Consider the following 57671-nt stretch of genomic DNA (forward strand, 5'->3'; position numbering starts at 1 on the left):
ATTTCACGATCTTCAACATTCTGCTGCTGTTTCTCGCGACGGTTGCGACGGTTGTCTTCGCGCTGTTCACGGCCTTCGTTATTGTCTGAACGGCTGTCACGACGCTCGTTACGGTCGCTGCGGTCGTTACGATCGCGGCGGTTGTTCTGACGCTTGCGACGGTCCTGCTGACGTTCAGGTTTGGCAGCTTTAGGTTCTTCTTTCGGCTGCTCTGGCTGAACTTCTTCACCCGCAAACATCTTCTTCAGCGCGCCGAAGAAGCGACTCAGCAGACCCGGTTGCGCCGGCTGGACTTTCGCGGCCGCGGCTTCTGGTTTCTGCGCCGCCGGTTTGGCTGCCGGTTTTTCCAGCGCCGCTTCCGGTGGGGCTTCAGGCATAATGAAGGTCGCTAACGCAGGCTGCTCTGGCAGTTTGCGCTCGGCAGGTTCTTCATCGGAAGGCAGCGCCATCTCTTCTTCATGCAGCTTCGGCAGCAGGTAGCTGAGGGTGCTGGTCTCTTCGCCCTTACGGACACGCAGCACGTGATAGTGCGGGGTTTCCATCTGGTCGTTTGGCACGATGATGCAGCGAACGCCGCCCTGACGCGCTTCGATTGCGCTGACCGCTGCACGTTTTTCGTTCAGCAAGTAGGAGGCAATCGGCACAGGCACAATGGCGTGAACCTCTTTGGTGTTCTCTTTCAGCGCTTCTTCTTCAATCAGACGCAGGATAGAGAGAGACAGCGATTCGTTATCACGTACGGTACCGGTGCCGGAGCAGCGCGGGCAGACGTGATGGCTGGACTCACCCAGCGACGGGCTCAGACGCTGGCGGGACATCTCCAGCAGGCCGAAGCGCGAGATGTGGCTAATCTGGATACGCGCGCGATCCTGACGCACCGCTTCACGCAGGCGGTTTTCAACCGCGCGCTGGTGGCGAACAGGGGTCATGTCGATGAAGTCGATAACAATCAGACCGCCCAGGTCGCGCAGGCGGAGCTGGCGGGCGATTTCATCAGCGGCTTCAAGGTTGGTGTTGAAGGCCGTCTCTTCGATGTCCCCGCCGCGGGTAGCACGCGCGGAGTTGATGTCGATAGCGGTCAGCGCTTCGGTGGTATCGATAACGATAGAACCGCCAGACGGCAGGCGCACTTCACGCTGGAAGGCGGACTCGATCTGGGATTCGATCTGATAATGGCTGAACAGCGGGATTTCACCGGTGTACAGTTTAATTTTGCTGGTGAAATCCGGACGACCCAGCGCGGCGATGTGCTGGCGAGCCAGCTCAAGCACTTTCGGGTTATCGATCAGAATCTCACCGATGTCCTGACGCAGGTAATCACGGAAGGCACGCACGATAACGTTGCTTTCCTGGTGGATCAGGAACGGAGCAGGGCGGCTTTCTGCGGCTTTCTGGATAGCTTCCCAGTGCTTCAGACGGAAGCTCAGGTCCCACTGCAGCGCTTCGGCAGATTTGCCCACGCCCGCGGTACGCACGATAAGCCCCATGCCATCCGGCAGCTCAAGACTTGCCAGCGCTTCTTTCAGCTCGGTACGGTCATCACCTTCGATACGGCGAGAGATGCCCCCCGCGCGCGGGTTGTTTGGCATCAGCACCAGATAGCTCCCCGCCAGGCTGATAAAGGTGGTCAGTGCGGCACCCTTGTTGCCGCGCTCTTCTTTATCAATCTGAACGATAACTTCCTGACCTTCACGCAGAACATCTTTGATGTTTGGGCGGCCATGGGCGTTGTAGTTTGCAGGGAAATATTCGCGGGCGATTTCTTTCAGAGGGAGGAAACCATGACGCTCAGCACCGTAATCGACAAATGCAGCTTCAAGGCTTGGTTCAATGCGGGTGATTTTACCTTTGTAAATGTTCGCTTTTTTCTGTTCGTGTCCAGGACTTTCGATATCCAGATCGTACAGGCGCTGCCCATCCACAAGGGCGACACGCAACTCTTCTTGCTGAGTTGCGTTGATTAACATTCTTTTCATCGTAACTTACTCGTTATTCTTACATTGACGACAAAGCTGCGGGCAAGGTGACGCTTTCCGGGGTATGAACCGATGGCCTCGTGTCTGTTCACGTCGCCAACCTCACGGTTGTCGCTCGCTTAAGAGGCGCAGAGTGTCGGTTGCCTGTATTTCATACGGAAACACAGCGCAATTATCAGGGGAATTGCCTGGGTAGAACTCTCCAGAGAACAATCCTTATACCGGGAAGTACTGCAACCCGCAGCCCGCTAACTGCCTGAAAGATCAATACGTCTTACGCCATTGCTGCGTGGATGATCGGTCAGACAAAATTGGTCATTCCGTCGACATCCTTACAAAACCCGGATTTAACGCGGAAAACAGCCCCATTATTCCACTGCTCGCCGGGTTATAGCAAGATGACTTTTACCAATTATCACCCGGTTACTCACAGTTTCTTCACCTCAAGGTGGTGATTGGTTTAATAACCACCAAATCGATTGCGTGAAACGGGGCGCAGGCCGGATAAAAGTAAATATAAGCATAGAAAAATGAGTGGCGCTAATGGCTGACGATATTTAGAATCGCCAACCATGAAAACAGAGACTCCAGCCGTAAAAATGGTTGCTATCGCGGATGACTACGCGGGGCAACGCATCGATAACTTCTTGCGCACCCAACTGAAGGGCGTGCCAAAGAGTATGATTTACCGCATCCTGCGTAAGGGCGAGGTGCGGGTGAATAAAAAACGCGTGAAGCCTGAGTATAAGCTCGAAGCCGGTGATGAAGTGCGTATTCCACCGGTTCGCGTGGCTGAACGTGAAGAAGAGGTGGTTTCGCCGAAGCTGCAAAAAGTCGCGGCCCTGAGCGATGTCATCCTTTATGAGGACGATCATATTCTGGTGCTGAATAAGCCATCGGGTACCGCGGTCCACGGTGGTAGCGGTCTGAGCTTCGGCGTGATTGAAGGGTTACGTGCGCTGCGTCCGGAAGCCCGTTTCCTCGAACTGGTTCACCGCCTGGACCGTGATACCTCAGGCGTGCTCCTTGTAGCGAAAAAGCGTTCAGCGCTGCGTTCCCTGCACGAGCAGCTGCGTGAGAAGGGCATGCAGAAAGATTATCTGGCGCTGGTGCGCGGTCAGTGGCAGTCCCACGTGAAGGTGGTGCAGGCCCCGCTGCTGAAGAACATTCTGCAAAGCGGCGAGCGCATTGTGCGCGTGAGCCAGGAAGGGAAACCGTCGGAGACGCGCTTTAAGGTAGAAGAGCGCTATGAGTTTGCCACGCTGGTGCGTTGCAGCCCGGTGACGGGGCGTACCCACCAGATTCGCGTGCATACCCAGTTTGCGGGCCATCCGATTGCGTTTGATGACCGCTACGGCGACCGGGAATTTGATAAACAGCTGGCGGGTACGGGCCTGTCGCGTCTGTTCCTGCATGCGGCAGCGCTGAAGTTTACCCATCCTAATACCGGGGAAATTATCCATATTGAAGCGCCGCTGGACGAGCAGTTGAAACGCTGCCTGAAGGTTCTGCGCGGCTGATTATGTGCCGGGTGGCGCTGCGCTTACCCGGCCTACGAAACCCGTAGGCCCGTGCAAGCGAAGCGCCGCTGGGCATAACTTACACGATCAGCGGATTACACTCTTCTCGCCGTAACATCTGGCACAAGGCAATCAGCGGCAATCCCACCAGTGTGTTCGGATCCCGACCGTCCAGCTTGTCGAACAGCGCAATTCCCAGCCCCTCACTTTTGAAGCTTCCTGCGCAGTTCAGCGGACGTTCCCGGCGCACGTAGTCCATAATCTCCTGCTCGCTAAGATGGCGGAAGTGCACGTCGAACGGCTCGCATTCGGTTTGCAGATGGCCGGAGGCGGAGTTATAGAGCGCCAGGCCCGTGTAAAAGGTCACGATAGTGCCCCGCGCACGCAGAAGCTGCTGGCAGGCATTCTCCTCCGTATGAGGCTTGCCGGTGATTTCGCCGTCCAGCACGCAAACCTGATCGGAGCCTATAATCAAATGTGCAGGATAACGTGCGGCCAGCGATTGCGCTTTCTCCTTAGCGAGACGCGTTACCAGATGACGAGGTGATTCGCCCGGTTGCGGCGTCTCATCTACTTCTGGCGCGGCGCATTCAAACGGGATCCCGAGCTTTTCCAGCAGCGTTCGACGGTAGGGAGAAGTGGAAGCAAGGACGAGATTTGGCATATTTTTATCACCAGATATAGCGTATCGATGCCAGCCATTTTAAACTACAGGCCGCAATGTGTGCGAATAATTGGCAAAAGGCAGCTCTGGTTGCCTTTTTCTTTGACTCTATGACGTTACAAAGTTAATATGCGCGCCCTATGCAAAAGGTAAAATTACCCCTGACTCTTGATCCGGTTCGTACGGCTCAAAAACGCCTTGATTACGAAGGTATCTATACTTCCGATCAGGCCGAGCGTATTGCCGAATCTGTAGTCAGTGTGGACAGTGATGTAGAATGCTCCATGTCGTTCGCTATCGACAACCAGCGTCTCGCCGTTTTAACCGGTGATGCAAAGGTAACGGTAACGCTCGAGTGTCAGCGTTGCGGGAAACCGTTTGTACAGCATGTTCACACAACGTATTGTTTCAGTCCGGTTCGTTCTGACGAACAGGCTGAAGCACTCCCGGAAGCGTATGAGCCGATTGAGGTTAACGAATTCGGTGAAATCGATCTTCTGGCTCTGGTTGAAGATGAAATCATCCTCTCCTTGCCAGTCGTTCCGGTGCATGATTCTGAACACTGTGAAGTGTCCGAGGCGGACATGGTCTTTGGGGAACTGCCTGATGAAGCGCAAAAACCAAACCCATTTGCCGTATTAGCCAGCTTAAAGCGTAAGTAATTGAGGAGTAAGGTCCATGGCCGTACAACAGAATAAACCAACCCGTTCCAAACGTGGCATGCGTCGTTCCCATGACGCGCTGACTGCAGTTACCAGCCTGTCTGTAGACAAGACTTCTGGTGAGAAACACCTGCGTCACCACATCACCGCTGACGGTTTCTACCGCGGCCGCAAGGTTATCACTAAGTAATCGCGCGAAAGCGTGATTAGGCTTAGTGAGGATTTCCCCGTGCAAACGGGGAAGTTACCGAACCAGGCTGCGACGATACCTTGACACGTCTAACCCTGGCGTTAGATGTCATGGGGGGAGATTTTGGCCCTTCCGTGACAGTGCCTGCAGCATTGCAGGCACTGAATTCTAATTCGCAACTCACACTTCTTTTAGTCGGCAATCCCGACACAATCACGCCATTACTTGCAAAAGCTGACTTTGAACAACGTTCGCGTCTGCAGATTATTCCTGCGCAGTCAGTTATTGCCAGTGATGCACGCCCCTCACAGGCGATTCGTAATAGCCGTGGCAGCTCTATGCGCATGGCGCTGGAGCTGGTAAAAGAAGGGCGAGCGCAGGCTTGCGTCAGCGCCGGCAATACCGGCGCGCTGATGGGGCTGTCGAAATTACTGCTCAAGCCGATTGAGGGCATTGAGCGCCCGGCGCTGGTGACGGTGTTACCGCATCAGCAGAAGGGGAAAACGGTGGTGCTCGATTTGGGCGCTAACGTGGATTGTGATAGTACCATGCTGGCTCAGTTCGCCGTGATGGGGTCGGTGCTGGCAGAAGACGTGGTCGGGATCAACAATCCCCGCGTTGCGTTATTGAATATTGGTGAAGAAGAGACCAAAGGCCTGGACAGCATTCGCGACGCTGCTGAAATGCTCAAACAGGTTCCCTCCATCAACTATATTGGTTATCTCGAAGCCAATGAGTTGCTGACGGGAAAAACGGATGTTCTGGTGTGCGATGGCTTCACCGGAAACGTAACGTTGAAGACCATGGAAGGGGTCGTGCGCATGTTCCTTTCTCTGCTGAAATCTCAGGGAGAAGGCAAAAAAAGCGCCTGGTGGTTGATTTTATTGAAGCGTTGGTTACAAAAGAGCCTGACGCGGCGATTCAGTCACCTCAACCCCGACCAGTATAATGGCGCCTGTCTGTTAGGATTGCGCGGCATCGTGATTAAGAGTCATGGCGCCGCCAATCAGCGAGCATTTTCTGTCGCCATTGAACAGGCAGTGCAGGCGGTGCAGCGACAAGTCCCTCAGCGGATTGCCGCTCGCCTGGAATCTGTATTAGCTAAAAGTGACTGAGCGTACATGTATACGAAGATTTTAGGTACCGGCAGCTACCTGCCAAAACAAGTGCGTACCAACGCCGATCTGGAAAAAATGGTAGATACGTCTGACGAGTGGATTGTCACGCGCACAGGTATCCGTGAACGTCGTATCGCCGCGCCAGACGAAACCGTGTCCACCATGGGTTACGAAGCCGCACAGCGCGCTATCGAAATGGCGGGTATCGATAAAGAAGAGATTGGCTTGATCGTGGTTGCCACGACGTCTGCCACGCATGCTTTCCCAAGCGCGGCGTGTCAGGTGCAGAACATGCTCGGTATTAAAGGCTGCCCGGCGTTTGACGTTGCCGCCGCGTGCGCAGGTTTCACCTACGCGCTGAGCATTGCCGATCAGTACGTTAAATCTGGCTCCGTCAAATATGCACTGGTTATCGGTGCTGACGTTTTGGCGCGTACCTGCGATCCAACCGATCGCGGAACGATCATTATTTTCGGTGATGGTGCCGGTGCGGTGCTGCTGGGGCAGTCCGAAGAGCCGGGTATCATCTCCACGCATCTGCATGCCGATGGCCGCTACGGCGAGCTGTTAACGCTGCCTAACGCCGATCGCGTTAATCCGGACAGCTCCATCTACCTGACCATGGCGGGTAACGAGGTGTTCAAGGTGGCGGTGACCGAGCTTGCGCACATTGTCGATGAGACGCTGGAAGCAAATAACCTTGAACGCACCGCACTCGACTGGCTGGTGCCGCATCAGGCGAACCTGCGTATCATCAGCGCCACCGCTAAAAAGCTGGGCATGTCGATGGATAACGTTGTGGTGACGCTGGATCGTCACGGCAACACCTCTGCGGCGTCGGTACCGTGCGCATTTGATGAAGCGGTACGCGACGGACGAATCAAACGGGGCCAGCTGGTCTTGCTTGAAGCCTTCGGTGGCGGGTTCACCTGGGGTTCCGCGCTGGTTCGTTTCTAGTATAAGGAATAAAAAATGACGCAATTTGCTTTTGTGTTCCCGGGCCAGGGTTCTCAAACCGTTGGGATGTTGTCTGAAATGGCAGCAAACTACCCGGTCATTGAAGAGACTTTTCGTGAAGCTTCAGATGCGCTGGGTTATGATCTGTGGGCGCTGACCCAACAGGGTCCGGCCGAAGAGCTGAACAAAACCTGGCAAACTCAGCCAGCGTTGCTGACTGCGTCCGTTGCGCTGTGGCGCGTATGGCAGCAGCAGGGCGGTAAAGCGCCAGCGCTGCTCGCGGGCCATAGCCTGGGTGAATACTCTGCGCTGGTGTGCGCCGGTGTGATTGCGTTTGCTGACGCGGTGCGCCTGGTAGAACTGCGCGGTAAATTCATGCAGGAAGCGGTGCCAGAAGGAACGGGTGGCATGTCTGCCATTATTGGTCTGGATGATGCCGCGATTGCAAAAGCGTGTGAAGAATCTGCTGAAGGGCAGGTGGTTTCTCCGGTTAACTTCAACTCGCCGGGCCAGGTTGTTATTGCTGGTCATAAAGAGGCCGTTGAACGTGCCGGTGCTGCCTGTAAAGCCGCGGGCGCCAAACGCGCACTGCCGCTGCCGGTCAGCGTACCGTCTCACTGCGCACTGATGAAGCCCGCAGCCGAGAAACTGGCGGCTGAGCTGGAAAAAATTACCTTTAACGCACCGACGATTTCCGTTGTGAACAACGTCGATGTGAAATGCGAAACCGCGCCTGAGGCTATCCGTGACGCACTGGTTCGCCAGCTCTATAGCCCGGTACAGTGGACCAAAACCGTTGAGTTTATGGCCTCTCAGGGCGTTGAGCACCTTTATGAAGTCGGTCCTGGTAAAGTCCTCACCGGTCTGACGAAACGTATTGTTGACACCCTGACTGCCTCGGCGATTAACGAGCCGGAAGCGATGTCAGCGGCACTCTCGCAATAAAAGAGGAATACCATGAGTTTTGAAGGAAAAATTGCCCTGGTGACTGGCGCAAGCCGCGGTATCGGGCGTGCAATTGCTGAAACACTGGTCGCGCGCGGCGCGAAGGTGATTGGTACAGCAACCAGCGAGAATGGCGCTCAGGCCATCAGCGAGTATCTGGGTGCGAACGGTAAAGGTTTGGTACTGAATGTGACCGAACCTGCATCTATCGAATCTGTTCTGGAAAATATTCGCGCAGAGTTTGGTGAAGTGGATATTCTGGTCAATAATGCCGGGATCACTCGCGACAACCTGCTGATGCGAATGAAAGATGATGAGTGGAACGATATTATCGAAACCAACCTGTCATCTGTATTCCGTCTGTCAAAAGCGGTAATGCGCGCTATGATGAAAAAGCGTCATGGTCGTATTATCACTGTTGGTTCTGTGGTTGGTACCATGGGAAATGCTGGTCAGGCTAACTACGCTGCGGCGAAAGCAGGTCTGATCGGTTTCAGTAAGTCGCTGGCGCGTGAAGTCGCGTCCCGCGGGATTACTGTAAACGTTGTTGCTCCGGGCTTTATTGAAACGGACATGACGCGTGCGCTGACTGATGATCAGCGTGCGGGTACGCTGGCGGCAGTTCCGGCGGGTCGTCTTGGCGACCCTAAAGAAATCGCCAGTGCGGTTGCATTTTTAGCCTCTGACGAAGCGGGTTACATCACTGGTGAGACCCTCCACGTCAACGGCGGGATGTACATGGTTTAATCACGATCGAAAATATTTGCGTTATTAGGGCAAATGGCCTCAAAATAACGTAAAATCGTGGTAAGACCTGCCGGGATTTAGTTGCAAATTTTTCAACATTTTATACACTACGAAAACCATCGCGAAAGCGAGTTTTGATAGGAAATTTAAGAGTATGAGCACTATCGAAGAACGCGTTAAGAAAATTATCGGCGAACAGCTGGGCGTTAAGCAGGAAGAAGTTGTGAACTCCGCTTCCTTCGTTGAAGACCTGGGCGCAGATTCTCTTGACACCGTTGAGCTGGTAATGGCTCTGGAAGAAGAGTTTGATACTGAGATTCCGGACGAAGAAGCTGAGAAAATCACCACCGTTCAGGCTGCCATTGATTACATCAACGGCCACCAGGCGTAAGTGAACATCTCCAGGCGGTCATTCGACCGCCTGAGTTTTATCTTTTTTAGTCCCACGTATCTTTTTTTATCCCTCCCTGGAGGACAAACGTGTCTAAGCGTCGTGTAGTTGTGACCGGACTTGGCATGTTGTCTCCTGTCGGCAATACCGTAGAGTCCACCTGGAAAGCTCTCCTTGCCGGTCAGAGCGGCATCAGCCTAATCGACCATTTCGATACTAGCGCCTATGCAACGAAATTTGCTGGCTTAGTAAAGGATTTTAACTGTGAAGAGATCATCTCGCGCAAAGAACAGCGCAAGATGGATGCCTTCATTCAATATGGAATTGTCGCTGGCGTTCAGGCCATGCAGGATTCTGGCCTTGAGATTACGGAAGAGAACGCAACCCGTATCGGCGCCGCTATCGGCTCCGGGATTGGTGGTCTTGGCCTGATCGAGGAAAACCATACATCGCTGATGAATGGCGGACCGCGTAAGATCAGCCCGTTCTTCGTTCCGTCCACGATTGTTAACATGGTGGCAGGTCACCTGACCATTATGTTCGGCCTGCGTGGGCCAAGCATCTCTATCGCTACCGCGTGTACGTCTGGCGTACATAACATCGGCCAGGCCGCGCGTATCATTGCGTACGGCGATGCAGATGCTATGGTTGCGGGCGGTGCTGAAAAAGCCAGTACCCCACTGGGTGTTGGTGGTTTCGGCGCAGCGCGTGCGCTCTCTACCCGTAACGATAACCCTCAGGCGGCGAGCCGTCCGTGGGATAAAGACCGCGATGGTTTCGTGCTGGGTGACGGCGCAGGTATGCTCGTACTGGAAGAGTACGAACATGCGAAAAAACGTGGTGCGAAAATTTATGCTGAAGTCGTTGGCTTCGGGATGAGCAGCGATGCGTATCACATGACGTCTCCTCCGGAGAACGGCGCGGGTGCTGCGCTGGCGATGGAAAATGCGATCCGTGATGCGGGTATTACCCCTGCACAGATTGGCTACGTTAACGCGCACGGCACTTCTACGCCTGCAGGCGATAAAGCAGAAGCGCAGGCGGTTAAGTCTATCTTCGGCGAGGCTGCCAGCCGCGTAATGGTCAGCTCCACGAAATCCATGACCGGTCACCTGCTGGGTGCGGCGGGTGCAGTAGAGTCAATCTACTCTATCCTTGCGCTGCGCGATCAGGCTGTGCCGCCAACCATCAACCTGGATAACCCGGATGAGGGTTGCGATCTGGACTTCGTTCCGCACGAAGCGCGTCAGGTTAGCGGTATGGAGTACACCCTGTGTAACTCCTTCGGCTTTGGCGGTACGAATGGTTCTCTGATCTTCAAAAAGGTCTGAGCCTGACTGCCTGAAAGCTATAAAAAAAGGTCCGCTTGGCGGGCCTTTTTTATTAGGGAAAATCCCCTTGCCCGGCTTTTAACATCCTGCCAGACTGAGCCTCCACGCATAAGGAGCCACCATGTTTTTAATTAATGGCCTTGAGCAAGAAACGCTGCCGGCAAGCGACAGGGCAATCCAGTTTGGCGATGGCTGTTTCACCACTGCGCGTATTCTTGACGGTGAGGTGAGCCTGCTTGACGCCCATATCCGTCGTTTACAAAAAGCCTGCGAGAAATTGCTGATTCCCTTCATGCAGTGGGACATTCTCGAGCGCGAGATGCGCTGGCTGGCGTCAGGTAATACAAACGGCGTTTTAAAAGTTATTCTTAGCCGCGGCAGCGGCGGGCGAGGGTACAGCGGTTCCGCCTGTCAGCATCCCACGCGTATTCTTTCCGTATCAGCGTATCCTGCTCACTATGCGCGCTGGCGTGAGGAGGGGGTAACGCTGACGCTGAGCCCGGTACGGCTGGGGCGAAACCCTATGCTCGCCGGAATAAAACATCTTAACCGCCTTGAACAGGTGCTTATTCGTACTCATCTTGAACAGACGGACGCCGATGAGGCGCTAGTCCTTGACAGCGAAGGGTTCATTACGGAATGCTGTGCGGCTAATTTACTCTGGCGGAAGGGCCGTGAGGTCTTCACCCCTTCGCTGGAGCAGGCTGGGGTTAACGGCATCATGCGCCAGTTTTATTTGCAACAGCTGGCACATGCAGGCTTTCGCGTTGTCGAAGTAAACGCGAAGGAAGAGGCGCTGCTGTCCGCCGATGAAGTTGTGATCTGCAATGCGCTGATGCCTGTTATACCCGTTCGGGCGTATGGTCAACAGCGCTGGTCTTCGCGAGAGCTCTTTACGTTTTTAGCCCCGATATGTGAGCAAATCAAAAAGTCATGAAGAAAATGTTGCGCTTTGTCCTTCTCCTGATCGTTGCGCTGGGTATTGCCGGCGGAGCGGGAGTATGGAAGGTTCGCCAGCTGGCGGACAGTAAAATCCTGATTAAAGACGAGACGATTTTTACCCTGAAAGCCGGTACCGGGCGGATGGCGCTGGGCGAGCAGCTTTACGGGGATAAAATCATCAACCGTCCACGCGTGTTCCAGTGGTTATTGCGTATCGAGCCTGAACTGTCTCACTTCAAGGCTGGTACCTATCGCTTTACGCCCGGCATGACCGTCAGAGAGATGCTGCAGCTGCTGGAAAGCGGTAAAGAGGCACAGTTCCCGCTGCGCTTTGTTGAAGGGATGCGCTTAAGCGATTACCTCAAGCAGCTGCGTGATGCGCCTTACATCAAGCACACGCTCAAAGATGACCGCTATGAGACGGTCGCCGAGGTGCTGAAATTTGAACATCCTGAGTGGGTGGAAGGCTGGTTTTGGCCAGACACCTGGATGTATACGGCGGGCACGACCGATGTGGCGATTCTTAAACGGGCACACAAAAAGATGGTTGAGGCAGTTGATTCCGCCTGGGAAGGGCGCATGGACGGGCTGCCTTATCAAGATCAAAACCAGTTTGTGACAATGGCCTCGATCATTGAGAAAGAGACGGCCGTGGCGGCCGAGCGCGACCGGGTCGCGTCGGTATTTATCAACCGCCTGCGCATCGGCATGCGTCTGCAAACCGACCCGACCGTTATCTACGGCATGGGCGAGAGCTATGCCGGTAAGATCTCCAGAAAAGATCTGGAGACGCCAACGGCGTATAATACCTACGTGATTAACGGCTTGCCGCCGGGCCCGATAGCCACGCCGAGCGAGGCTTCGCTCAAAGCCGCCGCGCACCCGGCCAAAACACCCTACCTCTATTTTGTGGCTGATGGAAAAGGGGGGCATACCTTTAACACCAACCTTGCCAGCCATAATCGCTCTGTTCAGGACTATCTGAAGGCACTTAAGGAAAAAAATGCGCAGTAAATACATTGTCATTGAGGGACTCGAAGGGGCGGGTAAAACCACCGCCCGTAACGTGGTAGTGGATACGCTGAAATCGCTTGGCGTCGCTGACATGGTCTTTACCCGCGAGCCGGGCGGTACTCAGCTGGCGGAGAAACTGCGCAGTCTGGTGCTGGATATTAAATCCGTTGGCGACGAGGTTATTACTGACAAAGCCGAAGTGCTGATGTTCTATGCGGCGCGCGTCCAGCTGGTTGAGACCGTGATTAAACCTGCGCTGGCCGACGGCAAGTGGGTGATCGGCGACCGTCACGATCTGTCGACTCAGGCCTATCAGGGCGGCGGCCGCGGTATTGACCAGGCGATGCTGGCAACCCTTCGCGATGCCGTACTGGGGGATTTTCGCCCGGACCTGACCCTCTACCTGGATGTGACCCCGGAAGTGGGCCTCAGGCGCGCCCGCGCGCGCGGCGAACTGGACCGCATTGAGCAAGAGTCTTTCGATTTCTTTAACCGCACGCGCGCACGCTATCTTGAGCTGGCCGCACGGGACAGCGCAATTCGTACCATTGACGCCACGCAATCTCTGGACGACGTCACGCGCGATATTCAACAGACCGTTACGCAGTGGCTACAGGAGCAGCAGGCATGAAATGGTATCCATGGTTGCGCCCGCACTTTGAACAGCTGATCGCCAGCTATCAGGCCGGTCGGGGGCATCATGCGTTACTGATTCAGGCGTTGCCGGGAATGGGGGATGATGCGTTGATCTACGCCATCACTCGTTTTCTGATGTGCCAGCAGCCGGAAGGGCATAAAAGCTGCGGTAAATGCCGCGGCTGCCAGCTGATGCAGGCCGGCACGCATCCTGACTATTACACGCTTGAGCCTGAGAAGGGCAAAAGCGCGCTTGGCATTGATGCCGTGCGTGAAGTCAGCGAGAAACTGTACGAACATGCGCGTCTGGGCGGGGCAAAAGTGGTCTGGCTCAACGACGCTGCGTTGCTTACCGAGGCGGCGGCGAACGCGCTGCTTAAAACCCTGGAAGAGCCGCCGGAAAATACGTGGTTTTTCCTTTCCTGCCGGGACCCGGGACGTTTACTGGCGACGCTGCGCAGCCGTTGTCGTCTTCATCATCTGGCGGTGCCTCAGGAATCGTGGGCGTTAAGCTGGCTTGAGCGAGAGGTGACAACGTCACAAGAGAGTGCGTTGTCTGCGCTGCGCCTCAGCAGCGGCGCCCCCGCGGCGGCGCTGGCATTACTACAGCCTGACGTCTGGTCGCAGCGAGAAGCGCTCTGCCGGGCCGTTGAGGCTTCACTTAACAACCAGGACTGGCTGAGTTTACTGCCTGCGCTGAATAGCGATCGGGCCGTCGAGCGTCTGCACTGGCTGGCTTCCTTATTGCTCGATGCGCTAAAAATCCAGCAAGGGGCTACGCTGTTGACTAACCCGGACGCGTGGCCCCTGGTGAACATGCTGGCGAGCCGCCTTACAGGCGCGTCTCTGCACGCTATCCTTCATGATGTTTGCGAGAGCCGCGAACAGCTTTTAACCGTGACGGGTCTTAATCGCGAGCTTTTGCTGACCGACCAGTTACTGCGTATTGAACACTACCTGCAACCGGGCGTTACGCCGCCTGTTTCCCATCTCTGAGAGAGACATTATGTTTTTAGTCGACTCACACTGCCATCTTGATGGCCTGGATTATCAATCCCTGCACAACGACGTGGATGACGTGCTGGCGAAAGCCGCTGCCCGCGATGTGAAATTTTGTCTTGCGGTGGCGACGACGCTGCCGGGGTATCGCTCAATGCGTGAGCTGGTGGGCGTTCGCGATAACGTGGTGTTTTCCTGCGGCGTTCATCCGCTGAACCAGGACGAAGAGTATGACGTAGAAGAGCTGCGCCGACTGGCAGCAGAAGCGGGCGTCGTGGCGATGGGTGAAACCGGGCTGGACTATTTTTACACGCCGGAAACGAAAGCGCGCCAGCAGGCGTCTTTCCGCAACCATATTCGCATCGGCCGCGAACTGAATAAACCGGTCATCGTACATACACGCGATGCGCGCGCCGATACGCTGGCGATCCTCCGGGAAGAAAACGTGACGGATTGCGGTGGCGTACTACACTGTTTCACAGAAGACAGAGAAACGGCGGGTAAACTGCTTGATTTGGGGTTTTATATTTCGTTTTCCGGGATCGTGACGTTCCGTAACGCTGAGCAGCTCCGTGATGCTGCGCGCTATGTCCCGCTCGATCGCATTCTGGTGGAAACAGACTCTCCGTATCTGGCGCCGGTACCGCATCGCGGTAAAGAGAACCAGCCGGCCATGACGCGAGACGTCGCAGAGTACATGGCCGTGCTTAAAGGCGTCAGTATCGAAGAGCTGGCCCGCGTCACGACGCAAAACTTCTCTGCGCTGTTCCATATCGACCCCGCCCGCCTGCAATCCGTCTGATAAGCCTGTTTTTTTTAGGCTCGTAATTAATAAATAAAACGAGTAAAGTTCACCGCCTCATTTGGGGCGGTGACGGTGTTCTTAGAAACATCCAGACATGCTTTTTGTAAATTACTGAAAGTTTTTCGACCGTCCTAAGCTGAAACGTGATAGCCGTCAAACAAACTCAGAGGGAATTATTTTACTCTGTGTAATAAATAAAGGGCGCTTAGATGTCCTGTCCACGGCACGGTACTCCCCCCGGGCCAATGCGTGAAAGCGTAAAAAAAGCACAAATACTCAGGAGCACTCTCAATTATGTTTAAGAATGCATTTGCTAACCTGCAAAAGGTCGGTAAATCGCTGATGCTGCCAGTATCCGTACTGCCTATCGCAGGTATCCTGCTGGGTGTCGGTTCTGCTAACTTCAGCTGGCTGCCAGCCGTAGTTTCCCATGTGATGGCTGAAGCAGGCGGTTCCGTCTTTGCTAACATGCCTCTGATCTTCGCTATCGGTGTGGCGCTGGGCTTCACCAATAACGACGGCGTTTCTGCGCTGGCTGCAGTGGTTGCTTACGGCATCATGGTGAAAACCATGGCTGTGGTTGCGCCGCTGGTTCTGCATTTACCGGCAGAAGAGATTGCCGCGAAACACCTGGCAGATACCGGTGTTCTGGGCGGTATCATCTCCGGTGCGATTGCAGCGTATATGTTCAACCGCTTCTATCGCATCAAGCTGCCTGAGTATCTGGGCTTCTTCGCGGGCAAGCGTTTCGTTCCGATCATCTCTGGTCTGGCAGCGATTTTCACTGGCGTGATCCTGTCCTTCATCTGGCCACCGATCGGTTCCGCTATCCAGACCTTCTCTCAGTGGGCTGCTTACCAGAACCCGGTTGTCGCGTTCGGTATCTACGGCTTCATCGAGCGTTGCCTGGTGCCATTCGGTCTGCACCACATCTGGAACGTTCCATTCCAGATGCAGATTGGTGAATTCACCAACGCAGCAGGTCAGGTGTTCCACGGCGATATCCCACGTTACATGGCGGGTGACCCAACTGCAGGTAAACTGTCTGGTGGCTTCCTGTTCAAAATGTACGGCCTGCCGGCTGCTGCTATTGCAATCTGGCACTCTGCTAAGCCAGAAAACCGTGCAAAAGTGGGCGGTATCATGATCTCCGCAGCGCTGACCTCGTTCCTGACCGGTATCACCGAGCCGATCGAGTTCTCCTTCATGTTCGTTGCGCCAATCCTGTACATCATCCACGCTGTACTGGCTGGCCTGGCGTTCCCAATCTGTATCCTGCTGGGTATGCGTGACGGTACGTCCTTCTCTCACGGCCTGATCGACTTTATCGTTCTGTCCGGTAACAGCAGCAAGCTGTGGCTGTTCCCAATCGTGGGTGCGTGCTATGCCGTTGTTTACTACACCATCTTCCGCGTGCTGATCAAAGCACTGGACCTGAAAACTCCGGGTCGTGAAGATGCAACTGAAGACAGCAAAGCAGGCGCGACCAGCGAAATGGCTCCGGCACTGGTTGCTGCGTTCGGCGGTAAAGAGAACATCACTAACCTGGACGCGTGCATCACTCGTCTGCGTGTGAGCGTTGCCGACGTTGCGAAAGTGGACCAGCCGGGTCTGAAAAAACTGGGTGCAGCGGGCGTGGTTGTTGCAGGTTCGGGCGTTCAGGCTATCTTCGGTACTAAATCCGATAACCTGAAAACCGAAATGGATGAGTACATCCGCAACAGCTAAGCTGTGACCTGGGGAGACTAAGGCAGCCGAATGGCTGCCTTTTTTATTACTGTGGTTTGTTGTGCCAACACTCAGAAGTCGTAGCTTGCGCTCACTGAGACGTTCAGCGGTGCGCCATAAACCACGTAAGAGCCGACGTAATCGTAATACTCTTTGTCGAACAGGTTGTTGACGTTCGCCTGAATAGCAAAATCTTTGGTGACCTGATAGCGGCTGAACAGGTTAACCAGTCCGTAGCTGCCTTGCTCTGCGCGGGATTGTCCCGCCGGGCCACCGTCCACATCCGTCCACACTTTGTTCTGCCAGTTTACGCCACCGCCCACCGTCAGCGCCGGCAGCATTGGCAGCTGATAACGGGTAAACAGCTTCATTGTCGTGCGCGGCTGATCGGAACTGACAGCGCTGCCGTTCTTATCTTCCGCAATGTAGCGGGTCGCGCCGAACGTCAGCTGCCAGTTATCGGTCAGGGCGCCGTTCAGCTCGAACTCAATCCCTTTGCTGACCACGCCGTCCAGCGATTCATAAATCGACTCACCGCTCGGCATGTAGGTATAGGTGTTGCTCGCCACGTTATCCTGCTCGATGCGGAAAATCGCCAGCGAGGTGGTCAGACGGGTATTAAACCAGTCTGCTTTAACACCGGCTTCGTAGCTTTTGCCCGTGGTTGGATTGAGATAACGTCCGCTGGCGTCGCGCTTGTCCTGCGGCTGGAAGATGGAGGTATAGCTGACGTAGGTCGACCAGTCTTCGTTGATATCGTAGACCAGGCCCGCGTAAGGCGTTACGTCATCTTCAGTGCTTTCCAGACGGGTGTCAGGAGAGCCCGCCGGATTATAGCGAATGTTGTAGTTGGTGTAGCGCGCCCCGAGGATCAGGTGCAGCGGGTCGGCCAGCGAGAAGCGGGCGGAGGTGTACGCTGAGGACTGGCGAATGTCGTCCTGGCTGTAGAGCTTCCACGGCGTCCACTGCGGATCGGCGATATTTCCGTTCCAGTTTTTGAAATTCCCCACGTCCACCATGCCGTACAGCGCATCCGGCATTCTGTTGTCATAGTGGTTGCGCTGTCGGCTGAAGCTGCCGCCAAACATCATCTCATGCTGGCGGCCGAAAAGATCGAAGCCGCCGCGCAGGAAGGCATCAACTGCATCCTGTTTGCGTTCACCTCTGTTCCAGCCGCCGTAGCCAACCATGCCCGCCCCGGTCTCTTTTTCCGGATAGCCGGACATATACATCAGCTTGCTGTCGAAGTTGGTCTCCGCGTGCATGCCGTTGACGTGCGCTTCCCAGCCGTTGTCGAAACGCTGGGTCAGGTTAGCGAAGATGCGGGTGCTATCCTTGTCCGAGTAGGCCCAGTCAGGAGCGACGGTCTGGCTGCGATTGTAGTCGGTTTTACTCCCGTCGCTGTACCAGGTAGGCAATCCGCCCCAGGTCGGATCGGCGGTGTGGCTTTCCTGATATTCATACCCTACAGAGAGGGTGGTGCTGTCGGTGACGTCCGCATCCACCACGCCGTAGAGGAACTTCTTCCGGTAGTGGTAGTTATCCACGAAGCTGTCGTTGTCCTGATAGCCCGTAATCAGGCGTCCCCGTACCTTCCCGGACTCTACCAGCGGTGCCTGGAGATCCAGCACGTAGCGCTGCTTGTCCCAGCTGCCGTAGCTGGCCGAGACATTGCCTTTGAACTCATTGCTGTCCGCATGCTTACGCACCATATTGACGTACGCCGCCGGGTTACCGGTGCCGGACATCAGCCCGGTCGCGCCGCGAACCACTTCGATACGGTCGTAAATCGCGGTATCGGCGGCGGTGTCGCCGAAGTTCCACACTTCGCTGATGGAGGTTGGCAGGTCGTCAAAGGCGTAGTTACTGACGAAAAATCCGCGCGAGTAAAATACGGTACGATCGCTGTCCTGCACCTGCGCCGTTACGCCCGTGGTGTTAGTCAACACCTGACCGATGGACTGCAGGTTCTGATCCGCCATACGCTGCTGGCTAATCACGCTGACGGACTGTGGGATATCGCGTGGAACCAGCAACAGCTTTGTGCCGGTGGTGGTGGTTTTTACGCTGTAATCCCGGTCCTGACTTGCGGAAGGATCCTGCGTATTGTCAAAACCTCCATCCACGACGACGGTGTCTTCGGTTGCTGATGCAGCGAAAGCGGCGGCTGGCGTCAATGCCATAGCAATACAGGCTGCCAGCAACGAAGGCGTTGCGACAGGCTGACGTTGCCCATCCCTGGTGTGATCAATGAAAGACATTATCAAACCCTTATGAACGGTGAAGAGTGTTTGCGTCAGTCCCACAAATACGGTCTGACGTCGTTTTCTATGTTAAAAATGCGCATGAAAATGCAAATGCGAAATATACGCATTGCCATTAATGCTGTAAACAGATGTGTCGTGCGAAACTGAAATAATGTTTCAGCCCGTTAAGGCACGCGAGCGGTCACTCTTCAGTCAGCTGATGAATATTCAGCAAAGAATTCGGGGGAGAAGGTTGAAAGGACAGGAGAAACTCGCTCATACTCTTGAATTGTGTCACACAGTCCTCCAGAGAGTGTGTTAACAGCGGACGCACCTAACAAAAAAGGAAAAGGTCATGGCTGAAGAAACGATTTTCAGTAAAATTATTCGCCGCGAAATCCCGTCGGATATCGTCTATCAGGATGAACTGGTAACGGCTTTCCGGGACATTTCCCCTCAGGCACCGACACACATCCTTATCATTCCTAATATTCTGATTCCGACCGTAAACGACGTAAAAACCGAGCACGAAGTGGCGTTAGGTCGTATGCTGACGGTGGCGGCGAAAATTGCCGAGCAGGAAGGCATAGCGGAAGACGGTTATCGTCTGATCATGAACTGTAATGGTCATGGCGGCCAGGAAGTTTATCATATTCACATGCATCTGCTGGGTGGACGTCCGCTGGGACCGATGCTGGCTCACAAAGGTCTGTAACATGTTTAAAGGGCGTATTGCAGCGCTGGTAATGACGATGATGGTTGTGGGGTGCAGCACGCGTCCGGCGATCCCCGTCAGCGATGAACAGACGCTGGTGATGGAATCCTCCGTGCTGGCTGCGGGCATCACGGCGCAACAGCCCGCAATGACCATCAGTGAAATTAAATCTTCTGCCTCCTCTACGCTCTATAACGAAAGAAATGAACCGGTGACGGTCCACTACCGTTTTTTCTGGTATGACGTAAGAGGTCTTGAGATGCACCCGCTGGAGGCGCCGCGCAGCGTCACTCTTCCGGCAAGGTCGTCGGTAACGCTCTATGACAGCGCCAGCTATCTGGGTGCGCATAAGGTGAGACTTTATCTTTATCTCTAAGGGGTGAACCTTGATTAAAAATATGAGCCGTTATGCGCTCGTGACCGCATTCGCACTGTTCCTCGCAGGGTGTGTGACCCGTACAGAACAGCCAGCACCTGTGGAAGAGGCAAAGCCGGGTACCGAGCAGCCGACACCGCCAACGCAGACCCAGCCAACCGTGCCGTCTGTACCGTCTATTCCGTCACAGCCTGGCCCGATTGAACATCAGGACCAGACGTCACAACCTGCGCCGCGCGTGCGCCATTACGACTGGAACGGTGCGATGCAGCCGATGGTCGGTAAAATGCTGCAGGCTCAGGGCGTGACGGCAGGCAGCGTGCTGCTGGTCGATAGCGTGAACAACCGTACCAACGGTTCGCTGAACGCGGGCGAAGCGACAGAAACGCTGCGCAATGCACTGGCAAACAACGGTAAATTTACGCTGGTCTCTGCTCAGCAGCTCGCATTAGCCAAACAGCAGCTGGGCCTGTCGCCGCAGGATAGCCTCGGCACCCGCAGCAAGGCGATTGGCATTGCCCGCAACGTTGGCGCCCAGTATGTGCTGTACTCTAATGCGACCGGTAACGTGAATACCCCAGCCCTGCAGATGCAGCTGATGCTGGTTCAGACAGGCGAAATTATCTGGTCAGGTAAAGGTGCGGTTACGCAACAATGACACCACGCGTGAAGAGATTCTGACGCGTTATTTTCCACAGTACCGCCTTATCGCGCCGCAGGCCCACTCCGGGCTTAGCGGCGCGAGTTGCATTATAGCGCGGGGCGCGCACCGTCTGGTCTTGCGGCAGAACCACGATCCCTTCGCCCCGGCTTTCCAGTTTCGCCGTCAGTTTCGCGCCCTCAAACGCCTTCCGTCGGATCTCGTGCCTGAACCCCGATTTTTCAGCAAGGGCTGGATGGCCGTCGACTATCTGGAGGGGGAGGTGAAAAGCGCGCTCCCGGACACCCCAGCGCTTGCGGCGATGCTGTATCATCTGCACCAGCAACAGCGTCTGGGGTGGCGAATCGACTTACTTCCACTGCTGGAAATCTACTGGCAACAAGCCTCTCCAGCAAGACGTACCCCAGTGTGGCTTGCGCATCTCAAACGGCTGCGTAAAGCGGGCGAGCCGCAACCGATTCGGCTCTCGCCGTTACATATGGATGTGCACGCCGGGAACATCGTGCATACGCCACAGGGCGCCAGGCTTATCGACTGGGAATATGCCGGAGACGGCGATGTGGCGCTGGAGCTGGCCGCGGTCTGGACGGAAAGTGAAGCCGCGCGGCAGAAACTCATCAGAGAGTATGCCAGCGTTGCGCACTTTAACGCCGATGCGCTGGCATGGCAGGTGAGACGCTGGCGGCCCTGGGTCATCATGCTGATGGCGGGCTGGTTTGAGATGCGTTTGCAGCAGTCCAGAGATAAACAATTTATTGCGCTGGCAGACGATGCCTGGCGCCAGTTACAAACGAAAGGATAAGAGAGGTGAGTGTGGGTCCAGTCATGTTGGATGTAGAAGGGTTTGAGCTGGATGCGGAGGAGCGTGAAATTCTGGCGCATCCGCTGGTGGGCGGCCTGATCCTGTTTACCCGCAACTATCACGATCCGGCGCAGCTGCGTGAACTGGTGCGCCAGATCCGCGCCGCGTCGCGCAATCATCTGGTGGTGGCCGTCGATCAGGAAGGCGGACGCGTGCAGCGTTTTCGCGACGGTTTTACCCGCCTGCCGGCAGCCCAGTCTTTCGCCGCGCTGCTCGGTACGGAAGAGGGTGGGAAACTGGCGCAGGAGGCCGGCTGGCTGATGGCCAGCGAAATGATTGCCATGGATATCGACATCAGCTTTGCCCCGGTGCTGGACGTGGGCCATATCAGCGCCGCGATTGGCGAGCGCTCCTACCATGGAGATCCGCGTATTGCGCTGGCAATGGCGACCCGGTTTATCGACGGGATGCACGATGCGGGAATGAAAACCACCGGGAAACACTTCCCGGGCCACGGGGCGGTGACGGCGGATTCCCACAAAGAGACCCCGCGCGACCCGCGTCCGGAAGCGGAAATTCGCGCCAAAGATATGTCGGTGTTCCGCTCGCTTATCACCGATAACAAGCTGGACGCCATTATGCCGGCACACGTGATTTACAGCGACGTTGATCCGCGTCCTGCCAGTGGCTCTCCGCACTGGCTGAAAACCGTTCTGCGCCAGGAGCTGGGTTTCAACGGCGTCATTTTCTCCGACGATCTGTCGATGGAAGGGGCGGCAATCATGGGCAGCTATGCTGAGCGCGGTCAGGCCTCGCTGGATGCAGGTTGCGATATGATCTTGGTCTGCAATAATCGTAAAGGTGCCGTTAGCGTGTTGGATAACCTGTCACCGATCAATGCAGAGCGTGTTACGCATTTGTATCATAAAGGTTCATTTAGCCGTCAGGAGCTGATGGATTCGGCGCGCTGGAAGTCGGTCAACGCCCGGCTTGAAGACCTGAATGAGCGCTGGCAGGCACATAAAGCCAGCCTGTAAACCCTCCCGGAAGGCGTAGCGTGGTGAGAAGACAATGATCATCTATTTACACGGTTTTGACTCAAACAGTCCTGGTAATCATGAGAAGGTGCTGCAGCTGCAGTTTATCGATCCCGATGTACGGCTGATTAGCTACAGCACGCGCCATCCGAAGCATGATATGCAGCATCTGCTCAAAGAGGTGGACAAGATGCTGCAGCTTAACGTCGACGATCGCCCGTTGATTTGCGGCGTGGGGCTGGGCGGCTACTGGGCGGAGCGGATTGGCTTCCTGTGCGACATCCGCCAGGTGGTCTTCAATCCTAACCTTTTCCCGAATGAGAACATGGAAGGCAAAATTGACCGCCCGGAAGAGTATGTCGATATTGCGACCAAGTGCGTGAGCAACTTCCGTGAGAAAAACCGCGATCGCTGTCTGGTGATCCTCTCGCGTAATGATGAAGCACTCAACAGCCATCGGGCCGCAGAGCTGCTGCATCACTATTACGAGATCGTCTGGGACGAAGAGCAGACCCACAAGTTCAAGAACATCTCCCCACACCTCCAGCGCATCAAAGCCTTTAAAACGCTGGGCTAAACCACAGCCTGCCACTTCAGAAACCCGGTCGCGAACGCGCACCGGGTTTCTTTTTGTCCAGAATTGTCTACTTTTAAGCCATCAAAACTTGATGCATATCAATTTTGGTATGACCAATGCGCCTGACGTGTTATTCTCAATGCACCTGAATGGTTTCAGTGATGTAACCTGTTGTTAATTAAGGGTTATTTTCATAACTTTTAATTAACAATTGGTTAATAATTTGAGGGGGTCACGTTGACTACGCCATTGAAAAAGATAGTGATTGTAGGCGGTGGTGCTGGCGGGCTGGAGCTGGCCACACAGTTGGGCAAGAAGCTGGGGCGCGGTAAAAAAGCCAAAATCACGCTGGTGGATCGTAACCACAGCCACCTGTGGAAACCGCTGCTGCACGAAGTAGCGACCGGCTCACTGGATGAGGGCGTGGACGCGCTGAGCTATCTGGCGCACGCGCGCAACCATCATTTCCAGTTCCAGCTGGGCTCGGTGGTTGACATCAACCGTGAGAACAAAACCATTACCCTGGCCGAGCTGCGTGATGAAAAAGGCGAGCTGCTGGTCCCCGAGCGCAAGCTGGCGTATGACACGCTGGTGATGGCGCTCGGCAGTACCTCCAACGATTTCAACACGCCGGGCGTTAAAGAGCACTGTATCTTCCTCGATAACCCGCACCAGGCGCGTCGTTTCCATCAGGAAATGCTGAACCTGTTCCTGAAGTACACCAGCAATCTGGGTGCGAATGGCAAGGTTAACATTGCCATTGTCGGCGGCGGCGCGACTGGCGTTGAGCTGTCCGCAGAGCTGCACAATGCGGTTAAGCAGCTGCACAGCTACGGTTACAAAGGGTTAACTAACGAAGCGCTGAACGTGACGCTGGTTGAAGCGGGTGAGCGTATTCTGCCTGCGCTGCCTCCGCGCATTTCCGGCGCAGCGCACAATGAACTGACTAAACTGGGCGTGCGCGTCCTGACGCAGACCATGGTGACCAGCGCTGACGAAGGTGGACTGCACACCAAAGACGGCGAGTATATCAAAGCGGATCTGATGGTCTGGGCGGCAGGTATCAAAGCGCCTGACTTTATGAAAGATATCGGTGGTCTGGAGACGAACCGCATTAACCAGCTGGTCACCGAGCCGACGCTGCAAACCACCCGCGACCCTGAAATCTTCGCTATTGGTGACTGTGCCTCCTGCGCGCGTCCTGAAGGGGGCTTCGTGCCGCCACGCGCTCAGGCCGCTCACCAGATGGCAAGCCTGGTGCTGCACAACATCCTCGCGCAGTACAAAGGCAAGCCAATGAAGGCGTATGTCTATAAAGACCACGGTTCTCTGGTATCGCTGTCAAACTTCTCTACCGTCGGCAGCCTGATGGGTAACCTGATGCGTGGCTCAATGATGGTGGAAGGACGCATTGCACGCTTCGTGTATATCTCCCTGTACCGTATGCACCAGATCGCGCTGCACGGCTACTTTAAAACGGGCCTGATGATGCTGGTAGGCAGAATCAACCGCGTCATTCGTCCACGTCTGAAGCTGCACTAATCTTTCACTCCCTCCGGGCCCTCCGGAGGGATTTTTTAGCATATCATGCTGTTCGTCGTGGATTAGGTGCTTAAGAGTTCTCCTAAACGCGATATATCCCCACCCAATGTCCACTTTTTGATCCTTTGTCTTATTGGCGAAGCCGCGCCTCCATAGCAGAATTGTTACCAATAGCAACAAAGGAGGAAGTCCCGTGAATAAATCAATGTTGGCGGGTATAGGGATCGGCGTCGCAGCTGCGTTAGGTGTGGCTGCTGTTGCCAGTCTCAACGTTTTAGATCGCGGCCCGCAGTATGCGCAGGTGGTTTCTGCAACGCCTATTAAAGAAACCGTAAAAACCCCACGTCAGGAGTGCCGCAACGTCTCCGTAACCCACCGTCGTCCGGTACAGGATGAAAACCGTATTGCCGGCTCTGTACTTGGTGCGGTAGCGGGTGGGGTGATTGGTCACCAGTTTGGCGGTGGCCGGGGTAAAGATGTCGCGACCGTGGTCGGCGCGCTGGGTGGCGGCTATGCCGGTAACCAGGTGCAGGGCGCAATGCAGGATAACGATACTTACACCACGACCCAGCAGCGCTGTAAAACCGTCTATGACAAGTCGGAAAAAATGCTGGGCTATGACGTGACCTACAAAATTGGCGATCAGCAGGGCAAAATCCGCATGGATAAAGACCCGGGCACCCAAATTCCACTGGATGGAAACGGCCAGCTGGTACTGAATAACAAAGCGTAAAAAAGATGTTCTCTGAACTTAGCTCCTCAAGCGCTCAGGCTGAGGAGCTTTTTTTTGCGTCAGATTTTGAGCAGTTCAGGCCACAGGCGCAGCGTGGTGTCAGAAATGTTCTGCAGTTTTTCCAGCGTCGCCCCTTCACGGGCGCTGATCGACATTCCCTGTAAAATACAGCTCAGGTATTGCGCCAGCATCTGAGGCTGGCAGTGTGCGGGAATTTCACCGCGCTGCTGGCGCTGAGCCAGAAATGCGCTGAGCGTCTCCTCCTGCATCGCATGACGCGATTTCACCGTATTGGCGATCTCTTTTGATGCTGCCGCCAGGGTGGCAGAGGTGTTAATCATAAAGCAGCCCGCGGGCGTCTCTTTACTGGTGAAGCAGGTGGCAACGGCGGTAAAGTAATCCCGTAGCGCCTGTTCAACGCTTTTCTCTTCACAAAATAGCTGGGCTTCGTGTTTCGCCGCAAAGCGCGAAATGTACCTGTCCAGCACCGCCCTGAACAGCCCCTCTTTATTGGTAAATTCAGCATAAAGCGTCGGCGCTTTAGCTCCGGTGGCTTCTACCAGATCGGAAAGCGAGGTCGCTTCATACCCATGTTGCCAGAAGAGAGTCATGGCCTTATCAAGCGCTGCATCCCTGTCAAACACTTTTGGTCGGCCACGGCTTTTCTTCACACAACTCGTGACGTCGGTTGTCATTTGCCGTTGGTCCTCTGTTGGTTTGTTGAATGACCATTATAAAAATAAACGCAACCCACCACCAGTGCAGAATGCTTAAAAATAAATTAATCATATATGTATGAAAAATAACAATTTTAAAATTTAATTAATGTTCGTTATAAAAATCTGTTGACGCGTGAGCTGGATCACATTTATGATTTACCTATCGATCGTTAACTAAATGGCTAACGACCAAAAAATTCATCTGCCAAAGGTAAACATTATGAAAAACGTCAAAACCCTCATCGCTGCTGCTGTACTGAGTTCACTCTCTTTCGCAAGCTTTGCTGCTGTACAGGTACAGTCCACTCCAGCCGATCAGCATAAAGTCGGGACGATCTCTGCGTCTGCCGGGACTAACCTGGGCTCTCTGGAAGATCAGCTGGCACAAAAAGCGGAAGCAATGGGTGCAAAATCTTACCGCATCACCTCTGTGACCGGTCCTAACACCCTGCACGGCACCGCTGTTATCTACAAATAATCCGGGCATAAACCCTCATTTATGCCACTGCAATAAAAAACGCCCTGCACATGTGCAGTAATGCCGATCGTTTAAGAACACTTGAACGATCCTGCCAGTAAGAAACAATCCGGGTTCAGCCCCTCTGGCCCGGATTTTTTACGTCTGAACTCGATATGGACTTCGTTGCGGATGCTTTCCCGTCCGACTGGATACTTTTTCCCGCTCTCTGGATGCGTCCTGCGAGAGCCGTCTGGTCATAATCTGATGCATCCAACAACGTGGTGTCCACCAAATAAGTGGTGGGTATCAACGTGTCAGATATACGGAAAAATGTGACTCCCGGTAGGCGAAAAGGCTGCCCTGAGTATTCTCCTGAGTTTAAACAGCACCTCGTTGCCGCCTCCTGCGAACCCGGGATACCGGGACGGACTTTATCCTCACAGACTGATGGCAGATAAAATCCCGCTTACGGAAACTGCCGTATATTCTTATCCTGCGGCGAAGCGGTTTAATATTTATTGCTGTTCGCCAGGGAAGAGTGATTTATATCAGGAAAAAGGTCTGAATTATCCTTTGGCAGCGGTTCCTGAATATCTGATGATGCGTTCACAAGAAAAATGCGTCGTCCATATTGTTGTTACCGGCTGAATTATTATATATGGCCAAGGCGTTATTTTTGGTCTTTTTTTATTTGTGGCGTGAATGTTTTTGTCTTATTTATGTTTAAACTGAATGACATGTATTTTGTAACATTCTGTGATGTGTTACGGAATGGCGTTTTATTAAATGGACTGTGGGCGTATTGTATTTTTAATAAATAGTCATTTTTAACAGGGATATTTGGCGATGGAAGGACCATCTGGCATTGTTCAGCAACAGGATACGTTAAACCGTTATTTACTGTATTTTACACGAGGCAAATCTGTTTTACCGGATGTTCACTCTTTTACCGGGGAAGAAGAACTCAGTAAGCCCTACCGCTACACCATCCGCTTTACCAGCCCAACATCAAACATTGCAGTCAACGAAGTCCTCAATCAGAGCGCGGAATTTATTCTGCGTGCCCCGAATCCGAAAGCAGGCTGGTACGATCAGGAGCCCTGGCTGCCGGTGCGCCAGATTAACGGGGTGATCACGTCGTTTTCCCGTCTGAAGTCATCTGCCGATGAAGCCCTGTACGAGTGTGTGCTGGAGCATGAGCTGGCGCTGCTGGACCGAAATTACCGCTCGGCCGTGTACATGGATGTAACCGTACCCGAACTCGTCACTCAGCTGATGAAGGAAAGCAGTCTGTTTGAAGGCTACAACATTGATTTTGACCAGCTGAGTCGCAGCTATCCCCGAAGGGAAATGGTCATTCAGTGGAAGGAAACCAATCTCCAGTTTATCCGCCGTCTGCTGGCCGAGGTAGGGATCTGGTTCCGCTTTGAAAACCACGACAAGGTGCAGGGCGAAACGGTGGTTATCTTTGGTGACGGTGGCCGCCGCTATGTCTTCAGCGATAAGCCGCTGCCGTACGTCCGCCATTCCGGCATGACCAGTCATGAAGAATACATTACCGAGCTCGAAGAACAATACGAACTCATTCCCGAAAGCGTGCTGGTGCGTACGTATAACTACCGTAATCCATTTTCGCCACAGGCGGATAAAACCATTTTCGATAATGATATTCCCGACGGGATAACTAGCGGCAAACAGTATCACTATGCCGATCATTATCTGGAGAACGGCGATTTTTACGGTGAAGAGGCGGAAACAGCCACGTTCTACGCGCGCCTGCGCTATGAGCGCCTGCTGAACAAACAGAGTGTGCTGGGTGGAACAACCAGTGACCCGGCACTGTTGCCGGGTGTGATGTTCCACCCGACAGGGGATATTCCTGACGGGTTTAAGCACGGTTTTCTTGTCACCACAATGACGCTTTCCGGCAGTCGAGCACAGCACTACCGCGCCATCCTGAAGGGGATCCCTTATCTGAACGGCTACAGCTATCGTCCGGAATATCTGCCGCGACCGATGATTGCCGGTACGGTACCCGGTCGCGTGGCGGCCATCAATCGGGATCGCACTTATGCCGGAGTCGATGCCCGGGGCCGATACCGCGTGAAGTTTGATTTTGACCTCGACGAGAAACGTGACGGTTTTGAAAGTGCGCTGATGCGTCTGGGCAGACCGTACGGCGGGGATGTGTTTGGTTTTCATTTCCCGCTGCTGGACGGCACAGAAGTGGCTGTAGCCTTTGAAGGCGGCGATCCGGACCGGCCCTTTATTGCGCATGTCATGCATGACGGCGCGCACCCTGATCTGGTTACAAACCGCAACGACACCCGCAACGTGATCCGCACTGCTGCTTCAAACAAAATCCGCCTGGAGGACCGCCGCGGTCAGGAACACATCAAGATTTCCACGGAGTACGGCAAGAGTCAGGTCAGCGCTGGCCACCTCGTTGACGCGGAGGGAAAACAGCGCGGTGAAGGTGTGGAAGCGCGTACTGACAATCACATGGCGCTCCGTGCGGCCAAAGGGGTGATGATCACCACGGAGGCGCAACCGCGTGCTGTGGGTAAGCAACTGGATATGACGGCCGCCATTGCGCTTCTGGAGAAAGCGTTGTCGCTGGCAATGACGCTGCAACAAAGCGCACTGACGGCCGGGGCCAGTAATGTGGAAACCGATCAGCAAAACCAGCTGAACCAAGTGCTGAGTAATCTGGCAGGGCCGGGTCTGCTTACCTATGCCGACAAAGGGCAGGCACACGTCACGCCGGACAGTCTGCAACTGTCTGCCGGGAAAGATGTGATTGTGACTGCGGGCCAGGATACCAGCGTAAACGTGGTGAAAAAATTCTCTCTGGCCGTGGGGGAAAAACTCTCGCTGTTTGCCCGCAAGCTCGGCATTCAGATGATTGCCGGTGCCGGGGATATCACGACGCAGGCCCAGCGCGGTGCCATGCATATGCTCTCGCAGAATGATTTCACGATGGCGAGCACCGACGGGCAGCTGAACGGCATCGCCAAACAGGGCATACAGCTGGTCTGTGGGGGAGGCGGGATACGCGTCAGTCCGAACGGACTGGTCACCATCTTCTCGCCGACGGGAATCGAACTGAAAGGACCCAGTCTGAAGTACGACGGCCCGGAAAGCGCGCAGGTCACGGTCCCGCCGTTCAATCAGGGCGCATTTAAGCTCCGCTACCAGCTGCACGCCGGAGATGACCCGGAGCAAATTCTCGCGAACAAAAAATTCAGGCTGACCAGCTCGGCCGGAAAAGTGGTGGAAGGCATAACGGACAGCAACGGCCATTCAGCATTACTCGATGCCGATGACCTGGACACCTACAAAATGGAGTTAATGGAATGACGGAAGCCAGACAAAGCCCGTATGCCCCACGGATCATATCAGAAGGGGATATCCCGATACACAAAGATTTGGGGGAGGTGGCCCAGACCCGTCGCGTTGGCGTGCCGCGCCCGATGCCGGGGATTGTGATCCTGGTTCATGGCGTGAACGACGTGGGTGAAGCGTACCAGAATCAGGAGAAGGGCATTATTGCGGGCCTGAGTAAGCGTCTTAATCGTCAGGATTTTTACGCGCATGAATGGGGGGAATATAGAATTGCGCACCCCGGCCGTTCACCGGTTATCCCGTTTTACTGGGGATACAAGCCGGTAACGCATGAGGATTACGTTGCAGACCAGCAACGCTACAGGGAAGAGGTTTACAGGCAGGGAAACAATGCGCACCTGTCGTTTGATGCTTATCAGGAGGATAACGAGGAGAATAAAGCGGCGCTGGGTAACGACGGCAAAGGTGCGTATAAGTACCAGAACGATAATTTCAAAAACGCCCTCGATACGAATTTTGCCAAAGGTGGAGGGACGTTTGCCAATGCGACAACCAACATCCCCGATATGTTAGGACCGGGAGCTGGAGGCGCGGCGCTGGCCGCCGCAGGGTTTGCCACATTGCACATGAACGGCGGCGATTACACGCACCCCATCTTTCCGAACCCGCACCGCATCTATCAATTCTTTGCCGCGCAGCGGCTGGCGGATTTGATCCTTCAGATACGTGAACCGCTGGTGACGCGAAATGATGTGATTAACGTGGTGGCACATAGCCAGGGAACCATCATCACCATGCTGGCAAATATGCTGGTTAAACAGGCAGGATATGAGCCGGTTAACTGCGTCATTCTGAATCACTCACCGTATTCGCTGGAAGGACGTCTTAGTGAAGACGCCCAGCCCGGCCATCACCAGACGGCGTTTGCCCGCCAGGAGACGTTTAAACACTTCTGCGCACTGATGGCAACCCAGTACAAAGGCGGAGAGCTGTCAGAGGCAGATATGCTGGCGATGAAACCAGCTGCGCATCACGCAAGCCTTCCGATAACCCATTGAGGAAGGATGCTAAGTATCGTCGTGACAATAACGGCAAGGTTTATAACTACTGGTGTCCGCAGGACGGTACCGTCTCCCTGCAAAACATCCAGGGATTTGGCTGGCGGGGTATTCCCGATAAGTTAGCTGCTGGCATTCCTAACCTGCGTCAGCGGGTATTCTGCCAGCATCGCTGGGTTGGCCGCATGGAGACGGAGCCGTTTAAGATGGCACCGGAGAGGAAAGGTGATTTCAGCACCACCCCGATGATGAATGCGGGATATTCGTACAGCGACGTGGTGATAAACGGCGAAGAGCTGCCGGAGCCATTTATTTTTAAACTCATGGGGCAGGATAACCATCCGGATAACGATCCGAAAACCAGTGATAAACCGTACACCGCGTATATCGACCCGGACAGCCCGGATGCCTACATTTCCTATTCAGCTAAAGCCAGTGCCATTTCGCGCACGGCATCGGCTACCTATGCGGTTGATAACTATCAGCGTATCAGCTGGCAACCGGGTCATGTATTAACGCCGAATGAGCTGCAGGTGGAAAGTTTTGACCGGGGGCATGAAGTTATTCGCGGTGAAGTGACGGGAACGAGAGATTTTTCTCAGCTGACGCTGACCTGGCTTAAATCCCGTGACGAACTTGAAAAGGAGTGGCAGAACACCGATCCGGTAGGCTACAGCCAGCACTCTTCTATCGTCGCCAGTGAATTTGCACCGTCGCACGCGATGGCGTTCGACCTGGCTATCGGTCAGTGCAAGTCCTTTGACTATCAGGCGGGTAAGTTCTGGGAAGGCTTGTTACACCGCGCAGACTGGCGAGACCCGCAGAATGGGTTCAAGTCAGCTATAGATTATTACAGAACCGGAAAGTTGAATGATGAAACAACAAAATGGTTTATGAATAAACCTGAAGATGTTCTGCCTAAAGGTGAGTTCGGCGTGGAAAACCAGTTTAACAATGCCACGTCGGTTAAGCCATCCCGTGATCTGGCAACAGGGAATCAGGAAGTGGCAAATCTACAATGGGATATGCCTAAGCCAAAATCTGACAGCGACCTGGGAATAGCGAAACAAAAATCGTGGTGGGAATCGTGACAGGGAGACAAGCATGAAGATAGAACGTACAGCAGGTATTGCCCTGGTGTCAGTGCTGGTGGCCGCAGGTTGCAAGGCTTCAGAGCCGCCAACGCAGGTAGTGTACCGGTTCGATGACCATCGTTATCTGGAGCTGAAGGGCTGGGACTGCGAGGGTGAACTCTGGTACACGGATACACTGCGGGGTATCCACACGGAGCCTGTCAGCCAGTTTTACCGGATATTTACCAAAAAATATGTCCATCCATCTGAGAAATATATTGCAATAACTGGTTGGGGTGTTGGTGGATTTAGGGTTTCGAAAGATTATGGGCAGACCTGGCAAATTGCACAGTTTTCCCTTGGTGAAAATGATCTTAATGGAATGAATGCCCCACAGCAGGAAGATGTTCTTTCCTTCACGGTCGTCAACGATCAGGGTTTTTTGCAGACCAAACATCGACTGTATATGTCGTCCAAACCGTTTGACGACCCGCGCCTTGCCGCTGGTGGTCCTGGGATTGAATATACCGTTGACGACGGAACTGGGCAAAAGGTAAGCGGGAAAGTGGAACCTCGTTCACCTGGCTGGCCTTGGGGAATGGTGTATATGACCAAACAAGGTTTAGAAGGCTCTACTGAGCAACTTAAAACCAATTGGCAGAATCAACCCGATAAGGTTCCGGAAGTGAAGGGATACACCGGCTGGGACCATATGCGCTGTGATATGGATGCGGGGCGTTAAAAGATGAAAGGACTTTATTCATTGCTGACCGCGCTGCTGCTGGTGGCCGCAGGTTGCAAGGCTTCAGAGCCGCCAACACAGGTAGTGTACCGTTTTGATGATCATCGTTATCTGGAGCTGAAGGGGTGGGACTGCGAAGGTGAACTCTGGTACACGGATACCCAGAAAGGAATTCATACCGAGCCGGTTAGCCAGTTTTACCGAATATTTACCCATAAATTTATTCACCCTTCAGAGTGCTATATTTCAATCCCCAACTGGGAGGTAGATGGATTCCTTGTTTCGAAAGATTATGGCGAAACGTGGAGGTCAGTAGGATTTTCCCCATCACCTAATGAACCTAATGGTGATAACAGAGCACCCGCAGAAGATGCTGTGTCTTTCACCGTCGTTAACGATCAGGGTTTTTTGCAGACCAAACATCGACTGTATATGTCGTCCAAACCGTTTGACGACCCGCGCCTTGCCGCTGGTGGTCCTGAGATTGAATATACCGTTGACGACGGAACTGGGCAAAAGGTAAGCGGGAAACTGGAACCCCGTTTTCCTGGGTGGGCCTGGGGAATGGTGTATATGACCAAACAAGGTTTAGAAGGCTCTACTGAGCAACTTAAAACCAATTGGCACAATCAACCCGATAAGGTTCCGGAAGTGAAGGGATACACCGGCTGGGACCATATGCGCTGCGATATGGACGCAGGAAGGAAAGGAAACTGATGAACGGCGTAATTCGACTGAATGACCCGCTGGTGAGCGGCGGGAAGGTAATTAAGGCGTCAGGCGCGCAGTTTATGGGCATGCCTGTCGCGCTGAAAGGGGATGAGGTGATGTGTCCCGAACACAAGGGGACGTTCCCCATTAAAGAGAGCCATCCGACATGGACGATGAACGGCCGGGGCGTGGTCGTGGATGGCTGTAAAGCGGCGTGCGGCTGTGTTATTCGCACCACACTCCCCACTGCGGGGGCTGTGTGATGAACTGGTGGCTTTACCCTAAGCAGAACGAATTTAAACATGACTTTCCCACTATTGGTGTGTGTGTCGTCTATGTGCTCGTGGTGATTGTTTGTACTGGTATTCGGGCTGTCACCTGGCCGGGTAATAAACATGTAGATTCAGGTTTTCTTGTTGATGCCGTGGTAATACCTGTCGCTGTAGTAACCTTTTTAGTACAGGCGTTCTGTATTGCGTATAACGCGCACAGACACTACATAGAAACGCGGTTATTGATTGCGGCACGGCAGGAATACAAGGTTGTCAGCTATGCCAGGCGTAACATCATCCTGGCTGGCTGGTCGATACTGACCCCGCCAAAGGCAACAAAGGAGCTGGCGCTGAACATGTTGAAACTGGAGGGGGAGTTTCCGCTGGCCGCCAAAATGCCGTTGAAGATTGACCTGGATAAATCATTCGATTTCACGCGAGCCGGGCAGGCAATTATCTACCTCCTGGCGCCGATGATGGAAAAACTCTCCCGGTACAGGCAGATTGAAGCGCTTGTATGGGTGCGAGGTGGGGATGAATCCTGTAGCGATGAACTCCGGCGTGTGCTTGAACGTTCCGGGATTTCAACCAAAAAAATCACATTTTTGCCTGAATGCCCGGACTATACGTTAGTCACAGAGTGGATAAAACAGGCGAACGGCTACGTTGTTGAACGCCTGCTTATCTGTGTAGATTTGCATTCTGAAGAAGGGGAATGCAAGTGGATGGAGAATGCTACCGCGCTTCTCCTGACGAATTACTACGTTAAAACGGAAGGAGAAAAACCTGTTTATCTTTATCAACCGATGACGGGGGTTATTGACGTAGAAAGTGCAGTACCTGTTTATCTGCGTGCGGAGGCTGTCAGTAAACCCAAACAGATCTGGTATACCGGTTTATCGCGCACAGAGAAGTATCCGCTGCTGGAAGTGCTGGACGAAAAAAAAGTCGTACCGGATCGGCTGGAGCTTGAAATGTCGCTCGGTGAGCATTCTGCAGGGTATCCGTGGCTGGCGCTGGCGCTGGCTTCAGATGCAGTATCGTATGCACAGGGCGACCAGTTTGTGGCGGCATCCGAACAGAAAAAGTTTTGTATTACGGCGGTATCCTCCAGATTAACCCATCAGCCCGATTATCCGGCGGAAAAAATGTACACTCCACCGTGGTCTTCCGCCGGACTATCCGGAATGATGTTATTTTTCGCTGTTATATTAACTATGTTTGGTTTCAGCGTTAACGAGGGTGAAGATATTTCTGGCGGGTTCCTGGTTATTCTGTTTGTAATATTTACTGGATTGTTTACGGCTGCAGGGGTATTTATTACCTGGCTACAGGGTGATAAGGCTTACCAGCACATGGGGATGTAATGATGAATAAACTAATCGATCTTATTTTACCTCATAAATCTGTATTTTATTATGATGATTCGGCCCTCGGTGTAATGCTTGCGTTAATGGTGGTGGATATTGATTTGTCTTTTGATTACAGGAACAAAAAGCACTGGTGTGCATATAATAAATTAAAATCATTGAAGGATTCTCCAGGAAACTACCACTTATATGCCGATACGTATCCCTTCCCGACGGGAATGCTATATTTGTGTGCCGCTGAAAATTTTCACAGACTATAAGGTGTTTTTAATGATGTTGATTATGTATCCGGGATTTCCTGCCAGAAAAAAGAAAGCACCGACGATACGATCGTTCAGTGCTTTATGTGCCATCTAAATATCCGTTCAGGTTTAAGTCACGTGAGCCTTAAGTAAAGCAGACGTGCAGGGCGTTTTTCTTTCCAGTTTACATCGATTGCTGGATAACATCGTGATGCCGGGTGACGTCGGTCGGCATGCCTGACCGCGCTTCCATCGCGCGCTCCATCACCATGCTATCGGTATTCGCATTCGTTTTGAAGCTCACCATCGCGGCATTCAGATTAATGGGTAACGTCTGGGGATCGTCGCCGATATTTTTTGATAGCGGCTGGTGAATCTCAACCAGCCGCACGCCGCCTGGCTCTTCAGAGACCTTAATCGGCGTATTGATAATATTCACCTTCGTTCCCGGCGTAACGACGTTAAACAGCGTTTTGATATCGTCATCGCGCAGACGAATGCAGCCGGAGCTGACGCGCATGCCGATGCCAAAATCCGCGTTTGTACCGTGCAGCAGGTAAACGCCGCCGTATGCGGCAAGGCGGATCGCGTGATGACCCATCGGGTTATCCGGGCCTGCCGGAACCACGGCAGGAAGATCGATGCCCTGGGCCTTATAGCGGGCGCGAATGTTGGCCGTCGGCGTCCAGGTTGGGTTGGCGCGTTTATCCGAGACGGTGGTGACCATCGTCGGCGTCAGCGTATCGCCGCCCAGTTGACCAATACCGATAGGGTAGACGGTAACCTCATTTTTACCCGGCGGGTAATAGTACAAACGCAACTCTGCCAGGTTGATCACAATCCCCTCGCGCGGGGCATCCGGCAGGATAGTCTGTAACGGAATGGTCAGTACGCTGCCCGCGCGCGGGACGTACGGATCGACGCCGGGGTTCGCCTGCAGCAGGGCCAGAAAACCGACGTTATATTTTTTGGCTATCGCTTCCAGTGAGCCACCATTGTTTTCAACCACATGAAAACGGTTTTCGCCCACCACCTTGCTGCCGGGCGGGGGAAGGGGCCAGGTGTTTGCCCGCGCAGGAAGCGCAACCGCGACGGTGGCTGCCAGCGCAAACAGGGTTATCCAGCGGGTAAAACGCGAAGAGGTCATCATCACCATAATCCATGTAAATGATAAGGTTATTGTTTTATAAGGGGTTAAAGATAATTATGGCGAATGGGTGTGTCGGGAAGATCGGGTGAAGTGCAAAGAGTTTGTAAATTGTCCCCCCGCCAGCACTGCGCTAACGGGGGGGAAGGGCGAGTTACGCGACAGCGTTCTCTTCCAGCTGACGCATAAAGTTACGCACCCAGTCCATGCGCGTTTTGCGCTCCGTCAGCTCCTGGGTAAATTTCAGTCGCGTCGGGCCATCAAGACGGAAGTGCTGCGGCTGTTTTTGCAGCAGGCCGATCAGCCACATCGGGTTGACGTGGTTCTTCTCGGCAAATTCAATGACGCCGCCTTTTTCGTTGCCCTCAAGCTTGCGAATGCCCAGCTTCTGCGCCTGCTGGCGCAGGCGCGCGATATCCAGCAGGTTACGCGCAGCATCTGGCAGCAGGCCGAAGCGGTCGATCAGCTCAACCTTAATTTCTTCCAGCTCGTTTTCCGTCTTCGCGCTGGCGATGCGCTTGTAGAACGACAGTCGGGTATTCACGTCCGGAATGAAATCATCCGGCAGCAGGGAAGGCATTCGCAGTTCGACCTCGGTCTGCTGGCTGGTCAAATCTTCCAGAGACGGCTCGCGCCCGGCCTTCAGGGCGTCCACCGCGTTTTCCAGCAGCTCCATATAGAGCGAGAAGCCGATGGTCTCCATGGAGCCGCTCTGGTCCTCACCCAGCAGTTCACCCGCGCCTCGGATCTCCAGGTCGTGCGTGGCCAGCGCGAAGCCTGCGCCGAGGTCTTCCAGCGAGGCGATGGCTTCCAGGCGCTTTTGCGCGTCGGTGGTCATCGCTTTCGGATGCGGCGTCAGTAGCCAGGCGTAGGCCTGATGATGCGAACGCCCGACTCGGCCGCGCAGCTGGTGAAGCTGGGCCAGGCCGAAGTGATCCGCGCGTTCGATGATAATCGTGTTCGCCGTTGGAATGTCGATCCCGGTTTCGATGATAGTGGTACACACCAGCACGTTAAAGCGCTGGTGGTGGAAGTCGTTCATCACCCGCTCCAGCTCGCGTTCGCGCATCTGTCCGTGACCGATGGCAATACGCGCTTCCGGTACCAGTTCCGCCAGCCTGTCGGCGGCTTTCTGGATATTTTCGACATCGTTATACAGGTAATAGACCTGACCCCCGCGCAGCACTTCACGCAGAATGGCCTCACGCACCACCAGATTGTCGTACTCGCGGACAAAGGTTTTTACCGCCAGACGACGGGCCGGCGGCGTGGCGATAATCGACAGATCGCGCATGCCGCTCATCGCCATGTTCAGGGTTCGCGGGATCGGCGTCGCGGTCAGGGTCAGGATATCGACGTCGGCGCGCATCGCTTTGATACGCTCTTTATGGCGAACCCCGAAGCGGTGCTCTTCGTCGACGATCAGCAGCCCCAAATCTTTCCACTTCACGTCGCTTTGCAGCAGCTTATGGGTGCCGATCAGAATATCGATCTTGCCTTCGCTTGCCTGCTCCAGGATCTGCGTCTGCTCTTTGGTGCTGCGAAAACGCGACAGCATCTCTATACGCACCGGCCAGTTGGCGAAACGGTCCCGGAAGTTGTCGAAGTGCTGCTGAGCGAGCAGGGTGGTTGGCACCAGCACCGCCACCTGCTTGTTGTTTTCAACCGCAAGGAAGGCGGCGCGCATTGCCACTTCGGTTTTGCCGAAGCCGACGTCGCCGCAGACTAAGCGGTCCATTGCCAGCGGCTGGCACATGTCGCTCAGCACGGCATTAATGGCCTGGGCCTGATCCGGCGTGGTTTCAAACGGGAAGCTGTCGCAGAACAGCTGGTACTGTTCTTTGTCGTGCTTAAAGGCGAAGCCCTCTTTGGCCGCGCGCTGGGCGTAGATATCCAGCAGTTCGGCCGCCACGTCGCGCACTTTTTCCGCCGCTTTCTGGCGTGCACGCGCCCAGGCGTCGCCGCCCAGCTTGTGCAGCGGCGCATTTTCCTCCGCGCCGCCCGCATAGCGGCTGATCAGGTGCAGCGACGAGACCGGTACATAGAGTTTGGCGTCGTTGGCGTAGGTCAGCATCAGGTACTCACCTTTGATACCGCCCGCTTCCAGCGTGGTCATCCCCTGATAGCGGCCAACGCCGTGCTCCAGGTGAACAATCGGCTGGCCTGGATGCAGCTCGGCCAGGTTGCGGATCAGCGTGTCCGGGTTGATGGTCCGACGGCTGTCCTGACGGCGGCGCGCGACGCGCTCGCCCAGCAGGTCGCTTTCGCAAATCAGCGCCAGGTTATTGAGCGTATCAATGAATCCGTGCTCGGCGGCGCCGATCATCAGATAACGACCGTTTCCGGTCGCTTCGCTCAGGCGAAGAATGCGCTTCGGCGCCACCTTAATGCGTCCCAGCAGCTCACCGAGCGCCTCGCGGCGGCCTTCACTCTCAACGGAGAACACCACCGGCCCGGTAAAGGATTCCAGGAACTTGCGCAGATTATCCAGCGGCGATTTCTGCTGCGCCTGTACGGCCAGGTCCGGCAGCGTGCGGAAGGCGAGGTTAGTGTTGGCGGCCTTATCGGCAAGCGAATCGGTTTTCAGCTGCATGCGCGGCCAGCGCTTCAGCTCGGCGTTGAGTTCGTCGGTGCGCAGCCACAGCGCTTCCGGCGGCAGGAGCGGACGCATCGGGTCAACGCCCCGGTTTTCGAAGCGTGCGCGGGTTTCGCTTTCAAAGCGGCTGGCGCTGGCGTCGATATCGCCGGTGTTCACAATCAGCGTATTCGCCGGGAAGTAGCTGAACAGGGCGGGCAGCGGCTCGCTGAAGAACAGCGGCTGCCAGTATTCGATTCCGGCCGGGAGCGTACCTTTGCTGACCTGCTGATAGATGTGTTCTGCATCGCGCTTTACGTCGAATCTGTCGCGCCACTGGCTGCGGAACAGCTCGATGGCGGTTTTGTCCGTCGGGAACTCGTGGGCAGGCAGTAAATTGATGGATTCCACCTCTTCCAGCGTGCGCTGGGTGTCGGCATCGAACACACGCAGGCTGTCGATTTCATCATCAAAGAAATCCAGACGATACGGCTGGTCGCTGCCCATCGGGTAAAGGTCGAGCAGCGCGCCGCGGGTGGCATATTCCCCGTGCTCCATGACCTGATCGACATGGCGATATCCGGCACCGTCAAGCTGGTCTCGCAGGGTGTCGCGAGACAGGCGCTGGCCTTTTTTCATCACCAGCGCGTGGCCGTGCAGATAGCTATGCGGGCAGACGCGCTGCATCAGGGTATTCACCGGCACAATCAGCACGCCGCGCTGCATGGTCGGGAGTTGATATAGCGTCGACAGGCGCGAGGAGATGATCTCCTGATGCGGGGAGAAACTGTCATACGGCAGCGTTTCCCAGTCGGCCAGGCTGAACACCAGGCTATCGGTGAACTGGCGGATTTCATCGTGCAGGCGCAGGGCGTTTTGCATATCCGGGGCAACCAGTACCACCGGGCCAGGGTGCCGCTCAGCGATTTCTGCCACCAGCGAGGCGCACGCCGCGCCCGTGAGTTCACCCAGCTGGCGCTGGTCGCCCGCTTTGACGGGCAAGGAATAACGATAGTGTTCAGGCATGGCTATGTCAGAGTCTCTTATGGATATACCAACAGTATTGGGGCATATCACTGATACGCAATGTCTTTATTATCCTCGATCGTTTTACATAAGCAAATTGTAACCGCACGGCAGGGCTAAACGCCCCCAAAACGGGGGCGGAGAGGGCATTAACGGGTGGCAGGTGACAGGCTCCGCGTAGACGGAGGAGAGAAGAAAAGGTCCCCGAACAGCGCGGTGGAAATTTTACGCACCCCGAGCCCGGCAAGGGTACAGATCAGCAGGCTGGCAATCGGGTAGACCAGTATTAAGCACAGTTCTGCCCAGACCGGCCACAGGGCGGCATTCATCTCGCCGATCAGGATCAGGCTGAAGGCCTCAATTAAGATGCGGTGGGTGGTATAGATCGCAATGGTGTTTGAGCCAATCACGTTCAGCAGGTTGTTGGGATGTACGGCATAACGCTGCTCAAGGCTGTAGAACAGCTTCATGATCAACACGATCGACAGCAGAGAAAGCAGGAGAGGAACGTTAGCAAACCACAGCACCACGGAGACGGCCGCGAAAGCGCCAGTAGCCAGCCAGGTGCGGCGCAGGTTGAAGCTTTTCATCCACGCCATCAGCTCGGCGCCATACCACGCCCCCAGGCTGTAGTAGATCATGTTGCGTACCACGCTGTTCATTCCCCACCACGGCAGCGGCAGGAAGTTGATCGCGATGCTCGCCAGCGCAAGAAGTCCGAGTACCGGCAGCTTCCAGCGGCTCAGCAGTTTACACAGCGTGAAGTAGACCACCAGAGCATACAGATACCACAGGCTGGTGCTGGCGGTGAGCATGCCCCGCACAAATCCTGCCAGAGAATCGGCGTAGGCCGCGTTCGACGAGGTGGCAAGCTCGCGATCGGGCGCCAGCCAGGCGTTCAGGTGGGTCAGCGCCTGCCATTGCAGGATCCCCCACAGCGCCAGAACCCAGACAATGCTCCAGATCCGCTTGTCGAGGCTGGTGCGCCAGTCTACCTCATCAATATAACGACGGATCAGATAGCCGGAGATAAAGAAGAAAACCGGCATCCGGAACGGGGCGAGATAGAGGTTAAAATAGACCCAGCATTTGGCGAGGAGACCGGAGAGCGGATGCTGTAGCCCGCTGAGATGAGGATAAAAGGTGATAACCGAGTGGTAAATCACCACCAGACAGATGCACAGCCCTTTTATCTGGTTTATCCATAATGCTTTTTGCTTCATTGTTCGCAACTACCTTATTGCCATAGACGAACGAGCAATTGTTGTTAAACGAAACCGTGATGTAATGGGTAACAGTCTGTATCAGGAGGTTTTTCGGAAAAGGTGGAGGTTGCGAGGCGCGGTTTCAGACATTAGTACCCTGATTTATCTGAATTTTTCGGAAAAATGATTACCAAAGCTTACGGTTTCAGTCATTTACCCTTAACGGATTCGCTTATATACTCGTGGGTCTGCTATCAGCAAACAGACGGACTTCATGTATCAACCTGTCGCACTCTTCATAGGCTTACGTTACATGCGTGGGCGCGCCGCGGACCGCTTCGGTCGCTTTGTCTCCTGGCTTTCGACTATTGGCATTACGCTCGGCGTGATGGCTCTGGTGACGGTGCTTTCCGTCATGAATGGCTTCGAGCGCGAGCTGCAAAACAACATCCTGGGGCTGATGCCGCAGGCCGTTCTCTCATCGAATAACGGTTCCGTTAACCCGCAACAGCTGCCGGAAAGCGCGGCGAAGTTACAGGGCGTCACGCGCGTTGCGCCCTTAACCACTGGCGATGTGGTGCTGCAAAGCGCCCGCAGCGTGGCGGTCGGCGTGATGCTGGGGATTGACCCGGCGCAAAAAGACCCGCTGACGCCGTTCCTGGTTAACGTGAAGCAAACCGATCTGGAAGCCGGAAAATACAACATGATTCTGGGTGAGCAACTTGCCGGGCAGCTTGGCGTCAACCGCGGCGATCAGCTGCGCGTGATGGTGCCGTCCGCCAGCCAGTTTACGCCAATGGGTCGCCTGCCGAGCCAGCGCCTGTTTAACGTGATTGGGACTTTTGCCGCCAACAGCGAAGTTGACGGCTATCAGATGCTCGTGAACATTCAGGATGCGTCACGCCTGATGCGCTACCCGGCGGGAAATATCACCGGCTGGCGCCTGTGGCTCGATCAGCCCCTGAAGGTCGATACCCTCAGCCAGCAAAAACTGCCGGACGGCACCAAATGGCAGGACTGGCGCGAGCGTAAAGGCGAGTTGTTCCAGGCCGTGCGCATGGAAAAAAACATGATGGGGCTGCTGCTGAGCCTGATCGTCGCCGTGGCTGCATTTAACATCATCACCTCGCTGGGCCTGATGGTGATGGAGAAGCAGGGCGAAGTCGCCATCCTGCAAACCCAGGGTCTGACGCCGCGCCAGATCATGGCGGTCTTTATGGTGCAGGGTGCCAGTGCCGGCATTATCGGCGCGCTGTTGGGCGCCGTGCTCGGCGCGCTGCTTGCCAGCCAGCTTAATAACTTAATGCCGATTATCGGCGCGCTCCTTGACGGCGCGGCGCTGCCGGTGGCTATCGAGCCGCTGCAGGTGGTCGGAATTGCGCTGGCCGCGATGGCCATTGCGCTGCTTTCTACGCTTTATCCTTCCTGGCGCGCCGCCGCCACTCAACCCGCTGAGGCTTTACGTTATGAATAAGATCCTGTTGCAATGCGACAACCTGTCCAAACGCTATCAGGAAGGCACTGTGCAGACTGACGTGCTGCACAATGTTAGCTTCAGCGTGGGCGAGGGCGAGATGATGGCGATTGTCGGCAGCTCCGGCTCGGGCAAAAGTACGCTGCTGCACCTGCTGGGCGGGCTGGACACGCCAACCAACGGCGACGTGATCTTCTCCGGTCAGCCGATGAGCAAAATGTCCTCTGCGGCGAAGGCCGAGCTGCGTAACCGCGAGCTGGGCTTTATCTACCAGTTCCACCACCTGCTGCCGGACTTCACGGCGCTGGAAAACGTGGCGATGCCGCTGCTGATTGGCAAAAAGAAACCGGCAGAAATCAACGCCCGCGCCAGCGATATACTGAAAGCGGTAGGGCTGGGCCACCGGGGAAATCACCGCCCGTCGGAGCTGTCCGGCGGCGAGCGCCAGCGCGTGGCGATTGCCCGCGCGCTGGTCAATAATCCGCGCCTGGTGCTGGCGGATGAACCGACCGGTAACCTGGACGCACGCAATGCGGACAGTATCTTCCAGCTTCTCGGCGAGCTGAACGCCTCGCAGGGAACCGCGTTTCTGGTGGTGACTCACGACCTGCAGCTGGCAAAACGCATGGGTCGCCAGCTTGAGATGCGCGACGGCCATCTGAACGCGGAACTGACCCTGATGGGAGCAGAGTAATGGCGTCACCGTTATCGTTACTCATCGGGTTACGTTTTAGCCGCGGCCGCCGTCGCGGCGGTATGGTGTCGCTGATCTCCGTGATCTCGACCATCGGTATTGCGCTGGGCGTAGCGGTGCTGATTGTCGGCCTGAGCGCCATGAACGGCTTTGAGCGCGAGCTGAATAACCGCATTCTGGCGGTGGTGCCGCACGGGGAGATCGAGCCGGTTAACCAGCCGTGGGCCAACTGGAGCGATGCACTCACCAAAGTGGAAAAAGTGCCGGGCATTGCCGCGGCCGCGCCATACATTAACTTTACCGGGCTGGTGGAGAGCGGGGTAAACCTGCGCGCCATTCAGGTTAAAGGGGTCAACCCGGCCCAGGAGGAGCGGCTCAGCGCACTGCCGAAATATGTGCAGAACGGCGCGTGGGCGAACTTTAAGGCCGGCGAGCAGCAGATCATTATGGGTAAAGGCGTTGCCGATGCCCTGAAGGTGAAGCAGGGCGACTGGGTGTCAATCATGATCCCGAATGCCAGCGCCGATCACAAATTACAGCAGCCCAAGCGCGTGCGCCTGCACGTTACCGGTATTCTTCAGCTGAGCGGTCAGCTTGACCATAGCTTTGCGATGGTTCCGCTGGAAGATGCGCGCCAGTATCTCGACATGGGCGACAGCGTGACGGGCATTGCCATTAAGGTGAACGACGTCTTTAACGCCAACAAACTGGTGCGTGATGCCGGCAGCGTCACCAATAACTATGTCTATATCAAAAGCTGGATCGGCACTTACGGATATATGTACCGTGATATCCAGATGATCCGTGCGATCATGTATCTGGCGATGGTGCTGGTGATTGGCGTGGCGTGCTTTAATATCGTCTCGACGCTGGTAATGGCGGTTAAGGACAAGAGCGGCGACATCGCCGTGTTGCGTACCCTCGGGGCAAAAGACGGTCTTATTCGCGCCATCTTCGTCTGGTACGGTTTGCTGGCAGGGCTGTTCGGCAGCCTTTGCGGCGTGGTGATTGGCGTGGTGGTTTCTCTGCAGCTGACGCCGATTATCAACGGCATTGAAAAGCTTATTGGTCACCAGTTCCTGTCCGGTGACATCTATTTTATTGACTTCCTGCCGTCTGAACTGCACTGGCTGGACGTTTTTTATGTGCTGGTTACAGCACTTTTACTGAGTCTGCTGGCAAGCTGGTATCCGGCGCGTCGCGCAAGCCGAATTGATCCGGCGAGGGTATTAAGTGGCCAGTAATTACGTCATGGTGTAGCGGTCCTGAGGCCGCTATGTCAGAAAGAGGAATGCGTTATGTATTATGGATTTGATATTGGCGGCACCAAGATTGCGCTCGGCGTGTTTGATAAAGACCTCAAACTGCAGTGGGAAACCCGCGTTCCCACGCCGCGCGAAAGCTACGATGAATTTTTAACCGCCATTGCCGCGCTGGTGGCGCAGGCGGATGAACGATTTGGCGTGAAAGGCAGCGTCGGCATTGGTATTCCGGGGATGCCGGAAACCGATGACGGCACGCTGTACGCGGCCAACGTGCCTGCCGCCAGCGGTAAACCGCTCCGCGCCGACCTCTCGGCCCTCCTTGAACGCGACGTGCGTTTAGATAACGATGCCAACTGCTTTGCCCTCTCTGAAGCCTGGGACGATGAATTCCGCCGCTATCCGCTGGTGATGGGGCTGATCCTCGGTACCGGCGTAGGCGGGGGGATTGTCATCAACGGCAAGCCGATTACCGGGCGCAGCTACATCACCGGGGAGTTTGGTCATATCCGTCTCCCGGTGGATGCGCTGGAGGTGGCAGGGCGTGATTTCCCGCTGACCCGCTGCGGCTGCGGCCAGCACGGCTGTATCGAGAACTATCTCTCAGGACGCGGGTTTGCATGGCTTTACGAACACTTCTATCATCAGAAACTTGAGGCCCCTCAAATCATTACCCTGTGGGAGCAGGGGGATGCGCAGGCGCGTGAGCACGTCGAGCGCTATCTGGATCTGCTGGCGGTGTGTCTGGGAAATATTCTCACCATCGTCGACCCGGATCTGCTGGTGATCGGGGGAGGGCTGTCAAACTTTACTGCGATTACGGAACGGTTGTCCGGGCGTCTGCCCCGACATTTATTGCCGGTCGCCCGCGTGCCGCGCATTGAACGCGCGCGACACGGGGACGCGGGAGGCATGCGCGGAGCCGCATTCCTTCATCTCACCGATTAGTTTACGAGGTCTTTATGCTGTCGCGTCGCCAGGGTCGACTCAGCCGTTTTCGCAAAAACAAACGCCGCTTACGAGAGCGCTTGCGCCAGCGGATCTTTTTCAGAGACAGAATCATGCCTGAAGCGATGGATAAACCCAGAGTGGTGGTACTGACCGGAGCGGGGATCTCCGCCGAGTCAGGAATTCAAACCTTCCGTGCGGCAGACGGGCTGTGGGAAGAGCACCGCGTCGAGGACGTGGCGACGCCGGAAGGCTTTGCCCGCGATCCGGATCTCGTGCAGGCGTTTTACAACGCTCGCCGTCGGCAGCTTCAGCAGCCTGAGATTGCGCCGAACGCGGCGCATCTGGCGCTGGCGAAGCTGGAAGAGGCGCTCGGGGATCGTTTTCTGCTGGTGACGCAGAATATCGACAACCTGCACGAGCGGGCCGGTAACAAGAACATCATCCACATGCATGGCGAGCTGCTTAAAGTTCGCTGCGCCTGGAGCGGCCAGGTGCTGGACTGGAAAGAGGACGTGCTGCCAGAGGACAAGTGCCACTGCTGCCAGTTCCCGTCGCGCCTGCGTCCGCACGTGGTCTGGTTTGGCGAAATGCCGCTGGGGATGGATGAGATCTACAGCGCGCTGGCGATGGCGGACGTGTTTATCGCTATTGGCACATCAGGGCACGTTTACCCGGCGGCGGGGTTTGTTCACGAAGCGCGGCTGCACGGGGCGCATACGGTGGAGCTCAATCTGGAGCCGAGCCAGGTGGGCAGCGAGTTTGAAGAGAAGCAATATGGCCTGGCGAGCGAGGTGGTGCCAGCGTTTGTAGATAAGCTTCTGAAAGGGCTGTAAGAGTAACGGGCGACGTTGCGTCGCCCGTTATGTATTGCATTAACGACCTGCTTTTAACTTCTGATAATACTCTTCGTAAAGGCGGCTCGCGTCGCCTACATCGTTCTGCCATTCTCCTTTGCTGATGGTTTCGGCATCCGGATAGAGTGACTTATCGTTAGCCACGTCAGGCTTCAGCAGCTTGCGGGCGGCCAGGTTTGGCGTCGGGTAGCCAATCGTCTCGGCTACCTGTTTCGCCACGTCCGGACGCAGCAGGAAATTAATCAGCTTCAGCGCACCGTCCACGTTCTTCGCGTTGGCCGGGATCGCGAGGCTATCCATCCAGAAGATCCCGCCTTCCTTCGGCCAGACCACCTCCAGCGGCGTCCCGGCCTGACGGGCAACATACGCAGAGCCGTTCCACACCATCCCCAGGTTTACTTCGCCTTCCATATACGGGTTTGCCGGGTTATCAGAGTTGAATGCCGCCACGTTAGGCATCAGCTTTTTCAGCTCGTTGTAAGCCGCGTCGATCTCTTTCGGATCGGTGGTGTTACCGGAATAGCCAAGCTTACGCAGCGCGATCTGGAACACTTCACGCGCGTCATCGGTTAACAGCAGGCTGCCTTTGTATTCCGGTTTCCACAGATCCGCCCAGCCGGTGACCGTTTTCGGATCGATGGCCTCGCTGTTCACGCCAATCGCCGTCGCTCCCCAGATGTACGGAATGGAGTAGTCGTTATTCGGGTCGAACGGCTTGTTGAGCATCTCAGGATCGAGGTTTGAAAAATTAGTTAGCTTCGTTTTGTCGATCTTCTGGATCATGCCCTCTTTGCGCATTTTGTCGACAAAGTAGGTGGAAGGAACCACCAGATCGTAGGCGCCGTCCTTGTAGGTTTTGAGCTTGGCGTACATGGTTTCATTCGACTCATAGGTCGAATAGATAACCTTGATGCCTGTCTCTTTGGTGAACTGCTCCAGCAGGCCCGGCGGCACGTATTCCGTCCAGTTGTAGAAGTAGAGCGTTTTGCTGTCATCAGCGTGCGCGACACCCATGCCGAGCACCAGCGCCGCAGCGGCGAGCATTTTTTTCATTTCATTGTCCCCTGAGATTTTGTTTTATCACGAGCAATAACTTGGCTGGCGATCACCAGAACCAGCGAAAACAGCAGCAGTATGGTCGCCAGCGCGTTCACCTCCGGTGAGACGCCAACTTTTACCATCGAATAGATCTTCAACGGCAGAATTTCGTAGCTCGGCCCGGTCACGAAGGAGGAAACCACGACGTCATCCATCGACAGGGTAAAGCTGAGCAGCCATCCGGCGGCGACGGCAGGCATCGCCAGCGGCAGGATGATTTTGCGCAGGATGATCATCTCGCTGGCACCCAGATCTTTCGCCGCCTCCAGCATGCGCACGTCGAACCCTTTCAGACGCGCGTAGACGGTGACCACCACAAACGGCAGGCAGAAGGTGATATGGGAAAAAAGCAGCGACCAGAAGCCAAGCTGTACGCCCAGCAGCATAAACAGCACCAGCAGCGAAATCGCCATCACGATGTCCGGCGACATCATCACTACAAACAGCATGCCGCTGACGAACGGCTTGCCGGGAAAACGGTAGCGATACAGCGCCACGGCGGTCAGCGAGCCAATCAGCGTGGCGAAGGTGGCGGAGACGATCGCCATCGTCAGCGAGTGCTGTGCGGCCTGCAGCAGGCTGTCATTGTTCATCAGCAGGCTGTACCAGTTGGTGGTAAACCCCTGCCAGTTGATCCCGAACCGCGAGCTGTTAAACGAGTTCACGATCAAAATGATAATCGGGATATAAAGGTAAGCGTAAATGGCGGTCATAAAACCGCCGCGAAGCAGTCGACCGATCATTCGAGTTCCACCTTCTTGTTGAGCAGGCGAGAAGCGCGCCAGTAGACGAGCAGCATCAGCCCCATCACCACCGTGAGCGTAATGCTGGTCGCGGAGCCGAACGGCCAGTCGCGGATGTTCAGGAACTGGCTCTTGATCACGTTCCCAATCAGCAGGTTTTTCGCCCCGCCCATCAGGTCAGACACGTAGAACAGGCCCATCGCCGGGAGCATCACCAGCAGACAGCCCGCAATAATGCCGGGCATGGTCAGCGGAATGATAATGCGGATAAAGGTCTGCAGCTTGCTGGCCCCCAGATCTTTTGCCGCTTCCAGCAGCGGTTTATCGAGCTTCTCAATGCTGGAGTAGAGCGGCATCACCATAAACGGCAGCAGGATATAGACCAAGCCAATGATTACCGCACCTGGGGTAAACATGATGCGCACTGGCGTATCAATCACGCCCAGCCACAGCAGAAACGCGTTGAGGTAGCCTTTGGTGCTGAGGAAGATTTTCAGCCCGTAGATGCGAATCAGCGAGTTGGTCCAGAACGGCACAATCAGCAGAAACAGCAGCAGCGGGCGCACCTTTTGCGGCAGTCCCGCCAGGAACCATGCGAAAGGGTACCCCAGCAGCAGGCAGGCCACGGTGGCAATCAGCGCCATATTGAGCGAGTGCAACAGCACGTCGAAATAGAGCGGATCGAGCAGGCGCGCGTAGTTGTCCAGCGTAAAGACCAGCGAAACGAAGTTTGCATCGTCGCGGGTCAGGAAGCTGGTGGCGATGATCATCAGGTTGGGTAAAAAGACAAATAACACAAGCCAACCGACGATAGTGGCAATGACCACCTTCTGGAACTTACTTGTGTTCTTCATCAGCCAGCACAACCTCCCAGCTTTCTACCCAGTTGATAACCATTTTCTGGTCAAGAGAGTGGTCAAAGTCAGGATCGTCCTCGTTAAAGAATTCGCTGACCATCACCATTTTGCCGTTCTCCAGTTCCACAACGGACTCGAGGGTCATCCCTTTATAGTTACGTTCGCGAACGTAACCGATCAGACCTTCGACGTCGGCCGTGTCGTGGATCTCATCAACGCGGAGATCTTCCGGGCGCAGCAGGACGTTGAGTTTTTGTCCTTTCTCGACGGCAAAGTTCACGGTGATAATGCAGTCGCGTCCCTCGACGTTCGCGCGAACGCGCTGTGCATCCAGACGCTCAAGTACGGTGGCGTTGAAGATATTGATCTCGCCAATAAAGCTGGCGACAAACAGGTTTTTCGGCTCTTCGTATATTTCACGCGGCGTACCGTCCTGTTCAATCTTACCGTCACGCATTACCACGATACGGTCTGACATGGTCAGCGCCTCTTCCTGATCGTGGGTGACGAAGACAAAGGTGATACCGAGCTTGCGCTGTAGCGCTTTCAACTCGTTCTGCATCTGCTTGCGCAGCTTGTAATCCAGCGCGGAGAGGGATTCATCCAGCAGAAGCAGGCGCGGTTTATTGACGACCGCGCGGGCAATGGCCACGCGCTGCTGCTGACCGCCGGAGAGCTGGTGGGGCTTTCGCTGGGCAAACGTCTCCAGCTGAACCATGCGCAGGGCTTCGGTGACGCGCGGTTCGATCTCATTAGCCGGGGTTTTTTGCATCCGCAGGCCAAACGCCACGTTCTCAAACACGGTCATGTGCGGGAACAGGGCGTAGCTCTGAAAAACGGTATTGACGTGGCGATCTTCGGCAGGAACCTGGGTTATGTCCTGGTTCTCAAGATGGATGCGGCCATTATCAACGCTTTCCAGCCCGGCGATAAGGCGCAGTACGGTGGTTTTGCCGCAGCCGGAAGGGCCAAGCAGCGTAAGAAACTCACCATCATTGATGGTCAGGTTGAGGTCGGAAATGACGTCTTTGCCATCAAAGCTTTTACGAATTCGTTCCAGTTGCACCAGCGGTGAACGAGAACGGGATTGTGTATTCAATTTTTGCGCTGTCCCATATAGACGCCTCAGGCAGCAGACTGAAGCGGGGTTTGTGTGTAACCACCTTGGTGACTCGTAATGAGGGCGGACATTCTACGGCAATCCCCCGTAATCGCCAATCCTTGTCACTGATTCATAAGCTACATTTATTAACGCATAAAGATATAAACGTAAAAAGTTCTCGTTTGCGGGATAAAAGTGACCTGACGCAATATTTGCGTTTTGATGCTTACTGATAATGTTGTCACAAAAAGTGAGGGTGACTGCATGGATAAATTACTTGAGCGTTTTTTACAGTATGTTTCGCTGGATACCCAATCTAAGCCGGGTGTCCGCCAGGTGCCAAGCACCGAAGGCCAGTGGAAGTTGTTAAACCTGCTTAAAGAGCAGCTTGAGGCCATGGGGCTGGTCAACGTCACGTTAAGCGAAAAAGGCACTGTGATGGGAACGCTGCCGGCGAATGTGCCGGGTGATATTCCGGCGATTGGCTTTATTTCTCATGTCGATACCTCACCTGATTTTAGCGGCAAACACGTGAACCCGCAGATCGTGGAAAACTACCGCGGCGGTGATATCGCGCTGGGGATTGGCGACGAAGTGCTCTCTCCGGTGATGTTCCCGGTGCTGCACCAGTTGCTCGGCCAGACGCTGATCACCACCGACGGCAAAACGCTGCTGGGGGCGGATGACAAGGCGGGCATCGCGGAAATCATGACGGCGCTGGCGGTGCTGAAAGGTAAAAACATCCCGCACGGGGACATCCGCGTTGCTTTTACCCCAGATGAAGAGGTGGGTAAGGGCGCGAAGCACTTCGACGTGGACGCTTTTAACGCGCAGTGGGCGTATACCGTCGACGGCGGTGGCGTGGGCGAGCTGGAGTATGAAAACTTCAACGCGGCGTCGGTGACCATAAAAATTGTCGGAAACAACGTTCACCCAGGGTCTGCCAAAGGGGTGATGGTGAACGCGCTGTCGCTGGCGTCGCGTATTCATGCGGAAGTCCCGACGGAAGAGAGCCCTGAACAGACAGAGGGGTACGAGGGCTTTTATCACCTCACCAGCATCAAAGGCACCGTGGACAGCGCGCAGATGCACTACATCATCCGCGATTTCGACCGTAAAGCTTTTGAGGCGCGCAAGCGCAAAATGATGGAGATCGCCAAGAAGGTTGGGAAGGGATTGCATCCTGACTGCTATATTGAGCTGATCATTGAAGACAGCTATTACAATATGCGCGACAAGGTGATGGCCCATCCGCACATTCTGGATATCGCCCAGCAGGCGATGCGAGACTGCGATATTGAACCGGTCTTAAAACCGATTCGCGGCGGAACTGACGGCTCGCAGCTATCGTTTATGGGGCTACCGTGCCCGAACCTGTTTACCGGGGGCTATAACTACCACGGCAAGCATGAGTTTGTGACGCTGGAAGGGATGGAAAAGGCGGTGAAGGTAATTGTGCGCATAGCCGAGTTAACCGCTAAACGCTAAAAAAATGCCCGGTGGCGCAGCGCCACCGGGCATTGTCACAACTCAGTCCTCAAAGAACCAGTACCCGCTGTTGACCAGCGCGGCCAGCATCGCGAGGAAGGATGGGTCTTCCAGCGCGTCGCCAAAGGTTTCTGCAGTCAGTACCATATGGCTGGCAATGGCTTCCAGCGCCGGACGGTGCGGGGAGTCGAGCTTCTCACCGTTGACGAAGACCTCTTCACCAATGCGCAGCACGCGTAATCCGCCCAGACGAACCAGCTTGTCACCCTGCTGCAGCGCATCATAGATCTCATCTGCCTGATACGGCGGCTCCGGCGGTGCAACGTCCAGCTCGTGGCGTGACTGGCTGATAAATTCGCCAAACCACTGCCTGAAATGTTCCGGCTCGTTGATCAGATCCAGCATCATGCCGCGCAGCTTATCCAGCTCTTCTGGCACGATGTCTGCCGGATGCTCGCGCGCAGGCACATCCGGATCGCTGTAGCGATAGCTTCCCAGCTCGCGCTGCAGGACATAGTCGGCAAAGCCGCTGATCATTTCGCGGCCGCTTGGCGCACGGAACCCGACAGAGTAGTTCAGCGAGTTCTCCAGGGAGTAACCTTCGTGAGGGAATCCTGGCGGAATGTAGAGAATATCGCCTGGCTCCAGCTCTTCGTCGATAATGCCTTCGAACGGATCCACCTGAAGCAGATCCGGGTGCGGGCAGTGCTGCTTCATCGGCACTTTTTCGCCCACGCGCCAGCGGCGGCGGCCCGTGCCCTGAATGATAAACACGTCGTACTGGTCCAGATGCGGACCCACGCCGCCGCCAGGTACGGAGAAGGAGATCATCAGATCGTCCATTCGCCAGTCTGGCAGGGCGCGGAACGGGCGCATTAGCGCGGCAGTCGGCTCGTGCCAGTGGTTAACCGCCTGCACCAGCAGCGACCAGTTGCTTTCGCCGAGATGATCGTAGCTTTCGAAAGGACCGTGGCTGACCTGCCATTTCCCGTCCTGGTGGCTGACCAGACGGCTGTCGACTTCGTTTTCCATGGCCAGACCGGCCAGCTCGTCAGGTGAGATAGGGTCGACAAAGTTGCTGAACCCGCGTTTCAGAACCACCGGGCGCTTTTGCCAGTAACGTTCAATAAATTCGGGCCAGTTAAGTGTTAAATGATAATCCATATTTTTTTATCCGCAGGCTCTTACTGACTCGGATTATAACGGAAGCTCAGCCCCCCGGCTGCGAGATCCTCGCATTTTTCACATAACGGGTTAACTATCATCCGATGTGGGCTGCTGACGACCAAAAATCACTTCCATTCTGGCCCCGCCGAGCAAGCTTTCGCTGGTTTCGATTTTTCCGTCATACTGGTCGACAATCTCGCGGGCGACGGCTAAACCCACGCCCTGACCGGGGCGCAGCGTATCCGCTCGCTGACCGCGATCGAACACCACATCACGTTTATTAAGCGGGATCCCGGGGCCATCATCCTCAACGATAATGTGTAACTCGTTATCCGTCTGGCGCGCCGATACTTCAACAAACTCCAGGCAGTATTTACAGGCGTTATCCAGCAGGTTCCCCATCACTTCCATAAAGTCATTTTTTTCGCCTACAAAGCTAATTTCAGGCGAAATATCGAGGCTGATGTTCACCCCTTTACGCTGGTACACCTTGTTAAGTGCGGACGTGAGATTATCCAGCAGCGGGGCCACCGGGTGCAGCTCGCGGCTCAGCAGCGCGCTGCCGGAACGCATGCTGGCGCGGTGCAGATAGTAGCCAATTTGCTGCGAGATTCGGCTGATTTGTTCCAGCATCACCGGCTCGGCATCGTCGACGCTCAGCCTTGAGCTGCGCATGGAACGCAGGGTGCTTTGCATTACGGCCAGCGGCGTTTTCAGGCTGTGGGTGAGGTCGGTCAGGGTCGTACGGTACTTATCATAGCGTTCACGCTCGCTTTTCAGCAGGCGATTGAGGTTACGCACCAGGCTGGTCAGCTCACGGGTGGTTTCCGGATTGAGCTTTTCACGATGATGTTCCTCAAGCTCGCGCACCTCTCGCGCCAGGGACTCAATAGGGCGCAAGCTCCACCACGCCGCCACCCAAAGCAGCGGGATCACCAGCAGCAGGTTTGCGGCCAGAACATAAACGAACCAGCCCCAGACCTTATAGGAACGTTTTAGCTCAACCGGAATGGTGTCGATCACCACAATGGTTAACTGCGGCATGTTCATGGTCGCCGGGTAGATATTGATCGCCACCGAGTGCGTCATTTCCGTCTCGGCATCGTCAGCCCGGATTTCATTGAGCTTTTGCTGCATCGAGCGATCTTCGCGAATCAGCGTGCTGGTGGTATTGAGATCGGCTTCTATCTCATGAAACCCGTTGGTTTTGAGCCACTCCGGACGAATGCTTTTCGCCAGCCACGGAATATCGCGTTGCGCCCAAAGCAACTTTCCCTTTTCATTGTAAATCAGGGCTAAAGTAGGACTCTGTTGATCCAGGTTCTCCGGCATTTCAACGGTGATGTGGTTGTCTTCCCATGTGGCCAGGGTATAAAACAGATTACTTTCGCCGCGTAACAGTCGAAAGGTCGTTTTATCGAAGCTGACGCTGTAGCCCACCAGGGCGACCAGACCGTAGGAGAGCGACAGCACCAGCACCACCGCGGCCGTTGCCAGTAAAAAACGAACCCGCAGCGAGAGGGGCAGAATGTGGCGCAAAATTCGTCTCATTTAGCGTAATTCGAACAGGTAGCCCTGGCCGCGAACGGTCGTAATCACGTCCTGCGGATACTGCGCCTGAATTTTCTTACGCAAACGGCCCATCAGCACGTCTATGGTGTGACTCTCGCGCAGCTCAGCGTCAGGGTAGAGCTGGAGCATTAAGGAGTCTTTGCTCACTACTTTTCCGCTGTTACGGATCAGCGTTTCCATAATGGTGTATTCGAACGCGGTGAGCTTGATCACTTCATCGTTAATCGAGAGCTCGCGACGGGAGAGATCCACCTGGAAAGGCGGAATGGAGATAACCTGTGAAGCCAGCCCGCTGTTGCGGCGTAACAGCGCCTGCATGCGCGCCGCCACTTCTTCAATGTGAAACGGTTTGGTGACGTAATCATCCGCACCGGCGCTGAGCACTTCAACTTTGTCCTGCCAGCCTTCGCGGGCGGTGAGAACCAGAACCGGCAGGGAAACGTCATGGCTGCGCCAGCGACGAATTAACGACAGGCCGTCTTCATCAGGCAGGCCTAAATCGACAATGGCGATGTCCGGCAGGTGTTCATTGAGATAATAATCGGCTTCTTTTGCATCTTCAGCATCATCCACCTGATGTCCCATCTCCTGAAGCTGAACCTTCAGGTGGTGGCGTAGCAATGCGTTATCCTCAACAACCAGTACGCGCATCATCTTTTCTCCCAGAATAAATAGTATGAATAGTTTAACGCTGATTATGTTGCTGTGGGGATAAACATTCAGTAAACCGGGGAAAAGCAACCCCCTTTCCGGGCGGAAAGGGGGGAAGGAACGTTACTTCAGCTCATCAACCATGGTGATGGCGCGGCCAATGTAATTGGCCGGAGTCATGGCCTTCAGGCGGGTTTTCTCTTCTTCCGGCAGTGCCAGACCGTCGATAAACTGTTTCATGCCTTCGGCATCGACGCGTTTACCGCGTGTCAGCTCTTTCAGCTTCTCGTACGGTTTTTCGATACCGTAGCGGCGCATCACGGTCTGAATCGGCTCTGCCAATACTTCCCAGTTGTGATCCAGCTCGTCCAGAAGACGGTCACGGTTCACTTCGAGCTTGCTCACGCCCTTCAGGGTGGACTGATACGCGATCAGCGCGTAGCCAATGCCCACGCCCAGGTTACGCAGCACGGTGGAATCGGTCAGGTCACGCTGCCAGCGGGATACCGGCAGCTTGCTCGCCATATGCTGCAGCACGGCATTCGCCAGGCCCAGATTGCCTTCGGAGTTTTCGAAGTCGATTGGGTTCACTTTGTGCGGCATGGTGGAGGAGCCAATTTCCCCGGCGATGGTCTTCTGCTTGAAGTGGTTCAGCGCGATGTAGCCCCACACGTCGCGATCGAAGTCGATCAGGATGGTGTTGAAGCGCGCGATGCAGTCAAACAGCTCTGCAATGTAGTCGTGCGGCTCAATCTGGGTGGTGTACGGGTTCCACTGGATCCCCAGAGAGGTCACGAACTCTTCGCTGAACTGATGCCAGTCCACTTCCGGGTACGCGGCAATGTGGGCATTGTAGTTACCGACCGCGCCGTTGATTTTACCCAGAATTTCAACCTGCTCCAGCTGACGATACTGGCGCTCCATACGGTACGCCACGTTCGCCATCTCTTTACCCATCGTGGATGGGGTGGCTGGCTGGCCGTGAGTACGGGAAAGCAACGGAATGTCGCGGTATTCCACGGACAGCGCTTTCACCGCGTCGATGATTTTACGCCAGTAAGGCAGCACCACTTCTTTACGCGCGGTGGAGAGCATCAGCGCGTGAGACAGGTTGTTGATATCTTCGGACGTACAGGCGAAGTGAATGAACTCGGATACCGCATGCAGGGCCGGGACGCTTTCCACTTTCTCTTTCAGGAAATACTCAACCGCTTTCACGTCGTGGTTGGTGGTGCGTTCAATGGTCTTAATGCGCGCGGCATCTTCTTCGCTAAACTCAGCAACGATTTTATCAAGGTAATCGTTTGCCTTTTCGTCAAAAGCAGGAACTTCCTTGATTGCTGCCTGGGCGGCCAGCTTCTGCAGCCAGCGTACTTCAACCTGAACACGGAACTTCAGCAAACCATATTCGCTGAAGATCCCGCGCAGCGCGCTGACTTTATCGCCGTAGCGTCCATCGACAGGGGATACGGCGGTCAGTGAGGATAATTCCATAATTCGCAACTCCGGGAGGTTAACAATGAGCAAGAATTTGTTTTGCCTGAGTGGTCAGGCGATTACGAGAAAACATTAGCTGCAGGCGGCCACCGCCAACCTGATGCCACAGCACGGCGGCGCGGATCCCAGCCAGCAGGGAAGCGCGAACCTTCGCCTGCACCTGCGGGCTTTGCAGTACGGCAGGGGATCCGGTGACCTGAATGCGCGGGCCCAGCGGGCTGATGACGTCAACGTAAATGCCCGCCATGGCGCTCAGCAGCGTTTCAGACTGCAGGTCAAAATGGTCGAGCTGACGCTGTAGCCCGGCGATGCGATCGCCCAGGGTATTGAGCGCGCCTTTCGCCGCGCTCAGCTTACGCTCAAGCACCATCAGGCTTAAGGTGTAGCGGGTCAGTTCCGCGTTTAACCCCTGACGGCTACTGGCGTTAAGCACGCCAAGCAGGGTTTCAAGACCGAGACGAAGATTGGTTTCGCTGCCGCCGAACACGCCCAGGGTTGAACCGGGGTTGAGGTCGATAACGCTGTTGAGCGAAACGTGCAGGGCATCAGCGTCACAGTGACCCTGATGCGCCAGCTGTTGCACCAGACGAGCAGACTGGCAAATTCCTGCCAGCGCCAGGGTGATGTCATAATAATTCTTCGCCACACGGTCTCCTTTATGTGTGCAATCGGTTAAACAGCGGGTAGCGGCAGGCGCTGTTCAATGATCCCGCCGCCCAGGCAGATTTCGCCGCTGTAGAAGACAGCAGACTGGCCCGGGGTAACGGCGGCGACCGGCTCGTCGAAACGGACGTCAATACGGTCGTCATCAAGCGCGGTGATGGTGCAAGGAATATCGGTCTGGCGGTAGCGCGTTTTCACCGTACAGCGCAGCGTGCCTTTCAGGGGCTCGCGATCGACCCAGTGCAACTGCTGTGCGATAAGGCCAACGGACATCAGACGCGGGTGGTCGTGACCCTGAGCCACCACCAGAATATTGTTTTCGACGTCTTTGTCGACCAC

Annotated in this window: 54 protein-coding genes and 1 pseudogene (2 of these 55 cut by a window edge); 38 read left to right on the top strand and 17 right to left on the bottom strand. The window is 55.1% G+C overall.

Annotated elements, in window-relative coordinates; all coding sequences use genetic code 11:
• On the bottom strand, positions 1 to 1976 hold the 5' portion of the coding sequence (gene rne / locus IM291_RS01380) for a ribonuclease E (protein ID WP_192985945.1). It extends 1132 nt beyond the left edge of the window; 1976 of the gene's 3108 nt are visible here — the first part of the coding sequence; the start codon lies at positions 1974 to 1976; its stop codon lies off the left edge, out of view.
• Positions 1977 to 2548: 572 nt separating this feature from the next.
• Here rne and rluC point away from each other — a divergent pair.
• Complete coding sequence (gene rluC / locus IM291_RS01385) at positions 2549 to 3496, top strand: 23S rRNA pseudouridine(955/2504/2580) synthase RluC (RefSeq protein ID WP_192985946.1); 948 nt, start codon at positions 2549 to 2551, stop codon at positions 3494 to 3496.
• A 79-nt stretch (positions 3497 to 3575) separates the two neighbouring features.
• Here the strand turns inward: rluC and IM291_RS01390 are convergent, their stop codons facing one another.
• Positions 3576 to 4160 (bottom strand): nucleoside triphosphate pyrophosphatase, encoded by a 585-nt coding sequence (locus tag IM291_RS01390; RefSeq protein WP_059354893.1) that lies wholly within the window; start codon positions 4158 to 4160, stop codon positions 3576 to 3578.
• Positions 4161 to 4300: 140 nt separating this feature from the next.
• Between IM291_RS01390 and yceD the strand changes: the two genes are divergently transcribed.
• The 14 genes from yceD to ptsG all read left to right on the top strand — a co-directional run bounded on the left by yceD (position 4301) and on the right by ptsG (position 16625).
• On the top strand, positions 4301 to 4822 hold the full coding sequence (yceD, locus tag IM291_RS01395) for a 23S rRNA accumulation protein YceD (RefSeq protein WP_021240759.1): 522 nt from the start codon (positions 4301 to 4303) through the stop codon (positions 4820 to 4822).
• Positions 4823 to 4838: 16 nt separating this feature from the next.
• Positions 4839 to 5012, top strand: coding sequence for a 50S ribosomal protein L32 (rpmF, locus tag IM291_RS01400; RefSeq protein ID WP_003857964.1), 174 nt, complete (start codon positions 4839 to 4841; stop codon positions 5010 to 5012).
• Positions 5013 to 5092: 80 nt separating this feature from the next.
• Positions 5093 to 6127, top strand: a complete 1035-nt coding sequence (plsX, locus tag IM291_RS01405) for a phosphate acyltransferase PlsX (protein ID WP_028012715.1) — start codon at positions 5093 to 5095, stop codon at positions 6125 to 6127.
• Positions 6128 to 6133: 6 nt separating this feature from the next.
• Positions 6134 to 7087: a beta-ketoacyl-ACP synthase III gene (locus IM291_RS01410; RefSeq protein ID WP_041910515.1), complete on the top strand. Its 954-nt coding sequence runs from the start codon at positions 6134 to 6136 to the stop codon at positions 7085 to 7087.
• A gap of 15 nt (positions 7088 to 7102) precedes the next feature.
• On the top strand, positions 7103 to 8032 hold the full coding sequence (gene fabD, locus IM291_RS01415; protein WP_028012717.1) for an ACP S-malonyltransferase: 930 nt from the start codon (positions 7103 to 7105) through the stop codon (positions 8030 to 8032).
• Between the two features lie 12 nt (positions 8033 to 8044).
• Positions 8045 to 8779 (top strand): 3-oxoacyl-ACP reductase FabG, encoded by a 735-nt coding sequence (gene fabG / locus IM291_RS01420; RefSeq protein WP_010429699.1) that lies wholly within the window; start codon positions 8045 to 8047, stop codon positions 8777 to 8779.
• Between the two features lie 154 nt (positions 8780 to 8933).
• Complete coding sequence (acpP, locus tag IM291_RS01425) at positions 8934 to 9170, top strand: acyl carrier protein (protein WP_003857954.1); 237 nt, start codon at positions 8934 to 8936, stop codon at positions 9168 to 9170.
• 89 nt (positions 9171 to 9259) lie between these two features.
• Positions 9260 to 10501 carry a beta-ketoacyl-ACP synthase II gene (gene fabF / locus IM291_RS01430; RefSeq protein ID WP_045630098.1) on the top strand — a complete coding sequence of 414 codons (1242 nt, stop codon included), beginning with the start codon at positions 9260 to 9262 and terminating at the stop codon, positions 10499 to 10501.
• Positions 10502 to 10622: 121 nt separating this feature from the next.
• Entirely contained in the window at positions 10623 to 11438 is an 816-nt protein-coding gene (gene pabC / locus IM291_RS01435; RefSeq protein ID WP_192985947.1) for an aminodeoxychorismate lyase, read from the top strand.
• Positions 11435 to 12457 carry a cell division protein YceG gene (yceG, locus tag IM291_RS01440; protein ID WP_041910512.1) on the top strand — a complete coding sequence of 341 codons (1023 nt, stop codon included), beginning with the start codon at positions 11435 to 11437 and terminating at the stop codon, positions 12455 to 12457. Before pabC ends, yceG begins: the two co-directional genes overlap by 4 nt.
• Positions 12447 to 13088: a dTMP kinase gene (gene tmk / locus IM291_RS01445; protein WP_041910511.1), complete on the top strand. Its 642-nt coding sequence runs from the start codon at positions 12447 to 12449 to the stop codon at positions 13086 to 13088. Before yceG ends, tmk begins: the two co-directional genes overlap by 11 nt.
• On the top strand, positions 13085 to 14089 hold the full coding sequence (gene holB, locus IM291_RS01450) for a DNA polymerase III subunit delta' (RefSeq protein ID WP_192985948.1): 1005 nt from the start codon (positions 13085 to 13087) through the stop codon (positions 14087 to 14089). The genes tmk and holB overlap by 4 nt, the downstream gene beginning before the upstream one ends.
• Positions 14090 to 14099: 10 nt before the next feature.
• Positions 14100 to 14894 carry a metal-dependent hydrolase gene (locus IM291_RS01455; RefSeq protein ID WP_047368291.1) on the top strand — a complete coding sequence of 265 codons (795 nt, stop codon included), beginning with the start codon at positions 14100 to 14102 and terminating at the stop codon, positions 14892 to 14894.
• Positions 14895 to 15191: 297 nt separating this feature from the next.
• Positions 15192 to 16625 carry a PTS glucose transporter subunit IIBC gene (ptsG, locus tag IM291_RS01460; protein ID WP_028012724.1) on the top strand — a complete coding sequence of 478 codons (1434 nt, stop codon included), beginning with the start codon at positions 15192 to 15194 and terminating at the stop codon, positions 16623 to 16625.
• A gap of 71 nt (positions 16626 to 16696) precedes the next feature.
• Here the strand turns inward: ptsG and fhuE are convergent, their stop codons facing one another.
• Positions 16697 to 18886 carry a ferric-rhodotorulic acid/ferric-coprogen receptor FhuE gene (gene fhuE / locus IM291_RS01465; RefSeq protein WP_192985949.1) on the bottom strand — a complete coding sequence of 730 codons (2190 nt, stop codon included), beginning with the start codon at positions 18884 to 18886 and terminating at the stop codon, positions 16697 to 16699.
• A gap of 340 nt (positions 18887 to 19226) precedes the next feature.
• Between fhuE and hinT the strand changes: the two genes are divergently transcribed.
• The 8 genes from hinT to IM291_RS01505 all read left to right on the top strand — a co-directional run bounded on the left by hinT (position 19227) and on the right by IM291_RS01505 (position 25314).
• A complete protein-coding gene (gene hinT / locus IM291_RS01470) occupies positions 19227 to 19586 on the top strand; it encodes a purine nucleoside phosphoramidase (protein WP_192985950.1) in 360 nt (119 codons plus the stop codon).
• Between the two features lies 1 nt (position 19587).
• The gene (locus tag IM291_RS01475; RefSeq protein ID WP_126817563.1) at positions 19588 to 19962 is read left to right on the top strand and encodes a YcfL family protein; all 375 of its coding nucleotides are present in this window, start codon (positions 19588 to 19590) and stop codon (positions 19960 to 19962) included.
• Between the two features lie 13 nt (positions 19963 to 19975).
• Positions 19976 to 20620, top strand: coding sequence for a penicillin-binding protein activator LpoB (gene lpoB / locus IM291_RS01480; protein WP_088205017.1), 645 nt, complete (start codon positions 19976 to 19978; stop codon positions 20618 to 20620).
• A complete protein-coding gene (gene thiK / locus IM291_RS01485) occupies positions 20601 to 21425 on the top strand; it encodes a thiamine kinase (protein ID WP_192985951.1) in 825 nt (274 codons plus the stop codon). Before lpoB ends, thiK begins: the two co-directional genes overlap by 20 nt.
• 11 nt (positions 21426 to 21436) lie before the next feature.
• Complete coding sequence (nagZ, locus tag IM291_RS01490) at positions 21437 to 22462, top strand: beta-N-acetylhexosaminidase (protein WP_192986155.1); 1026 nt, start codon at positions 21437 to 21439, stop codon at positions 22460 to 22462.
• Between the two features lie 34 nt (positions 22463 to 22496).
• Positions 22497 to 23039, top strand: a complete 543-nt coding sequence (gene ycfP, locus IM291_RS01495) for an alpha/beta hydrolase YcfP (protein WP_008500781.1) — start codon at positions 22497 to 22499, stop codon at positions 23037 to 23039.
• A gap of 237 nt (positions 23040 to 23276) precedes the next feature.
• Positions 23277 to 24581: an NAD(P)/FAD-dependent oxidoreductase gene (locus IM291_RS01500; RefSeq protein WP_041910505.1), complete on the top strand. Its 1305-nt coding sequence runs from the start codon at positions 23277 to 23279 to the stop codon at positions 24579 to 24581.
• 193 nt (positions 24582 to 24774) lie between these two features.
• Positions 24775 to 25314 (top strand): glycine zipper 2TM domain-containing protein, encoded by a 540-nt coding sequence (locus tag IM291_RS01505; protein WP_028012731.1) that lies wholly within the window; start codon positions 24775 to 24777, stop codon positions 25312 to 25314.
• Between the two features lie 59 nt (positions 25315 to 25373).
• Here IM291_RS01505 and comR read toward each other — a convergent pair whose 3' ends face one another.
• Entirely contained in the window at positions 25374 to 26009 is a 636-nt protein-coding gene (gene comR, locus IM291_RS01510) for a TetR family copper-responsive transcriptional repressor ComR (protein WP_028012732.1), read from the bottom strand.
• Positions 26010 to 26253: 244 nt separating this feature from the next.
• Here comR and bhsA point away from each other — a divergent pair, with 244 nt between their 5' ends.
• From bhsA to IM291_RS01555, 9 genes and pseudogenes are all read left to right on the top strand, one after another.
• Positions 26254 to 26511: a multiple stress resistance protein BhsA gene (bhsA, locus tag IM291_RS01515; RefSeq protein ID WP_023332711.1), complete on the top strand. Its 258-nt coding sequence runs from the start codon at positions 26254 to 26256 to the stop codon at positions 26509 to 26511.
• Between the two features lie 429 nt (positions 26512 to 26940).
• Positions 26941 to 27141: a hypothetical protein gene (locus IM291_RS01520; protein ID WP_126327399.1), complete on the top strand. Its 201-nt coding sequence runs from the start codon at positions 26941 to 26943 to the stop codon at positions 27139 to 27141.
• Positions 27142 to 27339: 198 nt separating this feature from the next.
• Positions 27340 to 29853, top strand: a complete 2514-nt coding sequence (locus tag IM291_RS01525; protein ID WP_192985952.1) for a type VI secretion system Vgr family protein — start codon at positions 27340 to 27342, stop codon at positions 29851 to 29853.
• Positions 29850 to 31987, top strand: a pseudogene (locus IM291_RS22065) (DUF3274 domain-containing protein). Before IM291_RS01525 ends, IM291_RS22065 begins: the two are co-directional and overlap by 4 nt.
• 13 nt (positions 31988 to 32000) lie before the next feature.
• Positions 32001 to 32711, top strand: a complete 711-nt coding sequence (locus tag IM291_RS01535; RefSeq protein ID WP_192985953.1) for a hypothetical protein — start codon at positions 32001 to 32003, stop codon at positions 32709 to 32711.
• A 3-nt stretch (positions 32712 to 32714) separates the two neighbouring features.
• Positions 32715 to 33428 carry a hypothetical protein gene (locus tag IM291_RS01540; protein WP_192985954.1) on the top strand — a complete coding sequence of 238 codons (714 nt, stop codon included), beginning with the start codon at positions 32715 to 32717 and terminating at the stop codon, positions 33426 to 33428.
• The gene (locus IM291_RS01545; RefSeq protein ID WP_032639699.1) at positions 33428 to 33685 is read left to right on the top strand and encodes a PAAR domain-containing protein; all 258 of its coding nucleotides are present in this window, start codon (positions 33428 to 33430) and stop codon (positions 33683 to 33685) included. The genes IM291_RS01540 and IM291_RS01545 overlap by 1 nt, the downstream gene beginning before the upstream one ends.
• Positions 33685 to 35061 carry a hypothetical protein gene (locus IM291_RS01550; protein ID WP_192985955.1) on the top strand — a complete coding sequence of 459 codons (1377 nt, stop codon included), beginning with the start codon at positions 33685 to 33687 and terminating at the stop codon, positions 35059 to 35061. Before IM291_RS01545 ends, IM291_RS01550 begins: the two co-directional genes overlap by 1 nt.
• On the top strand, positions 35061 to 35324 hold the full coding sequence (locus IM291_RS01555; RefSeq protein WP_192985956.1) for a hypothetical protein: 264 nt from the start codon (positions 35061 to 35063) through the stop codon (positions 35322 to 35324). The genes IM291_RS01550 and IM291_RS01555 overlap by 1 nt, the downstream gene beginning before the upstream one ends.
• Positions 35325 to 35490: 166 nt before the next feature.
• Here IM291_RS01555 and IM291_RS01560 read toward each other — a convergent pair whose 3' ends face one another.
• The 3 genes from IM291_RS01560 to IM291_RS01570 all read right to left on the bottom strand — a co-directional run bounded on the left by IM291_RS01560 (position 35491) and on the right by IM291_RS01570 (position 41277).
• Complete coding sequence (locus IM291_RS01560; protein ID WP_028012736.1) at positions 35491 to 36456, bottom strand: L,D-transpeptidase family protein; 966 nt, start codon at positions 36454 to 36456, stop codon at positions 35491 to 35493.
• Between the two features lie 151 nt (positions 36457 to 36607).
• Positions 36608 to 40054: a transcription-repair coupling factor gene (mfd, locus tag IM291_RS01565; protein ID WP_192985957.1), complete on the bottom strand. Its 3447-nt coding sequence runs from the start codon at positions 40052 to 40054 to the stop codon at positions 36608 to 36610.
• Positions 40055 to 40203: 149 nt separating this feature from the next.
• Positions 40204 to 41277: an acyltransferase family protein gene (locus tag IM291_RS01570; protein WP_063437660.1), complete on the bottom strand. Its 1074-nt coding sequence runs from the start codon at positions 41275 to 41277 to the stop codon at positions 40204 to 40206.
• A 256-nt stretch (positions 41278 to 41533) separates the two neighbouring features.
• Here IM291_RS01570 and lolC point away from each other — a divergent pair, with 256 nt between their 5' ends.
• Genes lolC through cobB form a run of 5 tightly spaced genes read left to right on the top strand, consistent with a single transcriptional unit; the run spans position 41534 to position 46473 of the window.
• Positions 41534 to 42733 carry a lipoprotein-releasing ABC transporter permease subunit LolC gene (lolC, locus tag IM291_RS01575; RefSeq protein ID WP_192985958.1) on the top strand — a complete coding sequence of 400 codons (1200 nt, stop codon included), beginning with the start codon at positions 41534 to 41536 and terminating at the stop codon, positions 42731 to 42733.
• On the top strand, positions 42726 to 43427 hold the full coding sequence (gene lolD, locus IM291_RS01580) for a lipoprotein-releasing ABC transporter ATP-binding protein LolD (protein WP_192985959.1): 702 nt from the start codon (positions 42726 to 42728) through the stop codon (positions 43425 to 43427). The genes lolC and lolD overlap by 8 nt, the downstream gene beginning before the upstream one ends.
• A complete protein-coding gene (gene lolE, locus IM291_RS01585; RefSeq protein ID WP_192979449.1) occupies positions 43427 to 44671 on the top strand; it encodes a lipoprotein-releasing ABC transporter permease subunit LolE in 1245 nt (414 codons plus the stop codon). Before lolD ends, lolE begins: the two co-directional genes overlap by 1 nt.
• 54 nt (positions 44672 to 44725) lie before the next feature.
• Positions 44726 to 45637 carry an N-acetylglucosamine kinase gene (gene nagK / locus IM291_RS01590; RefSeq protein ID WP_192985960.1) on the top strand — a complete coding sequence of 304 codons (912 nt, stop codon included), beginning with the start codon at positions 44726 to 44728 and terminating at the stop codon, positions 45635 to 45637.
• A 14-nt stretch (positions 45638 to 45651) separates the two neighbouring features.
• Entirely contained in the window at positions 45652 to 46473 is an 822-nt protein-coding gene (gene cobB / locus IM291_RS01595) for a Sir2 family NAD+-dependent deacetylase (protein WP_041910499.1), read from the top strand.
• A 39-nt stretch (positions 46474 to 46512) separates the two neighbouring features.
• Here the strand turns inward: cobB and potD are convergent, their stop codons facing one another.
• From potD to potA, 4 genes are read right to left on the bottom strand one after another with little or no spacing between them, the layout of a single operon-like run.
• A complete protein-coding gene (gene potD / locus IM291_RS01600) occupies positions 46513 to 47547 on the bottom strand; it encodes a spermidine/putrescine ABC transporter substrate-binding protein PotD (RefSeq protein ID WP_059356886.1) in 1035 nt (344 codons plus the stop codon).
• Entirely contained in the window at positions 47544 to 48335 is a 792-nt protein-coding gene (potC, locus tag IM291_RS01605; protein WP_192985961.1) for a spermidine/putrescine ABC transporter permease PotC, read from the bottom strand. Before potC ends, potD begins: the two co-directional genes overlap by 4 nt.
• Entirely contained in the window at positions 48332 to 49189 is an 858-nt protein-coding gene (potB, locus tag IM291_RS01610) for a spermidine/putrescine ABC transporter permease PotB (RefSeq protein WP_041910497.1), read from the bottom strand. Before potB ends, potC begins: the two co-directional genes overlap by 4 nt.
• Positions 49173 to 50321, bottom strand: coding sequence for a spermidine/putrescine ABC transporter ATP-binding protein PotA (potA, locus tag IM291_RS01615; protein WP_167401640.1), 1149 nt, complete (start codon positions 50319 to 50321; stop codon positions 49173 to 49175). Before potA ends, potB begins: the two co-directional genes overlap by 17 nt.
• A 237-nt stretch (positions 50322 to 50558) precedes the next feature.
• Here potA and pepT point away from each other — a divergent pair, with 237 nt between their 5' ends.
• Positions 50559 to 51782 (top strand): peptidase T, encoded by a 1224-nt coding sequence (gene pepT, locus IM291_RS01620; protein WP_192985962.1) that lies wholly within the window; start codon positions 50559 to 50561, stop codon positions 51780 to 51782.
• A gap of 42 nt (positions 51783 to 51824) precedes the next feature.
• On the opposite strand, the gene IM291_RS01625 is transcribed toward pepT, so the two are convergent.
• From IM291_RS01625 to mnmA, 6 genes are all read right to left on the bottom strand, one after another.
• Complete coding sequence (locus tag IM291_RS01625) at positions 51825 to 52946, bottom strand: cupin domain-containing protein (RefSeq protein WP_047364295.1); 1122 nt, start codon at positions 52944 to 52946, stop codon at positions 51825 to 51827.
• A 90-nt stretch (positions 52947 to 53036) separates the two neighbouring features.
• Positions 53037 to 54500, bottom strand: a complete 1464-nt coding sequence (phoQ, locus tag IM291_RS01630) for a two-component system sensor histidine kinase PhoQ (protein ID WP_045630113.1) — start codon at positions 54498 to 54500, stop codon at positions 53037 to 53039.
• Positions 54501 to 55172, bottom strand: coding sequence for a two-component system response regulator PhoP (phoP, locus tag IM291_RS01635; RefSeq protein WP_025911763.1), 672 nt, complete (start codon positions 55170 to 55172; stop codon positions 54501 to 54503).
• A gap of 123 nt (positions 55173 to 55295) precedes the next feature.
• On the bottom strand, positions 55296 to 56666 hold the full coding sequence (gene purB / locus IM291_RS01640; protein WP_014883421.1) for an adenylosuccinate lyase: 1371 nt from the start codon (positions 56664 to 56666) through the stop codon (positions 55296 to 55298).
• Between the two features lie 19 nt (positions 56667 to 56685).
• Positions 56686 to 57315: a high frequency lysogenization protein HflD gene (gene hflD / locus IM291_RS01645; RefSeq protein ID WP_013097081.1), complete on the bottom strand. Its 630-nt coding sequence runs from the start codon at positions 57313 to 57315 to the stop codon at positions 56686 to 56688.
• Positions 57316 to 57341: 26 nt separating this feature from the next.
• Positions 57342 to 57671, bottom strand: the 3' end of a protein-coding gene (gene mnmA / locus IM291_RS01650; RefSeq protein ID WP_028012751.1) for a tRNA 2-thiouridine(34) synthase MnmA. 783 nt of this gene lie beyond the right edge of the window; only the last 330 of its 1113 coding nucleotides appear in the window; its start codon lies beyond the right edge, outside the window; it ends in the stop codon at positions 57342 to 57344.

The organism is Enterobacter cloacae complex sp. P27C (genome assembly GCF_014895705.1).
GTDB classification, from domain to species: Bacteria; Pseudomonadota; Gammaproteobacteria; order Enterobacterales; family Enterobacteriaceae; genus Enterobacter; species Enterobacter bugandensis.

Bases quoted from the DNA above. Each gene is read 5' to 3' on its own strand.
- pepT (WP_192985962.1), top strand. From the start codon at position 50,559: ATGGATAAATTACTTGAGCGTTTTTTACAGTATGTTTCGCTGGATACC.
- IM291_RS01535 (WP_192985953.1), top strand. From the start codon at position 32,001: ATGAAGATAGAACGTACAGCAGGTATTGCCCTGGTGTCAGTGCTGGTG.
- ycfP (WP_008500781.1), top strand. From the start codon at position 22,497: ATGATCATCTATTTACACGGTTTTGACTCAAACAGTCCTGGTAATCAT.
- IM291_RS01560 (WP_028012736.1), bottom strand. From the start codon at position 36,456: ATGATGACCTCTTCGCGTTTTACCCGCTGGATAACCCTGTTTGCGCTG.
- yceD (WP_021240759.1), top strand. From the start codon at position 4,301: ATGCAAAAGGTAAAATTACCCCTGACTCTTGATCCGGTTCGTACGGCT.
- lolC (WP_192985958.1), top strand. From the start codon at position 41,534: ATGTATCAACCTGTCGCACTCTTCATAGGCTTACGTTACATGCGTGGG.
- potD (WP_059356886.1), bottom strand. From the start codon at position 47,547: ATGAAAAAAATGCTCGCCGCTGCGGCGCTGGTGCTCGGCATGGGTGTC.
- IM291_RS01390 (WP_059354893.1), bottom strand. From the start codon at position 4,160: ATGCCAAATCTCGTCCTTGCTTCCACTTCTCCCTACCGTCGAACGCTG.
- lolE (WP_192979449.1), top strand. From the start codon at position 43,427: ATGGCGTCACCGTTATCGTTACTCATCGGGTTACGTTTTAGCCGCGGC.
- IM291_RS01555 (WP_192985956.1), top strand. From the start codon at position 35,061: ATGATGAATAAACTAATCGATCTTATTTTACCTCATAAATCTGTATTT.
- ptsG (WP_028012724.1), top strand. From the start codon at position 15,192: ATGTTTAAGAATGCATTTGCTAACCTGCAAAAGGTCGGTAAATCGCTG.
- IM291_RS01410 (WP_041910515.1), top strand. From the start codon at position 6,134: ATGTATACGAAGATTTTAGGTACCGGCAGCTACCTGCCAAAACAAGTG.
- IM291_RS01570 (WP_063437660.1), bottom strand. From the start codon at position 41,277: ATGAAGCAAAAAGCATTATGGATAAACCAGATAAAAGGGCTGTGCATC.
- nagK (WP_192985960.1), top strand. From the start codon at position 44,726: ATGTATTATGGATTTGATATTGGCGGCACCAAGATTGCGCTCGGCGTG.
- tmk (WP_041910511.1), top strand. From the start codon at position 12,447: ATGCGCAGTAAATACATTGTCATTGAGGGACTCGAAGGGGCGGGTAAA.
- cobB (WP_041910499.1), top strand. From the start codon at position 45,652: ATGCTGTCGCGTCGCCAGGGTCGACTCAGCCGTTTTCGCAAAAACAAA.
- yceG (WP_041910512.1), top strand. From the start codon at position 11,435: ATGAAGAAAATGTTGCGCTTTGTCCTTCTCCTGATCGTTGCGCTGGGT.
- phoQ (WP_045630113.1), bottom strand. From the start codon at position 54,500: ATGAGACGAATTTTGCGCCACATTCTGCCCCTCTCGCTGCGGGTTCGT.
- IM291_RS01475 (WP_126817563.1), top strand. From the start codon at position 19,588: ATGTTTAAAGGGCGTATTGCAGCGCTGGTAATGACGATGATGGTTGTG.
- mfd (WP_192985957.1), bottom strand. From the start codon at position 40,054: ATGCCTGAACACTATCGTTATTCCTTGCCCGTCAAAGCGGGCGACCAG.
- IM291_RS01455 (WP_047368291.1), top strand. From the start codon at position 14,100: ATGTTTTTAGTCGACTCACACTGCCATCTTGATGGCCTGGATTATCAA.
- rpmF (WP_003857964.1), top strand. From the start codon at position 4,839: ATGGCCGTACAACAGAATAAACCAACCCGTTCCAAACGTGGCATGCGT.
- bhsA (WP_023332711.1), top strand. From the start codon at position 26,254: ATGAAAAACGTCAAAACCCTCATCGCTGCTGCTGTACTGAGTTCACTC.
- IM291_RS01540 (WP_192985954.1), top strand. From the start codon at position 32,715: ATGAAAGGACTTTATTCATTGCTGACCGCGCTGCTGCTGGTGGCCGCA.
- comR (WP_028012732.1), bottom strand. From the start codon at position 26,009: ATGACAACCGACGTCACGAGTTGTGTGAAGAAAAGCCGTGGCCGACCA.
- IM291_RS01520 (WP_126327399.1), top strand. From the start codon at position 26,941: ATGGCAGATAAAATCCCGCTTACGGAAACTGCCGTATATTCTTATCCT.
- phoP (WP_025911763.1), bottom strand. From the start codon at position 55,172: ATGCGCGTACTGGTTGTTGAGGATAACGCATTGCTACGCCACCACCTG.
- acpP (WP_003857954.1), top strand. From the start codon at position 8,934: ATGAGCACTATCGAAGAACGCGTTAAGAAAATTATCGGCGAACAGCTG.
- IM291_RS01545 (WP_032639699.1), top strand. From the start codon at position 33,428: ATGAACGGCGTAATTCGACTGAATGACCCGCTGGTGAGCGGCGGGAAG.
- potC (WP_192985961.1), bottom strand. From the start codon at position 48,335: ATGATCGGTCGACTGCTTCGCGGCGGTTTTATGACCGCCATTTACGCT.
- fabD (WP_028012717.1), top strand. From the start codon at position 7,103: ATGACGCAATTTGCTTTTGTGTTCCCGGGCCAGGGTTCTCAAACCGTT.
- IM291_RS01525 (WP_192985952.1), top strand. From the start codon at position 27,340: ATGGAAGGACCATCTGGCATTGTTCAGCAACAGGATACGTTAAACCGT.
- lolD (WP_192985959.1), top strand. From the start codon at position 42,726: ATGAATAAGATCCTGTTGCAATGCGACAACCTGTCCAAACGCTATCAG.
- pabC (WP_192985947.1), top strand. From the start codon at position 10,623: ATGTTTTTAATTAATGGCCTTGAGCAAGAAACGCTGCCGGCAAGCGAC.
- fabG (WP_010429699.1), top strand. From the start codon at position 8,045: ATGAGTTTTGAAGGAAAAATTGCCCTGGTGACTGGCGCAAGCCGCGGT.
- holB (WP_192985948.1), top strand. From the start codon at position 13,085: ATGAAATGGTATCCATGGTTGCGCCCGCACTTTGAACAGCTGATCGCC.
- hinT (WP_192985950.1), top strand. From the start codon at position 19,227: ATGGCTGAAGAAACGATTTTCAGTAAAATTATTCGCCGCGAAATCCCG.
- purB (WP_014883421.1), bottom strand. From the start codon at position 56,666: ATGGAATTATCCTCACTGACCGCCGTATCCCCTGTCGATGGACGCTAC.
- fhuE (WP_192985949.1), bottom strand. From the start codon at position 18,886: ATGTCTTTCATTGATCACACCAGGGATGGGCAACGTCAGCCTGTCGCA.
- potB (WP_041910497.1), bottom strand. From the start codon at position 49,189: ATGAAGAACACAAGTAAGTTCCAGAAGGTGGTCATTGCCACTATCGTC.
- rluC (WP_192985946.1), top strand. From the start codon at position 2,549: ATGAAAACAGAGACTCCAGCCGTAAAAATGGTTGCTATCGCGGATGAC.
- IM291_RS01550 (WP_192985955.1), top strand. From the start codon at position 33,685: ATGAACTGGTGGCTTTACCCTAAGCAGAACGAATTTAAACATGACTTT.
- IM291_RS01625 (WP_047364295.1), bottom strand. From the start codon at position 52,946: ATGGATTATCATTTAACACTTAACTGGCCCGAATTTATTGAACGTTAC.